The 57,671-nt window shown below is 62.7% G+C and carries 51 protein-coding genes and 4 pseudogenes (1 of these 55 running past the window's edge); 21 read left to right on the top strand and 34 right to left on the bottom strand.

The genetic code is table 11. The annotated features are described in order from the left end of the window. The 10 genes and pseudogenes from ACZ4TW_RS16490 to ACZ4TW_RS16445 form a co-directional block, all read left to right on the top strand. Nucleotides 1-1,311: the 3' portion of a 4-hydroxyphenylacetate 3-hydroxylase family protein gene (locus ACZ4TW_RS16490; RefSeq protein ID WP_465544311.1), read on the top strand. It extends 261 nt beyond the left edge of the window; 1,311 of the gene's 1,572 nt are visible here — the last part of the coding sequence; its start codon lies beyond the left edge, outside the window; its stop codon occupies nucleotides 1,309-1,311. Between the two features lie 56 nt (nucleotides 1,312-1,367). Further along, nucleotides 1,368-1,850, top strand: coding sequence for a flavin reductase family protein (locus ACZ4TW_RS16485; protein ID WP_465544409.1), 483 nt, complete (start codon nucleotides 1,368-1,370; stop codon nucleotides 1,848-1,850). A 1-nt stretch (nucleotide 1,851) separates the two neighbouring features. Next, nucleotides 1,852-2,001 (top strand): annotated as a pseudogene (locus tag ACZ4TW_RS16480) (helix-turn-helix domain-containing protein); the annotation flags it as partial. Nucleotides 2,002-2,049: 48 nt separating this feature from the next. Continuing rightward, the gene (locus tag ACZ4TW_RS16475; protein ID WP_465544407.1) at nucleotides 2,050-2,655 is read left to right on the top strand and encodes an IclR family transcriptional regulator; all 606 of its coding nucleotides are present in this window, start codon (nucleotides 2,050-2,052) and stop codon (nucleotides 2,653-2,655) included. Between the two features lie 71 nt (nucleotides 2,656-2,726). After that, nucleotides 2,727-3,515: a 2-keto-4-pentenoate hydratase gene (locus ACZ4TW_RS16470; RefSeq protein WP_465544310.1), complete on the top strand. Its 789-nt coding sequence runs from the start codon at nucleotides 2,727-2,729 to the stop codon at nucleotides 3,513-3,515. A gap of 2 nt (nucleotides 3,516-3,517) precedes the next feature. Then, entirely contained in the window at nucleotides 3,518-4,321 is an 804-nt protein-coding gene (locus tag ACZ4TW_RS16465) for a 2-keto-4-pentenoate hydratase (protein WP_465544308.1), read from the top strand. A 3-nt stretch (nucleotides 4,322-4,324) separates the two neighbouring features. Beyond that, nucleotides 4,325-4,528 carry a tautomerase family protein gene (locus ACZ4TW_RS16460; RefSeq protein ID WP_465544306.1) on the top strand — a complete coding sequence of 68 codons (204 nt, stop codon included), beginning with the start codon at nucleotides 4,325-4,327 and terminating at the stop codon, nucleotides 4,526-4,528. Between the two features lie 342 nt (nucleotides 4,529-4,870). Beyond that, nucleotides 4,871-5,251 (top strand): annotated as a pseudogene (locus ACZ4TW_RS16455) (MBL fold metallo-hydrolase); the annotation flags it as partial. 2 nt (nucleotides 5,252-5,253) lie between these two features. After that, the gene (locus ACZ4TW_RS16450) at nucleotides 5,254-5,382 is read left to right on the top strand and encodes a hypothetical protein (protein ID WP_465544305.1); all 129 of its coding nucleotides are present in this window, start codon (nucleotides 5,254-5,256) and stop codon (nucleotides 5,380-5,382) included. Between the two features lie 132 nt (nucleotides 5,383-5,514). After that, nucleotides 5,515-5,688, top strand: coding sequence for a hypothetical protein (locus ACZ4TW_RS16445; protein WP_465544303.1), 174 nt, complete (start codon nucleotides 5,515-5,517; stop codon nucleotides 5,686-5,688). A gap of 83 nt (nucleotides 5,689-5,771) precedes the next feature. On the opposite strand, the gene ACZ4TW_RS16440 is transcribed toward ACZ4TW_RS16445, so the two are convergent. Genes ACZ4TW_RS16440 through ACZ4TW_RS16420 form a run of 5 tightly spaced genes read right to left on the bottom strand, consistent with a single transcriptional unit; the run spans nucleotide 5,772 to nucleotide 10,393 of the window. Continuing rightward, nucleotides 5,772-6,191, bottom strand: a complete 420-nt coding sequence (locus ACZ4TW_RS16440) for a tautomerase family protein (RefSeq protein WP_465544301.1) — start codon at nucleotides 6,189-6,191, stop codon at nucleotides 5,772-5,774. A gap of 29 nt (nucleotides 6,192-6,220) precedes the next feature. Then, entirely contained in the window at nucleotides 6,221-6,967 is a 747-nt protein-coding gene (locus ACZ4TW_RS16435) for an SDR family NAD(P)-dependent oxidoreductase (protein ID WP_465544300.1), read from the bottom strand. Between the two features lie 11 nt (nucleotides 6,968-6,978). Next, complete coding sequence (locus ACZ4TW_RS16430; protein WP_465544298.1) at nucleotides 6,979-8,445, bottom strand: aldehyde dehydrogenase; 1,467 nt, start codon at nucleotides 8,443-8,445, stop codon at nucleotides 6,979-6,981. After that, nucleotides 8,442-9,518: a 4-hydroxy-2-oxovalerate aldolase gene (gene dmpG / locus ACZ4TW_RS16425; protein WP_465544296.1), complete on the bottom strand. Its 1,077-nt coding sequence runs from the start codon at nucleotides 9,516-9,518 to the stop codon at nucleotides 8,442-8,444. Before dmpG ends, ACZ4TW_RS16430 begins: the two co-directional genes overlap by 4 nt. Continuing rightward, entirely contained in the window at nucleotides 9,515-10,393 is an 879-nt protein-coding gene (locus ACZ4TW_RS16420; protein ID WP_465544294.1) for an acetaldehyde dehydrogenase (acetylating), read from the bottom strand. Before ACZ4TW_RS16420 ends, dmpG begins: the two co-directional genes overlap by 4 nt. Nucleotides 10,394-10,639: 246 nt before the next feature. On the opposite strand from ACZ4TW_RS16420, the gene ACZ4TW_RS16415 reads away from it, so the two are divergent. After that, a complete protein-coding gene (locus ACZ4TW_RS16415) occupies nucleotides 10,640-11,728 on the top strand; it encodes a VOC family protein (RefSeq protein ID WP_465544292.1) in 1,089 nt (362 codons plus the stop codon). A gap of 78 nt (nucleotides 11,729-11,806) precedes the next feature. On the opposite strand, the gene ACZ4TW_RS16410 is transcribed toward ACZ4TW_RS16415, so the two are convergent. The 6 genes from ACZ4TW_RS16410 to ACZ4TW_RS16385 form a co-directional block, all read right to left on the bottom strand. Then, complete coding sequence (locus ACZ4TW_RS16410) at nucleotides 11,807-12,292, bottom strand: carboxymuconolactone decarboxylase family protein (protein ID WP_465544290.1); 486 nt, start codon at nucleotides 12,290-12,292, stop codon at nucleotides 11,807-11,809. 73 nt (nucleotides 12,293-12,365) lie between these two features. Further along, nucleotides 12,366-13,541, bottom strand: a complete 1,176-nt coding sequence (locus ACZ4TW_RS16405; protein WP_465544288.1) for a vWA domain-containing protein — start codon at nucleotides 13,539-13,541, stop codon at nucleotides 12,366-12,368. Next, the gene (locus tag ACZ4TW_RS16400; RefSeq protein ID WP_465544286.1) at nucleotides 13,538-15,808 is read right to left on the bottom strand and encodes a DUF5682 family protein; all 2,271 of its coding nucleotides are present in this window, start codon (nucleotides 15,806-15,808) and stop codon (nucleotides 13,538-13,540) included. Before ACZ4TW_RS16400 ends, ACZ4TW_RS16405 begins: the two co-directional genes overlap by 4 nt. 7 nt (nucleotides 15,809-15,815) lie before the next feature. Next, nucleotides 15,816-16,916 (bottom strand): ATP-binding protein, encoded by a 1,101-nt coding sequence (locus tag ACZ4TW_RS16395; protein ID WP_465544284.1) that lies wholly within the window; start codon nucleotides 16,914-16,916, stop codon nucleotides 15,816-15,818. Then, nucleotides 16,913-18,394, bottom strand: coding sequence for a DUF5691 domain-containing protein (locus tag ACZ4TW_RS16390; RefSeq protein ID WP_465544282.1), 1,482 nt, complete (start codon nucleotides 18,392-18,394; stop codon nucleotides 16,913-16,915). Before ACZ4TW_RS16390 ends, ACZ4TW_RS16395 begins: the two co-directional genes overlap by 4 nt. Then, nucleotides 18,391-19,776, bottom strand: a complete 1,386-nt coding sequence (locus tag ACZ4TW_RS16385; RefSeq protein ID WP_465544280.1) for an SWIM zinc finger family protein — start codon at nucleotides 19,774-19,776, stop codon at nucleotides 18,391-18,393. The genes ACZ4TW_RS16390 and ACZ4TW_RS16385 overlap by 4 nt, the downstream gene beginning before the upstream one ends. 113 nt (nucleotides 19,777-19,889) lie before the next feature. Between ACZ4TW_RS16385 and ACZ4TW_RS16380 the strand changes: the two genes are divergently transcribed. After that, a complete protein-coding gene (locus ACZ4TW_RS16380; RefSeq protein ID WP_465544278.1) occupies nucleotides 19,890-20,366 on the top strand; it encodes a glutathione peroxidase in 477 nt (158 codons plus the stop codon). A 3-nt stretch (nucleotides 20,367-20,369) separates the two neighbouring features. Here ACZ4TW_RS16380 and ACZ4TW_RS16375 read toward each other — a convergent pair whose 3' ends face one another. From ACZ4TW_RS16375 to ACZ4TW_RS16360, 4 genes and pseudogenes are all read right to left on the bottom strand, one after another. Then, entirely contained in the window at nucleotides 20,370-21,674 is a 1,305-nt protein-coding gene (locus ACZ4TW_RS16375; RefSeq protein WP_465544275.1) for a flavin monoamine oxidase family protein, read from the bottom strand. After that, nucleotides 21,671-22,594, bottom strand: coding sequence for a flavin monoamine oxidase family protein (locus ACZ4TW_RS16370; RefSeq protein ID WP_465544273.1), 924 nt, complete (start codon nucleotides 22,592-22,594; stop codon nucleotides 21,671-21,673). Before ACZ4TW_RS16370 ends, ACZ4TW_RS16375 begins: the two co-directional genes overlap by 4 nt. 74 nt (nucleotides 22,595-22,668) lie before the next feature. Next, nucleotides 22,669-22,803 (bottom strand): annotated as a pseudogene (locus ACZ4TW_RS16365) (FAD-dependent oxidoreductase); the annotation flags it as partial. A gap of 205 nt (nucleotides 22,804-23,008) precedes the next feature. Beyond that, nucleotides 23,009-23,620 (bottom strand): TetR/AcrR family transcriptional regulator, encoded by a 612-nt coding sequence (locus ACZ4TW_RS16360; protein ID WP_465544271.1) that lies wholly within the window; start codon nucleotides 23,618-23,620, stop codon nucleotides 23,009-23,011. 209 nt (nucleotides 23,621-23,829) lie between these two features. Here ACZ4TW_RS16360 and ACZ4TW_RS16355 point away from each other — a divergent pair, with 209 nt between their 5' ends. From ACZ4TW_RS16355 to ACZ4TW_RS16345, 3 genes are read left to right on the top strand one after another with little or no spacing between them, the layout of a single operon-like run. After that, the gene (locus tag ACZ4TW_RS16355; protein ID WP_465544269.1) at nucleotides 23,830-24,036 is read left to right on the top strand and encodes a hypothetical protein; all 207 of its coding nucleotides are present in this window, start codon (nucleotides 23,830-23,832) and stop codon (nucleotides 24,034-24,036) included. Between the two features lie 22 nt (nucleotides 24,037-24,058). Further along, a complete protein-coding gene (locus tag ACZ4TW_RS16350) occupies nucleotides 24,059-25,246 on the top strand; it encodes a DUF2254 family protein (RefSeq protein ID WP_465544267.1) in 1,188 nt (395 codons plus the stop codon). A gap of 5 nt (nucleotides 25,247-25,251) precedes the next feature. Continuing rightward, entirely contained in the window at nucleotides 25,252-26,112 is an 861-nt protein-coding gene (locus ACZ4TW_RS16345; protein WP_465544265.1) for an LLM class flavin-dependent oxidoreductase, read from the top strand. Between the two features lie 17 nt (nucleotides 26,113-26,129). On the opposite strand, the gene ACZ4TW_RS16340 is transcribed toward ACZ4TW_RS16345, so the two are convergent. From ACZ4TW_RS16340 to ACZ4TW_RS16330, 3 genes are all read right to left on the bottom strand, one after another. Next, nucleotides 26,130-26,327 (bottom strand): hypothetical protein, encoded by a 198-nt coding sequence (locus ACZ4TW_RS16340; RefSeq protein WP_465544264.1) that lies wholly within the window; start codon nucleotides 26,325-26,327, stop codon nucleotides 26,130-26,132. Further along, a complete protein-coding gene (locus tag ACZ4TW_RS16335) occupies nucleotides 26,324-27,118 on the bottom strand; it encodes a hypothetical protein (protein ID WP_465544262.1) in 795 nt (264 codons plus the stop codon). The genes ACZ4TW_RS16340 and ACZ4TW_RS16335 overlap by 4 nt, the downstream gene beginning before the upstream one ends. A 68-nt stretch (nucleotides 27,119-27,186) precedes the next feature. Next, the gene (locus tag ACZ4TW_RS16330; RefSeq protein WP_465544260.1) at nucleotides 27,187-28,494 is read right to left on the bottom strand and encodes an MFS transporter; all 1,308 of its coding nucleotides are present in this window, start codon (nucleotides 28,492-28,494) and stop codon (nucleotides 27,187-27,189) included. A gap of 176 nt (nucleotides 28,495-28,670) precedes the next feature. Between ACZ4TW_RS16330 and ACZ4TW_RS16325 the strand changes: the two genes are divergently transcribed. Together ACZ4TW_RS16325 and ACZ4TW_RS16320 are read left to right on the top strand one after the other, a co-directional pair. Continuing rightward, nucleotides 28,671-29,120: a GMC oxidoreductase gene (locus ACZ4TW_RS16325; protein WP_465544258.1), complete on the top strand. Its 450-nt coding sequence runs from the start codon at nucleotides 28,671-28,673 to the stop codon at nucleotides 29,118-29,120. A 424-nt stretch (nucleotides 29,121-29,544) separates the two neighbouring features. After that, complete coding sequence (locus tag ACZ4TW_RS16320; RefSeq protein WP_465544256.1) at nucleotides 29,545-29,976, top strand: hypothetical protein; 432 nt, start codon at nucleotides 29,545-29,547, stop codon at nucleotides 29,974-29,976. A gap of 29 nt (nucleotides 29,977-30,005) precedes the next feature. Here ACZ4TW_RS16320 and ACZ4TW_RS16315 read toward each other — a convergent pair whose 3' ends face one another. The 3 genes from ACZ4TW_RS16315 to ACZ4TW_RS16305 all read right to left on the bottom strand — a co-directional run bounded on the left by ACZ4TW_RS16315 (nucleotide 30,006) and on the right by ACZ4TW_RS16305 (nucleotide 32,091). Further along, nucleotides 30,006-30,809, bottom strand: a complete 804-nt coding sequence (locus ACZ4TW_RS16315) for a hypothetical protein (RefSeq protein ID WP_465544254.1) — start codon at nucleotides 30,807-30,809, stop codon at nucleotides 30,006-30,008. Beyond that, nucleotides 30,806-31,072, bottom strand: a complete 267-nt coding sequence (locus tag ACZ4TW_RS16310; RefSeq protein ID WP_465544252.1) for a hypothetical protein — start codon at nucleotides 31,070-31,072, stop codon at nucleotides 30,806-30,808. Before ACZ4TW_RS16310 ends, ACZ4TW_RS16315 begins: the two co-directional genes overlap by 4 nt. Nucleotides 31,073-31,371: 299 nt before the next feature. Beyond that, nucleotides 31,372-32,091, bottom strand: a complete 720-nt coding sequence (locus ACZ4TW_RS16305) for a methyltransferase (protein ID WP_465544405.1) — start codon at nucleotides 32,089-32,091, stop codon at nucleotides 31,372-31,374. 565 nt (nucleotides 32,092-32,656) lie between these two features. Here ACZ4TW_RS16305 and ACZ4TW_RS16300 point away from each other — a divergent pair. Together ACZ4TW_RS16300 and ACZ4TW_RS16295 are read left to right on the top strand one after the other, a co-directional pair. Next, nucleotides 32,657-33,853 (top strand): aminotransferase class III-fold pyridoxal phosphate-dependent enzyme, encoded by a 1,197-nt coding sequence (locus tag ACZ4TW_RS16300; protein ID WP_465544251.1) that lies wholly within the window; start codon nucleotides 32,657-32,659, stop codon nucleotides 33,851-33,853. Then, nucleotides 33,850-34,428 (top strand): hypothetical protein, encoded by a 579-nt coding sequence (locus tag ACZ4TW_RS16295; protein WP_465544249.1) that lies wholly within the window; start codon nucleotides 33,850-33,852, stop codon nucleotides 34,426-34,428. The genes ACZ4TW_RS16300 and ACZ4TW_RS16295 overlap by 4 nt, the downstream gene beginning before the upstream one ends. Nucleotides 34,429-34,469: 41 nt before the next feature. Here ACZ4TW_RS16295 and ACZ4TW_RS16290 read toward each other — a convergent pair whose 3' ends face one another. The 9 genes and pseudogenes from ACZ4TW_RS16290 to ACZ4TW_RS16250 form a co-directional block, all read right to left on the bottom strand. Then, a complete protein-coding gene (locus tag ACZ4TW_RS16290; protein WP_465544247.1) occupies nucleotides 34,470-35,906 on the bottom strand; it encodes an aminotransferase class III-fold pyridoxal phosphate-dependent enzyme in 1,437 nt (478 codons plus the stop codon). Between the two features lie 29 nt (nucleotides 35,907-35,935). After that, nucleotides 35,936-37,459, bottom strand: a complete 1,524-nt coding sequence (locus ACZ4TW_RS16285) for an aminotransferase class III-fold pyridoxal phosphate-dependent enzyme (protein ID WP_465544245.1) — start codon at nucleotides 37,457-37,459, stop codon at nucleotides 35,936-35,938. Between the two features lie 7 nt (nucleotides 37,460-37,466). Beyond that, nucleotides 37,467-39,956 (bottom strand): phytanoyl-CoA dioxygenase family protein, encoded by a 2,490-nt coding sequence (locus ACZ4TW_RS16280; RefSeq protein ID WP_465544243.1) that lies wholly within the window; start codon nucleotides 39,954-39,956, stop codon nucleotides 37,467-37,469. Nucleotides 39,957-40,113: 157 nt separating this feature from the next. Further along, entirely contained in the window at nucleotides 40,114-41,568 is a 1,455-nt protein-coding gene (locus ACZ4TW_RS16275; protein ID WP_465544242.1) for an aminotransferase class III-fold pyridoxal phosphate-dependent enzyme, read from the bottom strand. A gap of 526 nt (nucleotides 41,569-42,094) precedes the next feature. Continuing rightward, nucleotides 42,095-43,612, bottom strand: a complete 1,518-nt coding sequence (locus tag ACZ4TW_RS16270) for a hypothetical protein (protein ID WP_465544413.1) — start codon at nucleotides 43,610-43,612, stop codon at nucleotides 42,095-42,097. Between the two features lie 342 nt (nucleotides 43,613-43,954). Then, nucleotides 43,955-44,377, bottom strand: a pseudogene (locus ACZ4TW_RS16265) (TniQ family protein); the annotation flags it as partial. Between the two features lie 5 nt (nucleotides 44,378-44,382). Further along, nucleotides 44,383-45,474 carry an AAA family ATPase gene (locus ACZ4TW_RS16260; protein ID WP_465544240.1) on the bottom strand — a complete coding sequence of 364 codons (1,092 nt, stop codon included), beginning with the start codon at nucleotides 45,472-45,474 and terminating at the stop codon, nucleotides 44,383-44,385. Between the two features lie 59 nt (nucleotides 45,475-45,533). Then, entirely contained in the window at nucleotides 45,534-47,675 is a 2,142-nt protein-coding gene (locus ACZ4TW_RS16255; protein WP_465544238.1) for a hypothetical protein, read from the bottom strand. Next, nucleotides 47,672-48,430, bottom strand: coding sequence for a TnsA-like heteromeric transposase endonuclease subunit (locus ACZ4TW_RS16250; RefSeq protein WP_465544403.1), 759 nt, complete (start codon nucleotides 48,428-48,430; stop codon nucleotides 47,672-47,674). The genes ACZ4TW_RS16255 and ACZ4TW_RS16250 overlap by 4 nt, the downstream gene beginning before the upstream one ends. Nucleotides 48,431-49,311: 881 nt before the next feature. Here ACZ4TW_RS16250 and ACZ4TW_RS16245 point away from each other — a divergent pair. Together ACZ4TW_RS16245 and ACZ4TW_RS16240 are read left to right on the top strand one after the other, a co-directional pair. Further along, a complete protein-coding gene (locus ACZ4TW_RS16245; RefSeq protein ID WP_465544236.1) occupies nucleotides 49,312-50,076 on the top strand; it encodes a nucleotidyltransferase domain-containing protein in 765 nt (254 codons plus the stop codon). Continuing rightward, the gene (locus tag ACZ4TW_RS16240) at nucleotides 50,073-50,684 is read left to right on the top strand and encodes a metallophosphoesterase (protein WP_465544234.1); all 612 of its coding nucleotides are present in this window, start codon (nucleotides 50,073-50,075) and stop codon (nucleotides 50,682-50,684) included. Before ACZ4TW_RS16245 ends, ACZ4TW_RS16240 begins: the two co-directional genes overlap by 4 nt. A gap of 2 nt (nucleotides 50,685-50,686) precedes the next feature. On the opposite strand, the gene ACZ4TW_RS16235 is transcribed toward ACZ4TW_RS16240, so the two are convergent. The 4 genes from ACZ4TW_RS16235 to ACZ4TW_RS16220 form a co-directional block, all read right to left on the bottom strand. Beyond that, nucleotides 50,687-52,132, bottom strand: coding sequence for a tetratricopeptide repeat protein (locus ACZ4TW_RS16235; RefSeq protein WP_465544232.1), 1,446 nt, complete (start codon nucleotides 52,130-52,132; stop codon nucleotides 50,687-50,689). A gap of 243 nt (nucleotides 52,133-52,375) precedes the next feature. After that, nucleotides 52,376-55,600: a DEAD/DEAH box helicase gene (locus tag ACZ4TW_RS16230; protein WP_465544231.1), complete on the bottom strand. Its 3,225-nt coding sequence runs from the start codon at nucleotides 55,598-55,600 to the stop codon at nucleotides 52,376-52,378. A gap of 45 nt (nucleotides 55,601-55,645) precedes the next feature. Beyond that, entirely contained in the window at nucleotides 55,646-56,728 is a 1,083-nt protein-coding gene (locus ACZ4TW_RS16225) for a hypothetical protein (RefSeq protein ID WP_465544229.1), read from the bottom strand. 182 nt (nucleotides 56,729-56,910) lie between these two features. Then, nucleotides 56,911-57,390, bottom strand: coding sequence for a hypothetical protein (locus ACZ4TW_RS16220; RefSeq protein ID WP_465544228.1), 480 nt, complete (start codon nucleotides 57,388-57,390; stop codon nucleotides 56,911-56,913). Nucleotides 57,391-57,671: the final 281 nt, after the last annotated feature.

Genomic DNA, 57,671 nt, shown 5'->3' with positions numbered 1-57,671 from the left:
CACCCCTTCTTCAAGACCGCCCGCAGCGCCGACGACCTGCTACTGGCCCGCGACGCGATCGCCACCTGGCAGCGTGAGGTCTACGGCTGGCTGGGTCGCTCCCCCGACTACAAGGCGTCGTTCCTGGGCACCCTGGGTGCCAACGCCGGCTTCTACGGCGAGTACAAGCAGAATGCGCTGGATTGGTACAAGAAGTCGCAGGAAAGCGTCCTGTACCTGAATCACGCGATCGTCAATCCGCCCATCGATCGGGCCAAGCCGGCCGATGAGACCGCCGACGTCTGCGTCCACGTCGTCGAGGAAACCGACGCCGGTCTCATCGTCTCCGGCGCCAAGGTCGTGGCGACCGGTTCGGCCATCACCAACGCCAACTTCATCGCGCACTACGGGCTCCCGTTGCGCAAGAAGGAGTTCGGCCTCATCTTCACCGTCCCGATGGACACGCCCGGACTGAAGCTGTTGTGCCGCACCTCCTATGAGATGAACGCCGCGGCCACAGGGACACCCTTCGACTACCCCCTGTCGAGTCGATTCGACGAGAACGACTCGATCATGGTGTTCGATCGCGTCCTGGTCCCGTGGGAGAACGTCTTCGCCTACGACGCCGAGACCACCAACAACTTCGTCATGCGCTCGGGCTTCCTCAACCGCTTCATGTTCCACGGTTGCGCGCGCCTCGCGGTCAAGCTCGACTTTATCGCCGGCTGCGTGATGAAGGGCGTGGAGATGACCGGATCGGCCGGTTTCCGCGGAGTTCAGATGCAGATCGGCGAGATCCTCAACTGGCGCGACATGTTCTGGGGTCTCTCGGATGCGATGGCGAAGTCGCCCGACGAATGGGTCAACGGCGCGGTGCAGCCCAACCAGAACTACGGCCTCGCGTACCGCACCTTCATGGGTGTCGGTTACCCGCGGATCAAGGAGATCGTCCAACAGGTCCTCGGCAGCGGCCTCATCTACCTGAACTCGCATGCCGACGACTGGAAGAACCCGGATATCGCCCCCTACCTCAACCAGTACGTCCGCGGTTCCGAGGGCATCCCCGCCATCGACCGGGTCCAGCTTCTCAAGCTGCTGTGGGACGCGGTGGGCACCGAGTTCGGCGGACGCCACGAGCTGTACGAGCGCAATTACGGCGGCGATCATGAGGCCGTCCGTTTCCAGACCTTGTTCGCCTATCAGGCCACCGGGCAGGACGTGGCGCTCAAGGGCTTCGCCGAGCAGTGCATGTCGGAGTACAACGTGGACGGCTGGACCCGTCCGGACCTGATCAACAACGACGATCTCGAGATCGTCTGGAACCGGAAGTGACCGCCGTGACCACCCCCGCCGAGAACCTGGAGGATCTCGATCCGACACCTCTGCGGATGCGGAAAGCGTTGGGACGCTTCGCCAGTGGGGTCACCATCGTCACCACTGCCGAGTCGGAGGACGAAGCGTCGGTGCACGGGATGACGGCCAACGCCTTCACGTCGGTGTCGTTGGACCCGCCGCTGGTACTGGTGTCGATCGCCAACCGCGCCAGGATGAACGAGAAGATCAGTTCCACGGGCCGCTACGGTGTCTCGATTCTGGCCAACGATCAGGAACCGCTCTCGCTGCACTTCGCGGGGGCGAAGAACGAGCCCGATCTCGTCCGGTTCACCTGGCGCAAGGGCGTACCGCTGCTCGACGGCGCGTTGGTACACCTCTCGTGCTCGATCACCGATTCGCACCCGGCCGGTGATCACACACTGCACGTCGGTCGGGTCGAGGAACTCTGGTACAACGACGGCCACCCGCTGCTGTTCTACACCGGCAGCTTCCGGGCGTTGGAACTCCAGGGCAACGACGACGGATGGGGCTTCTGACATGGCGGCATTGCAGACAGTGCAGAAGATCGGCCCGATCCTGGACCTCTTCACGGTGACGAAGCCCGAGTGGGGTGTCTCCGAGGTCGCCAATCGCATCGGCGTCCCCCGATCCAGTGCGCACGCGCTGCTCTCCTCACTCGTCGACATCGGGCTGCTCCAGTGCCCCACGCGCGGCCGCTATCGCATCGGGTGGCGCGTGGTGGAACTCAACGAGACGTTGCGCGGAACCATCGACATCCGCGCGTGCGCCGCATCCGCACTGCAGACATTGTCCGAGCGATACGGCGAGACAACACATCTCGCGATCATGGAGCGCTACCGCGTCATGTATATCGACAAGGTCCTCGGCAATCACATCATCAACGTCAGCGGGGCCCGGATCGGCGCGCATCTCGATGCCCACTGCAGCGCCGTCGGCAAGGTCCTGCTGGCGCACTGCACGCCGGTTGAACTGGAGCGCAACGTCTTCGACAAAGAACTCCGCCGCCTGACTCCCACGACGATCACCGATCCGGCACAGCTTCGACGGGAGTTGCGCGCGGTGCTCACCAACGGCTGTGCCTTCGACGCCGGCGAGGCCGCAGCCGATGTGCACTGCGTCGCCGCACCGATCCGCGACGACATGGGCGTTGTGGTGGCCGCGCTGAGCATCACAGCACCGTCGACGCGATTCCAGGCAGCGCAGCAGGAGTACCGGAGGGCGGTGATCGTAGCCGCCGCGACCGTGTCCAAGACCATCGCGGCGAGTGAGTCATCCGTACCGTCCGAGCTCGGTAACCCCACCCTGGTCGCCGTCAGTTGAGAGATCGACTCACTTCACCTATCCCACAACACCTTCCACCCCGCACGACCCCGCCGAAACCGAGGACCTCGATGAGTACAGATGAGATCCAGAGCGCTGCCGACGACCTGCTGGCCGCCTACCGCACCAAGACACCGATCGATCCACTGACACCCCGTTTCGTCGACGCCCCGCTGTCGGTGGCCTACGAGATCGCGCTCACCCAGGTACAGGCGTGGGAGAAAGACGGAGATGTGGTCAAGGGCCACAAGGTAGGTCTCGCCTCACGCGCGATGCAGAAGCAGGCCGGGGTCGACCAGCCAGACTTCGGACACCTCACCGCGTCCATGTTCCATCTCGAGCACCAACCGATCGATCCAGATACCTACATGCAGCCGCGGATCGAGCCGGAGGTGGCGTTCGTCCTCGGACGCCCGCTGCGCGGACCGGGGGTGACCGTCGCCGAGGCCGCTGCCGCGGTGGACTTCGTACTGCCGGCACTCGAGATCGTCGACTCCCGTATTCGTGATTGGAAGATCGGCATCTTCGACACTGTCGCCGACAACGCATCGTCGGGCGGGGTGGTCCTCGGCAGCCGACCCACCAAACTCGCCGACGTCGATCTGCGACTGTCCGGCTGCAACCTCGAGGTCGACGGCGAGGTCGTCGCCACCGGAGCGGGTGGTGCGGTCTTGGGATCTCCGCTCAATGCCCTTGTGTGGCTGGCCAACACCGTGGGCCCGCTCGGTGTGACTCTGGAACCCGGCCACATGGTTCTGCCCGGTTCCGTCACCAAGGCCGTCCCCATCACGGCAGGCAATTCCATCGTCGCGACGTTCGCCGGACTCGGTAGCGTCACCGCACTTCTCGGAGGTAACTGATCATGTCGCACAGCGAAACCTCATCGTCGGACTGGAATGCCGCACGCGTCGCCGACATCCTTCTGACCGCCGAGCGCACCGCCACCCCGCGGACATCGATCCAGAACGAATGGCCCGGTCTGGATCTGGACGTGGCCTATGCCGCCCAGGATATCGCCCTGGCAGACCGAAAGGCCCACGGAGAACGCATCACCGGGGTCAAGCTGGGTCTCACCTCCCGGGCCAAGCAGAAGCAGATGGGCGTCGACGCACCATCTGTCGCGTGGCTCACCGATTCCATGGCCCTCCCCGCAGGGCTTCCGGTTCCGCGCACCTCGCTGATCCACCCGCGCGCCGAGCCGGAGATCGCCTTCATCCTGGGTGAACCCCTGCGCGGTCCGGGAGTCACTGCCGCACAGGCGCTCTCCGCCGTGAAGCACGTCGTGGGCGCACTGGAGATCATCGACAGCCGCTACTCGGGTTTCAAGTTCACACTCGCCGACGCCGTGGCCGACAACAACTCGTCGGGCGCGTATGTCACCGGCCCCCGACTCCGGCGCGTCGAAGAGGTGGACCTGGAACTCGAGGCAGTCCTGCTCGAGGTGGACGGGCACGTCGTCGACAGTGCCACCGGCGCAGCGGTTCTGGGGCATCCCGCCGAGGCCCTGGCCTTCGCCGCCAACACACTCGGTGCGCGCGGGCACGGCCTGGAGGCCGGGTGGATCGTGCTCACCGGCGGCATGACCGACGCCATCCCGGTGGATCCGGGTGCTCGGGTCGCGGCTCATTTCACCTCGTTGGGTTCCATCACCGTCGCAGGAGGCTGAGTCGTGCCGTTCATCGAAGTGACACTGGCGCAAGGCCGTAGCCCCGAACAGATCCGGGCGTTGATCCATGAGCTGACGATGGCCGCGCACCGCAGCGTCGACGCGCCGCTGGCGAGCATCCGGGTTGTGGTACGCGAGACCCCCCTCACCCACTTCGCTGCCGGCGACGAGACCATCGCCGAGCGGCGAGCGAAGGTCGTCGAGTAACGACACCCACCAGGCGGAGGTGATCATCGGGTCCAGCGGCCCGACAGCCACCTCATCGGTCAACAGCCACCTTTGGCGTGCTCGAGGTGGATTGCGACCGATGAGGTGGCTTTTGGGCTGCGGCACCGTCACCGTCATCAACCCCGCACCGGTCAGCATCCAGACCGACTAGACCGCCGGCCACCAGCCCGGATGACCGGCCACAGCATCGTCGAATTGTTCAGCTTTGCCGAACCTGCGTGACTGGCATCACACCGCGGGGCCATGCTGCTGGTGGTCCATCCCGGCACGTGCTCGGACTCGTACTCGTGCTGACCCGTCCCGAGCGCCGAGCGATTCGGCAATTCGACACTCGTCCAAGCCAACGGCCTCAACCTGGTTTTCGATGCAGGCCGCGGCGCCACAATACGACTGAATCAGTTGGGAGTTCCGCTGGGCGAGGTCGACAATGTCTTCCTGAGCCACTTCCACTCGGACCATGTCAACGGACTCGCCGACTTGTGGATGACCGGTTACATAACGGCTCTGGGCGGTCGGGACGGCTCCTTCAACCTGTACGGACCTCCCGGCGTCAAACAGATCAGTGAGGGCTTCTGCTCACGCACCAGAACGACATCGATGTCCGCGTTGCGGATGAGAAGCTGCCACGCGAAACAGCGGGCATCACCCCTCATGAATTCGATCAGGACGGCGTCATCTTCGATGAAAAGGGCGTACGCGTAACGATGTTCACGGTCGAGCACGATGCTGTCGGAGCGATCAATCCCGCCGTCGGTTACCGCGTCGACTTCGGTGACAGTTCAGTGCTGATCAGCGGAGACACCCGCCCCACGCCGAATGTGCTGCAGTACTGAACCAACGTTGATCTGCTCATCCACGAGGTTGCAGATTTCGCCGATCCGTCGGATCCCGTACTGCAGAGGGTGTATTCGCATCACACGAACCCCAAGCAGGCAGGCCAGAACTTCGCTCGTACCAGGCCGGCGATGGCCGCGTACTCCCATATCGTGAACGGGGCACCGCCCAAGATTCCCGCAGTTCCACTCGATGTGATGGTCGAACGCACCCGCGAAACCTACGACGGTCCGTTGACCGTGGGCAAAGACCTCATGGCATTCCACATTTCTGATCGGAATGTCCGGGTCGAAGCGGCCGAATGACAGTGAGGGCCACCCTTCGTATCGTCTACCGCCAAGGTGACGAACGCGAAGGGTGGCCCTTGTCGTGATTGAGGTAGCGCTGATCAGTGCAGTTCGCCGGCCCGCTGAGCGATCTCCGTGGCCCGGGCGACGCTGGCCGGGCCGCCTGCGATCCCCCAGTTTTCCGGGGACACCTCGATGATCTGCCCCCGGACTACACTACGGTCCACGCCGAGAACGTTCACCAGGAGTTCGGTGAACCCCGCGAGGAGCTCGTGACGCTGTTCGGCCGGCCGACCCGCGAGCACGATCGCGGTGAAGTAGGGCGCGATCACGCCGGAGTCGGAACACAACTCACCCGCGACGGCGATCGACGACGCCGCGTAGTGCACCACGTACACCCGGGTGCGGTCGATCGGCGAGTTCAGGATGCGCGCGTACTCTGCGGCCGCCCGGCGCAGCAACTGGGCTTCCTGCTCGGCGGTGTAGGTGTCAGCAGGAAGATGAAAGTGAGCGACGGGCATCGTAGAAACTCCTTGAATAGTGTTTGCGGTCAAAGGATTCCGTGCCGCACACCGCCATCGGCGGCGAGCACGGCACCGTGCAGCACGGCTGCCTCGGGGGCCAACAAGATCTCGACGAGCCAGGCGATCTGGTCAAGGGTCGGCAGTCTGCCCGACGATGTCTTGGCTACGTAATCACCCCACACCTCGTCGTAGGGGCGGCCTGACTCGCGCGCCTGGGTTTCCACCAGGGCACGCAGGCGTGGGGTGTCGACCGGTCCGGGGGCGATGGTGTGCGCGGTGACGCCCTTCGGCCCGTACAGTTTGCCGATCTGGCGCATCAGATTGAGCAGCGCCGCATTCGCCGTTCCCGGGCCGGCATCCAACGGGCCCGGCTCGACGCCCAGTGACCCGGCGATCGCCACGAATCGAGAACCCTCGCCCAACCCATCACGGACCGCGTGGAGAAGTCGCACCGGGCCGGCCACCTTGATGTTGGCGGCGGTCGACAGCGCCGACGGCTCGATGCTGTCCACGGAGCCGCGTACCGGCAGACCCGCTGCGAAGACGGCCAGCTCGACCGGGCCGTCGAGGCAGCGAGAAATGGAGTCCACCGCGTCGTCGGACCCGATGTCGGCGACGCACGGTGTCACGAGGTCGTGGGCGACGCTGAGCTTGTCCAGCTCGGAGTTGCTGCGCGCCACGGCAATCACCCGCCGCCCGCGTGTTACGAGTCGCTCGGTAATGGCTGAGCCCATCGCACCGGTGGCGCCCACCACCACGCACGTCGACGTCATGCTTGCTCCTCTCACCGCAGACGAATGGTCACGGCCCGCGGTTCGGTGAAGAACTCGCGTGAGTACTGGCCGCCTTCGCGACCCAGTCCGCTGATGCCCTCGCCTCCGAACGGCAGCCGGAGGTCGCGCTCGAAGAAGGTATTGATCCACACGGTCCCGGCCTTCCACTTCGCAGCCATCCGGTGTGCACGATTCAGGTTGTCGGTGAACAGGATTCCGGCCAGCCCATAGGGCGAGTCGTTGGCGATGCGCAACGCTTCTTCTTCGGTGTCGAAGCCGATGACCGTCTCGACCGGGCCGAAGATCTCCTCGCGCGCGGTGCGCGCCTCGTTGGTGAGGCCGGTGATGACGGTAGGTGGATAGTAGAAACCGTTGGCGTACTCCGGTCCCGTCAGACGTTCACCGCCGACGATGACCTTGCCGCCCTCTTCCTGCGCGAGTTCCACGTAGCTGTGGACCTTCTCGAGGTGGCGCTCTTCGATGAGCGGGCCGATGAACGTGCCCGGGTCCTTCGGGTCGCCGATGACCAGCTTGCGAGCCTCCTCGGCGAACCGTTCGAGGAAGGCCTCACGAATCGAGTTCTGGACCAGCAACCGTGTGCCGGACAGGCACACCTGGCCGTTGCCGCCGAAGATGGCGCGCAACGACATGGGCACTGCGACATCGAAATCCGCGTCGTCGAAGATGATGTTGGCGGACTTGCCGCCCATCTCGGCGGAGACGGGTGTGTGGTTGACGGCCGCCGCCTGCAGGATCTTGACTCCGGTCGCACTGGAGCCGGTGAAGGTGATGCGGTCGACGCGCGGGTCGGAGGTGAGTGGGCCGGCGACGGCCTCTCCACCGAAGCCGTGGACCACGTTGAGCACACCTGGCGGCAGACCGGCCTCGAGGGCGATCTTGGCGAACCGGTTCGCCGTCATCGGCGTCTGCGGTGCCGGTTTGAGGACCACGGTGTTGCCGAATGCCAACGCCGGTGCGATCTTCCACGTCGCCAGCATCAGCGGCGCATTCCACGGACTGATCGCCGACACCACCCCCGCCGGCGGGTACAGCACGTAGGAGAGCAGGTCACCGTCGGGGTAGGCCTCGTTGGCGGCCATGGCCACATAGTCGGCGAAGAAGCGGAGGTTGTGTGCCACCCGGGGGATCTCGGCGTGCAGCGACTGTGTGATCGTCTTGCCGCCGTCACGCGTCTCCATCTGGGCGAGTTCCGCGCGATGATCGTCGACGGCGTCGGCGACCCGGTGCAGGATCGTGGCGCGCTCCTTGGGCGACATGCGCGGCCACTCGCCGTCGTCGAACGCGGTGCGCGCCGAGTCGATGGCGGCGGTCCCGTCGTCGGCGGTGCCGCGCGCGACCGTGGCCAGCAGGCTGCCGTCGTGCGGATCGCGGGACTCGAATGTGGCTCCGTCAGAAGAGGATCGCCATTCGGTACCGATGAGGTGCTTGATCTCTGCGGGGTGCTCTGTGGTGGTCATACCGCTGCAACCTCCGGGGTCTCGTAGGTCCGGCCGGCCAGTTCGGACGCGACGTCGATGATCATGTCTTCCTGCCCGCCGATCACACCGCGACGCCCGAGTTCCATCAGGATGTCGCGCGTGGGGACTCCGAACTTCTTGGCGGCGCGCTTGGTGGGGTGGAAGAACGTCGAATAGACACCAGCCACGCCGAGGACCAGCGCGGTCTCGTCGACGATCTGCGGCTCCTTCATCAGCGGTGCCACCACATGCTCGGCGGTGTCGATCAGCGGGAACAGGTCCACACCGGTCTCCCAGCCCGCGCGCTCGAATGCCGCTGCGAGAACCTCGGTTTGGGCGTTTCCTGCACTGGCACCCAGCCCGCGCAGTGAGCCGTCGATGTAGGTAGCACCCTTCTCGGCGGCGACCAGCGCGTTGGCGATCCCGACGCCGAGGTTGTTGTGGGCGTGGAAACCGATGTCGGCCTTGATGGCCGAGCGCATCGCCGCGACACGATCGCCGGCCTGCTCCGGAACCAGCGCGCCCGCCGAATCCACGACGTACACGACGTCCGAGCCGTAGGAATCGATCTTCACGGCCTGCTCGGCCAACGCCTCGGGCGCCAGCTTGTGGCTCATCATGAGGAACGTCATGACGTTGAGGCCCTCGGCCTTAGCCCATTCGATGGGCTGCTGACCACAGTCGGCCTCGGTGCAGTGCACGGCGACACGGACGGTCTTGATACCCGCGTCTATGGCCTTCTGCAATTCGTCGAGGGTGGCGATGCCCGGCACGTACAGCGCGGCGATGTCGGCGTTCTCGACGGCCCCGACAGCCGCGCGGATGTACTCCGGATCGGTGGCGGCTGCGAAGCCATACTGGATCGACGACGCACCGAGTCCGATGCCATGGGCGACCTCGATGGTCGAGATGCCCGCACGATCGAGACCGGCGGCGATGGCCGCGACGTTGTCGGTGGTGAACTTGTGCGACACGCTCGACATGCCGTCGCGCAGCGTCGTATCGACAAGAGTGACCTTGCCCTTGTACGGCGCGTTGGTGGGTGTGTTGCTGGGTTCGTCGAAGGTGATCACGGGGCTACTCCTGTCACGAGATTCTGCTGAGCCATCACGTCTGCCACACGGACGGCGGCGGCGGTGATGATGTCGAGGTTGCCCGCGTAGGTAGGCAGGAAGTCTCCGGCGCCGACCACCTCGAGCATCACGGTGACGAGGTCACCGTCGACGTCGACAAGCTTGAGCGAGTATCCGGGGACGTACTCGGCGACCCGGGCGACCATGTCCACCACCGCCCGCTCGATCGCCGCCGCATCGGGGTTGCGCACCTTGGCATAAACGGTGTCGCGCATGTTCATCGGCGGCTCCGCCGGATTGATGACCGAGATGGCCTTGGCGGTGTCGGCGCCGGCCACCTGGGCCAACGCGCGGCCGGTCTTCTCACTGAACTCGCTGAGGTTCTGACGGGTCCCGGGCCCTGCGCTCTTCGCGGCGATCGCGGCGACGATCTCACCGTAGGAGGCGTCGGCGACCTCGTTGATCGCGTAGAGGATCGGGATGGTCGCCTGCCCGGCGCAGCTCACCATGTTCACGTTGGGGGCTCGCAGGTGCTCCTCGAGGTTCACCGCGGGCACCACGTAGGGCCCCACCGAGGCGGGCGTCAGGTCGATCGCGGTGATGCCGGCCTCGGCATAGCGCGGTGCGGCGGCCGCATGAATCTTCGCCGACGTCGCCTCGAACACCAGATCAGGTAGATCCGACTGTGCGAGCAGCCAATCCACGCCCTCCGCGGACGCTTCCAGTCCGGCGTCACGGGCACGCGCGAGGCCTTCGCTCTCCGGGTCGATGCCCACCATGTAGACGGGATCGACGTCGGGCGATCGCAACAGCTTGTACATCAGATCGGTCCCGATGTTGCCCGATCCGACGATCGCAGCGGTCAACCGGCTCATCTCGTTCTCCTCCGCTCCGGTGCCCACGCAAGCCATGCGCGGGTGGGATGGGAACGACGGTAGGGACTCGGGTCGTCGACGAGGGGTTGTCGACGGCCAGCCCGGATGAGCGGCCACCACATCGTCGAATTGTTCGGCATTGCCGAACGACGGTGACTGGCGTCACATCGTCGGGCCATGCTCTGTTCATCCGCATTGGAACGGACGCCGAGAACCCGGCGCCCGATGAGTCACACAGGAGATCCGATGGCCGAGAATCCCGCTCGTTTTGATATCGCGCACCTAGCGCGGGTCGAGCTCTTCAGCCCCAAGCCCCAGGAGACCGAGAACTTCTTCACGCAGTTCCTCGGCATGAGGGTGACCAAGCGCGAGGGACAGTCGGTCTACCTGCGCGCCTTTGAGGATCCCTACCAGTGGAGCCTCAAGGTCACCGAGGCGCCGGAAGCCAGCATGGGACACGCAGCGCTGCGTACCCAGTCGGCCGAGGCTCTCGAGCGTCGCGTCACCTCACTGAAGAGCGCGAACGTGGAGGGCAGCTTCCACGAGGACGACTTCGGCTACGGCAAGACCTTCAGCTATCAGTCCCCCGACGGCCACAACCTGTCGCTGTTGTGGGAGGTGGAGAAGTACGTCGCGCCGCCGGAATTGCAGAGCAAGATCCTGTCCCGGCCGTCGAAGAAGCCGCTGCAGGGCATCCCCGTCAAGCGCATCGATCACCTGAACCTGATGGCGTCGGACGTCACGGCGATGCGCGACTCCTTCGAGCGTCACCTCGGTTTCCGGACCACCGAACGCGTCGTCGACGGAGACACGGAGATCGGTGCTTGGATGAGCTCGAATCTGCTGGGTCACGAGGTCGCCTGCATGAAGGACATGACCGGCGGGCGCGGCAAGCTGCACCACGTCGCGTTCTTCTATGGCAACGGCCAGCACAACATCGACGCCGCGGAGATGTTCCGCGAATATGACATTCAGATCGAGGCCGGACCCGACGTTCACGGCATCACCCAGGGTCAGTTCCTGTACGTCTTCGAACCCGGCGGAAACCGCATCGAGCTCTTCGGGGAGGCCGGTTACCTCCACATGGATCCCGACGCCACGACCAAGACCTGGCAGATGTCCGATATCGACACCGGTCTGGCCGTCGGCGGCGCCAAGCTGCCCTGGGAAACGTACTTCACCTACGGCACCCCGTGCGCGCTGGACCTGGATCGGCACATCGAGGCCTTCGCACACTTCGGCCCGGGTGAGCCGCTCCCCGAGGCGCATCTCGCCGCGGTGAACATGCCCGAAGAGATCGAGGCTTCCCGCGCCGTGGCCGGGGCGCCCGCCTGATCACTGCTATCCCCTGCCTGTTCGCAGGTCCGGCACTGCCCACCGTTTCACGCGGTGGGCAGTGCTGTTGTGCGCGGGCTATTTCGCCCGGACCCGATGCCGGCTGACGATGGAGATGCGGTTGAAGGAGTTCATCGCGATGGCCAACCAGCTGACCGCGGCGACCTCGTCCTCGGTGAGAACTGCTCGCGCGCCACGATACTGGTGATCCTGGGTCTCCTCGTCGGGCAGCGTCGTGATGGACTCGGCGAGGGTGAGGGCGGCGCGCTCCTTCTCGGAGAACAATGCCGGAGCCGCGCGCCAGGCGGGGAGGACGGCGAGGCGCTGGGTGGTTTCGCCGGCCTTGACCGCCGCCGTCGTGTGGAGGTTGAGGCAGTAGGCGCAGCGATTGATCTGCGAGACGAGCACATTGATGAGTTCGGCGAAGCGACGGTCGAAGCCCGCCGACGACACCGCACCGCGCACCGCCTTGGCGACCTCGACCTGCGCGGCGTACACCGCGGGTGACTGCTTGTCGATGAAGACGCGGGTGTGGGTGTTGCCGGCTCCGCTGCTCGCCGCCATCGGTACTCCATCCCTCCTGAGGTGACCCGGGTCGTCGATCCTTCTCGCCTCCGAGGGTAACCGGACGCAGGTTTCAGTCGGACATCCCGCGTTGTGCGAGGTCGTTGGCGTCGGCCCACCCGATGATGTCGCCGCGGCTGATGGCCACGGCGAGGAGGTCGGGGAAGGCGTCGGGTGTACATGCGAACGCGGGAACACCGAGACTGGCCAGCGCCGCGGCGATCTCACGATCGAAGGCGGGTGCGCCCTCATCGGAGAGGGCCAGCAGCACGACGACCTGCACGCCGTCGGCCTTCATCTGCGCGACCCGTTTGAGCATCTCGTCGCGCACACCACCCTCGTAGAGGTCGGAGATGAGGACGAAGATGCTGTCGGCGGGCCGGCTGATCAGTTCCTGGCAGTAGGCGATGGCGCGGTTGATGTCGGTGCCACCGCCCAGCGTGGTGCCGAAGAGCACGTCGACCGGATCGTCGAGCTTGTCGGTCAGATCGACGACTTCGGTGTCGAAAACGACCAGCGAGGTGCGGACCGAACGCATGGTGGCGATGACGGCGCCGAAGATCGATGCGTAGACGATCGAGCTCGCCATCGAACCGGATTGGTCGATCGCCAAGACGATGTCCTTGGTGACCACCTGCGAGCGACGACCGTATCCGACGAGGCGCTCGGGCACGATGGTCTTCTGCTCGGGCAGATAATTGTGCAGGTTACGGGCGATGGTGGCGTTCCAGTCGACATCATGCAGCTTGGGCCGGTTGACCCGTGCGGCCCGGTTGAGGGCAGCACCCACCGCGCTTCGGGTCCGTTCGGCGATGCGCCGTTCCACCTCGTCGACCACCTTGCGGACCAGTGCCCGAGCGGATGCCTTCGACTTCGCGGGGATGGCGCGGCCGAGGCTGATCAGGGTGGTGACCATCTCGATGTCGGGTTCGATGCTGTCGATCAGCTCGGGCTCGGTGAGCAGTGCGTGCAGGTTGAGCCGCTCCACCGCGTCATGCTGCATGACCTGAACCACGGTGGAGGGAAAGTACTTTCGGATATCGCCGAGCCACCGCGCAACCGAGGGCGCGGACTTGCCCAGGCCGCCCTTGCGGTCGCCGTCGGCGTCGTAGAGCGCGCCGAGTGCCCCATCCATCGACGAATCGTCCGCGCCGAGCGACGGTAACGCCGCCTCGGCCGCATCACCGAGGACCAGGCGCCATCGTCGGCCGCGTTCGTCGGCGGGTGCCGGCTGCGTCTCGTCTGTCATGCCAACCCCAGGATCTCGGCGACGACCGCGACGACGGGTGTGGCGAGCGCGGCGTCGAAAGTGGTGGTGACGGCAACCGGGGCCGTGGTATCTCCCAGCGACGCAACACGATTGCCGATGTTGCGGCGGACCGACGAGTCGAAGTCACCGAAGGTCCTGCGCAGCAGCGGGAGGACGTCGGTGAAGTCCTGTTCGCGTAGGCTCACGAGCCAGCGGTCGAGGACGACGAGCAGGTCACGGTCGTGCACGAGGAGGATGCCGCCGTCGCCCAGGAACCCGGCGATCCACTGCGCCTTGGCGACCGGCGTCGCACCGGTCGACAGCGCGAATCCGAGTCGGGCGGCGGCGTCACTGCCATCGATCTGGCCGCCGTCGAGCAGCAGACGCGTTGCCCGGCCGACGAGGAGTCCGTTGACCTCGGACCGGTCGGCGATCACGCGAACCGCCGCCAGCCACCGCTCCCGGTCCTCGTCGTCGAGCACGGAGACGGTGCTGTGGACGGCGTCGAGTCCCGCTTTGAACTCGGCGGCAGCGTCGTCGTTGAGGTGAGAGATCGCGGCTGGCACCCCGATGCAGATGCGGAGCAGTAACGACGACGCGACATCGCCGAGCGCGGCCGTGTCGGTACCACGGACATCGCCGTAACGACGTGCGCGGCCCAGTGCCGGCAGCGCCGACATCAGGTGCAGCACATCGTGATCGACGGCGACCCGCTCGTGCAGGGCATGCAAGACCGGTGGGAGGGCGTCGGGTAGCTCGGCGAGCAACGACGACTCCAGCGCCCCGGTCACCGTGTCGAGCGACGTCCCGGCACTTGCCTGATCGACGACTTTCGCGGTGGCGGCGGCCACGACGGTGGTACCCCAGACCGATGCCATCACGATGTCGATGACGAACTCGGGTCGCCACCGTAGCGTCCAGCCCTCCTTGAAGGTGCCCGTCCCGGTCACGTCCTTGGGCACGCCCCAGTCGACCCCCAGGACGGAGAGTCGGTGAAGGAGCAACGACTTCGCCTTGTCGGTCGGGCGCCTCAGGTCCAGGACGAGTTCCTTCGACGCGGCGTCCATCTTGAGACGTGCAGATCGCGCGGTGGCGGTGACGTCGGCCTGCAGCGGGACGACAGGTGCGTCGTCGGGGACGCTGCCGAGCCGTTCGCCGATGACCGCTTCGCGATACATCAGGTCGGCGAGTCCGGAGTCCCCCTGACACATGACCGCGAGGGTGGCCTCGTTGATCTCGGCGAGCCCGGCGAGCGGACGGCGGCGCATCACCGCCAGCGCCTCGGCCAGGCGCGCAGTCTCGATGATGTGCGCCGACGAGACGTCGATATCCTTGTCGCGCAACAGGTTGGCCTGATGAATGAGCCAGCGGACGGTAACGTCGTCGGCCGTGGTGAACAGATGGTGATACCAACCCGGCGAGACGACACCGGCTCCGTAGCCGCTGGCCGTCGCGATGCGGGAGTGCGTCCACGGCACCCAGGCCAGCTTGCTGCGGACCTTCGGCATGCCCTTGAGGACTCTGGCGTCGGCGGTGGCCGGCGGCAGCTTCCCGGACAGTGCGGGTGCGTGCCAGGCTCCGCAGATGACCGCGACGCGCTGGACCTCCGGACGCTTGAGCGCCTTGCGCAGCACCTGACGCATGTGGGCTTCGCGGCGCTGCTCGTGGAGGTGCTCCGCGCTCGGTTCGCCGAGTTCGAATGGTTCGAGATCCTCGCGCAGGGCGGCCATGGCCTCGGTGATCGCGGCGAAACCGTCTCCCTCACCGCGGGTTTCGATGACGTCATCCCACCAACGTTCGGGATCGTCATAGCCGGCTGCGGCGGCCAGGGCGCCGATGGGGTCGGCGCGCGGTGAGGGGTGCTCGGCGTCCGTCGGATCTGCCGCGGACGGCTTGTCGCGGTGTGCGAGCACCAGCGACGTCGGGAGATCGCAGAACTCCACCGGCACGCGATGGCTCACCGCCCACCGCATCGCCTGCCATTCCGGGGAGAACTCGGCGAACGGCCAGAACGCGGCGCTCGCGGGATTGTCCGCGGCATACCCGAGCAGTGCGACGGGCGGTTCCATCCCGTGGTCGATGGCCGCTGGAATGAGCGACGACGCATCGGCCGGTCCCTCGATGAGCACAGCATCCGGGCGGATGCGCTCGAGTTCGGCGATGACGGCGCGCGCCGACCCGGGCCCGTGATGCCGGATTCCCAGCACATACGTTCCCGGCTCCACCGTGCTGACGGTGCGCGCGACGATCTCCGTGGCCTCGGTCATGAGATGTTCAGCGCAGCGCCCCGCGGGCCGCACGATAGAAGTCGGCCCACTCCTGCCGTTCGCGCACAACACTTTCCAGGTACTCGGTCCAGACGACGGCGTCCGACGACGGGTCCTTGATGACGGCGCCCTGGATGCCTGCGGCGACGTCGGCGGGCCGCAGGACCCCGTCGCCGAAGTGCGCCGACATCGCGATGCCGTGCGTGATGACCGAGATGGCCTCGGCGGTGGACAGTGTGCCGCTGGGTTGCTTGACCTTGGCGCGTCCGTCCTCGGTGACCCCGGAGCGCAGTTCCCGGAAGACGGTGACGACGCGTCGGATCTCGTCGGCGGCCGACGGCAGTTCGGGAAGATCGAGGGACTTGCCGAGCGACGCCACGCGCTGGGTCACGATCGCGACCTCCTCGTCGGCGGTGGCCGGCAGCGGAAGCACGACGGTGTTGAACCGACGCCGCAGTGCGGAGGAGAGATCGTTGACGCCGCGGTCGCGATCGTTGGCGGTCGCGATGACACTGAATCCCTTGACCGCCTGGACCTCGAGCGCGAGTTCCGGGATCGGCAGCGTCTTCTCGGAGAGGATGGTGATCAACGCGTCCTGCACGTCGGAGGGGATGCGGGTCAGTTCTTCGAGCCGGGCGATCTTGCCCTCCTGCATGGCGGTCATGATCGGCGAGGGCACCAACGCGTCGATCGACGGCCCCTCGGCGATGAGGCGCGCATAGTTCCAGCCGTAGCGGATCGCCTCCTCGGGTGTGCCCGCAGTCCCCTGCACCAGCAGCGTCGACGTCCCGCTTATCGCGGCGGAAAGGTGCTCGGATACCCAGGTTTTGGCGGTACCGGGCACACCGAGCAGGAGGAGTGCCCGATCGGTGGCCAGCGTTGCGACGGCGACCTCCATGATGCGTCGGGGTCCGATGTACTTCGGGCTGATGACGGTGCCGTCGTCGAGTTCACCGCCGAGAAGATAGGTGACCACCGCCGCGGGCGATAGTAGCCAGCTCTGCGGCCGGATCCCTGTGTCGTGGTGGGCCAGGGCCGCCAGTTCGTCGGCGAAGAGCTGCTCGGCATGCGGCCTGAGTAACTGTTCCTGATCGGTACCTTCGGTCACGACACTTCCCTCTCTAGCACGGATCGGATGCGCAACGCCTCGGAAAGCGTCGCGAAGTTGGTGGCGGCGATGGGAGCCGACTCGCGCATGGCCTCGACCGTCTGACGCCAGCTGTCGGTGACGGGCAGGCCCGTCGACATCAGGTCGATGATCTGGCTGGCGAGTGGCGGGGCATGGCGTTGGCCGGAGAGCGCCTCCTGCACCATAGCAACAGCCTTGCGGCACATGACATCTGGCCACTGCGAGGGCCGTGCCCGTAGTGCGCCGAGCTGCAGCGGCGCGGGCATCGAGGAGAAGGCGTCGGTGAGGTGCTGCTCATCGGCGATCTCGACGATCTCCGGGATTGCCGCCGGATGCGCCAGTAGTACGTTGGCCCACCGGCTTTCGCCGCGGTTGATCGATGATGTGCACAGACCGTGAATCAGTTCGGTCTGGTCGGTGGGAATTGCTGCGACGATCTCCTGGGGTGTCAGCGCGAAATGCTCCTCCCACCGCGTCGGCGGAACACGGGACACCAGCTGGGACAGTACAAACGCGCCAAGACCGATGCCGCGTGGCGCCTTGAGGCTGATGCCGTCGTGAGCGAGGGAGGCGTCCGGTTCGGCAGGGCGGGTGACTTCGATGGTGCGGTGCACGGACATGAGGCGTCGGGTCTGGACGAGGCGCAGGCAGGTGGCCGCGGCGCGAAACAGCCGCTCCTGCAGTGCCGATCCGGGGATGAGGTCGAGCAATTCGGCGGCGGTGGTGCGCACGCCTTTTCGACGATCGTCGAGGGCCGATTCGAGGAACTGCTCGTCATGCTGGGAGATGTTGTGACGCAGCGCCGTGATCAGGAGTTGCCGATCCTCCCCGGTTTCGGAGGGCCAGCTCCGGGTGAGGAGATCCAGCGCGTGAACCGGGTCCCGATCGCGGAGCCCGGCGAGGTAGATGCGGCGCTGGCCAGACGTGCCGTGTGTCCAGACCGATGCGTTGGGCGGGCCCGTGAACGGCGTCGCCGACGGTGTGGTGAGGCGTGCGCCGAGCTCGGGTGCGTGCTCGGCCAGCCACCGGCCCCGCGGGCCGACGATCCGGTCGATCGTGTCGCGGATCGCGACGTCGCGCGTGGTGCGGGCGAGGAGTTCGGGGAGCAGCGTGGGCGGTGGCTGTAAGGCGTTGTCGGCGAGGAACTGCAGGCACCACTGCGCGAGGCGCGGCGTGAGGTGTAGCGCCCGGTGGACATAGGCGGTGGTCATCGGCGACATCGCGGGGCGCGCGTCATGCGGTGCCGGTGGAATAGGTCCTGCAACAACGGCATCCACTCCGACTGCCTGATGTGCGGCCGCGGTCAATGCGGCCACGGTCAGCGTCGTCGTCACCGGATCCGATGTGTCGGATTCGGGTAGCTGTGATGTGACGACCGGGTCCAGCCCGTCGAGGGTGACCGGCCGGGTCCTTACGCCGACCAGAGCGGCGGACACCGTTTCCTCCCAGGTGCTCACAGCCCGATCACCTGCCCCTGCGCGATGACCGACACGACGTCGAGCCCGCTCATCCCCAACTCGCCGAACAGCGACAGGTGGGCACCGCCCGTCACCGCGAGGAGTAGTGCCCAGCGGCTCCCCAGGTCAGCGAGCGCAACGGCGAAACCTGCGTCGTCGATGAGGGCGGGTGTGTCATCCGGGGTGCGGCCGAGGCGTCCGGCGATCACCGTCGGGCAGCTGAGGGCCCATGGATCGTCGGCGATGACCGCAGCACGACGCCGCCGTGCGCCGGCGATGTCGTCGTTGGGGAGCGTGTCGAGCAAGGCATCGGTGAGGGTGGGTGGTGGATCGACGGGGTCGACGGTGTCATAGATGCACCGCAATCCTGGTGCTCCAGGGTAGAAATACATTGTGGTACTGATGATTTCGCCGACGACGGGGCGTGCTGGGAGTATGCCGCCGACGGGAGCGTAATCAAGTATGAGTCCGTAGCGGCGGGTGGTGGTGCCCCACAGCCAGGTACGGCGGCTGACGAGATGATCCTCCTCGGCCTCGCGGCGGCCGAGCACTATCCACGTATCCGAGATTCCCTCCGTGGCAAGGACATCCGCTTTGGACACGGGATACCCGACGTGGCGCCGGACGGTTCCCGCCAACGCATCGGGTAGCTGATCGAGGTGTTGGTGTGCGACGCACAAGGACCAGATGCGCCCGTACTCCTCGAGGAGTTGTTCTGGCCAGTCGACGGTGGCTGCAGTGCCACCGGAGACCAGGGCCGGCAGGCGGCGGATGCGGTTCGCCAGACCCGGCGCCTGCGCGTCGACGAGGCGTGCCGCGACCGCGTCGAAGGTGCGGTACGGCGCGGCCTCGACGCCGGCAAGCCCCAGGCCGACCTGATCGGTGAGCCACAGTTGGAGCTCATCGATGCCGCCGCGGACCCGATCCACCCGTTGGGCGGCGGTCTTCGCTGCGCGATCTGGGTCCTTCTGTGTGGCGGTGGCCTGTTCAGGTCCGGCGGGTGATTTCTCGGCACGCTCGCTACGGGCCGCGAGCCACGTCTCTGCATAGTCCGCGGGAGCCGTGGCATCGGGGACCTCGCCCTGACTCCACAGCAGCAGCAGACCCAGCGCGTGCTTGCACGGAAACTTCCGGGACGGGCACGAACACTTGTAGGCGGGACCGGCCAGGTCGACGATGGTCTGGTACGGAGTCTTACCGCTGCCCTCGCACATCCCCCACAGCGCAGCAGAGGCCGCGCCCACCTCCGACCACGGAGTAGGCGTGGCGAGCTTCTCCCCCGCCCTCACCGACGCCGGATCCGGCGCGAGCGCCACGATCTGCTCGGCCGACCATCTGTCCGCCATGGGTTCAATCAACCACAGCCCTCCGACATCCACCACGGCGCCGCAGTCGAGCGGATGACAGTGGACAGGCTGCTCGGGGTGCCGTCCCACAATCCCTCGTCGCAGTAGCATCGTCGACGAGTAGTGATGTGTGACAGATCGGGGAGCTGATGACCACCGCATACGACTTCACGGCCACAGATATCGACGGCAATCCTGTCGACCTGAGCCTCTACCGCGGCAAACCGCTGCTGATCGTGAACACCGCGTCGAAGTGTGGTTTCACGCCGCAGTACAAGGGCCTCGAAGAGCTCAACCGCACCTACGCCGACCGCGGCCTCACCGTCCTCGGCTTCCCGTGCGATCAGTTCGCGCATCAGGAGCCGGGCGACGCCGACGAGATCAAGAACTTCTGTTCGCTCAACTACGACGTCACATTCCCGATGTTCTCGAAGGTCGACGTCAACGGAGACGACGCGCATCCGCTGTTCCGATGGCTGCGGGAGCAGAAGTCGGGCGTCCTGGGCAATCGGATCAAGTGGAATTTCACCAAGTTCCTCGTCGACCGATCCGGCAATGTCGTCGATCGGTTCGCTCCGACGGTGAAGCCGGAGAAGCTCGGCGGGGATATCGAGAAGGTGCTGTGAGCGTCACCCCCTGAGCGCCTCCACCACCTCACCCGCGGCACGTTCTCCTGCTGCGATGGCACCTTCGAGGTAACCGGCGTGTTCTGCGGCGGTTTCAGAACCGGCCCAATGGATATGACCCGTCGAGGTGGAGGCGTGGGGGTAGAAGCCGTCGGTGGTTCCCGGTTCGGGAAGGGCAATGTACCCACCGCCGACGAACGGGTCAAGATGCCACGACTTCTCGTGCCAACTCACCGGCTCGAGCACCTGCGGACCGAGGCGTCGGGCCAATCTGTTCAGCAACGCCGACCGGCGTGCCGCCGGTTCCAGCTTGTCGACGGCCCGCGCCTGGGGACCGCCGATGAGGAAGCACAGGTGTCCGGGACCGCCCGGTGGTGAGGCGTCGAAGACCGCGGCGGCCGGATCATCGAGGTGGATGGATTCCGCGTCGGTGTGATCACGCCAGAACGGCCGATCGTAGACGGCGATCGCCTTGTACACCGATCCCATGTACGTGTTCTGCTGCAGCGCAGCGTGTTCGGCCGGGAGGCCGGGATGGAAGTCGATTCCGGCGAGGAGCGGAGGCGGCACCGTGACGACAACCCGATCGGCGCGCACGGTATCCGTGGCGGTACCGATCGTCACGTCGTTGTCGTTCTGCGTGATGGACGTGACACGCGCCGCCGTCCGCACTCTGTCACCGAGCTGGGCGGCGAGTCGTTGGGCGAGAGCCCCAGCCCCCTCCGCGACGAGCGCATGCTGCGCTCCCCCACGCGTTTTCAGCATCGTCGACAGTCCACCTTGATACGCGATGAAGCTCAGGAACGCCTGCACGGAGATGCGGTCCGGGTCCGCGGTAGAGCTCACCACCGCGAGGACATCGAGTAGCCGGCGAGCGTCATCGGACGGCACCCGGACAAGCCACTGATCTAATGTGGTTGTGTTCCAACGATTCCGGGAAGGGAGATGGGAGAGGGCAGCCATCCCGGCAAGTGCGGCGCCGGCCAACGCCATCGTCGACGACGCCATCGGCACAACCCGCTCGCCGTCGAGCAGCGCCGGACTCTTCGGGGATCGCATCTCGAAGCGCGTTGCGCCGAGTTCATCGGCCAGCGCCTCGAACCGATGGTGCCCGTATCCGATCCATTGCCCGCCGAGATCGAGCGTGGAGCCCAGTGCCGACGTCTCGGTCAGTGTGCGTCCGCCGACTCGATCAGCGGCCTCGAGGACCAGCACATCGACGCCCTGCCGACTCAGCTCGCGCGCGGCGATGAGTCCCGACATTCCCGCACCGACGACGGCCACCTGCACGTCATTGTTGTTTATCATCGAATGACCTCGTCACGCCTCATCAGGATTCGAGTATCGCAGCAGCGGCTCGGTAGCCGGAGCGGATTGCACCGTCCATGTAGCCGTTCCACACGTCGGAGGTTTCGGCGCCGGCCCAGTGGATGCGCCCGACCGGAGCGGAGATGGCGGCGCCGTACTGCGTCCATACGCCGGCCGCCAATCGGCCGCCATAGCAGCCGCGAGTGAATTCCTCTGTGCGCGTGTGCACCCTCGAGGAAGCCCACGAGAACACCGCACGACCCGTCGTTCGGAGAGTTGTCCAGGACGACGTTGAACTCGTCGTCGAGGCTCATGACGAATCCGGAGAGTCCGTCCTCACGCCAGAACGGCGTCTCGTACCCGACGTTGAACTTGATGACCGATCCGGCCGGAAACTGTTGTGTCACAGCGTCTCGCGCGGCGGGCAGCGGCGGACTGTAGCGCAGGCGTCCGGCAAGGGTCTGCGGAATGGCGACGGCGACGTGCCGCGCCGAGATCTGCCCGCCGTCGAAACTGACGATGACCCCCGAATCATCCTGTGCCACAGCGGTGACCACCGTATTGAGGACGACCGCGTCTCCGAGTTCGGCGGCGATGCGTTCGGAGATCTGGTGGGTTCCGCCTACGACACGCGTCTCCTGTGCACCGCCGGTGGTGGAGATGAGCACCTCCAGGCTCGTCCCTGATCGCACATAGAAGAGGAAGTGCAGCAAAGACAGTTCGGGCGATTCGGCCGAGAAGAGCGCCGGCACGACGAGCCGGAAGAACCGGATCGCGATGGAGTTGGTGCTCTGCGCGAGAAGCCATTGGTCGAGGGTCTGCCGGTCGAGGTCGGAGGCATCCGGCGACTCCCACGGCGACGCGGTGTCGATGGTCTCGGCGAGCGCGGAGACCTCACCCCAGATCCGGCCGACTTCCACCGCGTCATCGGGATCGAGGCCGAAGGATTCGTCGGCATACCGGTGGGCGACGCCGTCACCCCGTTGCTCTGGACGCCGCCGAGGTTGCGTCCTGCGACCCGATCCCGCGCTTCGAGCACGGCGACCGACTTACCGGCCTGGGTGAGCGTGCGTGCGGCGGAGAGTCCGGCGAGGCCGGCTCCGACGATCACGACGTCGACGTTGTTCATGAAGGTCTCTCTGATGGGCGAAAGATACTGTCGGACAGGTTCTTTGACGTGATGGGCACCCTCGATCAGAGGGCTACTGGGCCGGATATCCGTACTGGTCGATCCGCGTAGATCAACTCAGTCATACAACTGACCGAGTTCGAATGTGGAGCACTCCGACGCCGCTGACAAGAGCAACGACCGCAGTGGCTGGGAAACTATGCGCTCAGGACGCCGGTGCCGGTCGCGGATTCGCGAGCGCGATGAGCATGTCGATGATGACCTCGAGATCGGCGGCTGACCGCACGTCGTCGGGGTCGCAGACGTACTGCAGGATGAGCCCGTCAACGCTGGCGAGCATGACGCGCGCGAGCTGCTCGAAGGGCACCGCGACGACTTCCCCGGCATTCTCGGCCGCCGATCGACACCACCCGGCGACGACGTCCGCGTAGGACTCGTACTGCCAGCGCGCGAGCTGCTCCTGGCCGGGCGCACGCAGGGAGTAGGTCGTCAACTCGTACTGCATGATCTGCAGGTTCCGGTCCGCGGCGAGCTGAGACCAGAATGCCCGGAGACCCTGGCGGATCGCGTGCTCGACGCCGTCGCCGGTCTGGACCGACTCGGTGAACACCTGGCCGATCTCCGTGACGAAATCCTCGATGACCGCGCGCAGCAGACGCTCCCGACTCGGGAACACGTACTGCATCGTGCCGAGTGGCACGTCGCCCTCCGCGGCGACCGCACGCAGCGATGTCTTCGCGACACCCTCCCGGGACAGCACCCGACGTGCGGCGGCAACAAGCTGCTTGGTGCGCACGGCGGCTTCGATCCGGGCCATCGGACTCCTTCCCTGCAGCTACATCGCACGCGGTTCGGCGGGATGTGCGTCGTCGTCCAACCTACGACATCGCGGCCACACTCCGGACACATCGGGCTTGGTTCACCGCGCGTGCGGGAATCACCGGGGCCAACGCCCGAACAACTCGACAGGCCCATTCCCGAGTGCAACGCTGGGAGTCACCACTCGACGGCTGAGGAGCACCTTTGTTGGAGATCCACTACACCCAGCACGGCGGACCCGAGAAGGTTGCGACGTATGCCAAGCCGACGGATTTCCTCGCCGTGGAGTTCCTCGAGGTCCCGCCCTTCGACGACCGCGATATCGTGACAAAGGCCGAGCTCGACGGCGCGCAGATCGACCTCGCGGACTCGACGATCGGCGGGTTGTTCGCGCACTTCAACGGCACAGCGTAGGCGCCCGACTACCGTGATGGACGTGCCTCGGGTCAAACGTTCGACGCGCGCCGGGATCACTCAGGGCGTTGCGGTGCTCGCCGGCATCGCCGCTGCTGCCGCGCTGCCGCACATCGGTGGCGGGCCGGTGATCCAGACGTCGTCGATCATCCCGGTGATGCTCGGTCTGGCCGGCGCCGTCTTCGGCGCGATCACGGTCATCTATTCGGTGTTGTTCCTCGTCATCCAGTGGGTCGCGAGCACATTCACCCCGCGCCTCACCCTGTTCCGCGACGCCCCGGTCGTGTGGCGCACCGCGGCGCTCGCGATCGGGATCATCGTGTTCAGCATCGGATCGGTGTTGTTCACCGCGGATCGCTCCCAGGTCACCTTGGCGATCCCGATCGTGGCGATCACCCTCGTGCTGCTGCTGTTGATATCCGCGCGCGCCATGCTTTCCCATGCCCTGACGGCCACCCAGATCTCCCATGTCCTCGTCTCGATCAGCGATCGCGGGCGGGTGACACTGGCGACCGCGTACCCGTCGACCGACGACGAGGACTCCCGCGACACCGAGTCCACCGAGCACCTGCCCGATCGGACCGTCGACGTCCGGTGGACCGGCGCACCGATGGTGCTGCAACGTCTCCGGTTGAATCACCTCGTCGATCTGGCGACGGACAGCGGTTCGGTTGTCCGCCTCAACGCACCGATGGGGTCGACGTTGCGCACAGGCGAGTCGATCGCCACGATCTACGGCGGATCTCTTCCCGCGGCGAAACTCCTCGCGCAGTTCGTCGGCGGACCCGAGCGCACCTTCGAGCAGGACCCGTTGCTCGCCTTCCGCCTGCTCGCCGACATCGGTTTACGAGCCATGTCTCCGGCCGTCAACGACCCGGCATCGGCCGTACAGGCCCTCGACGAACTGGAGTATCTTCTCGCACAGGCCATGCCGATCACCGGACGGTCCCGCAGCTATTTCGACGACGACGGCGCGGTGCGGCTCATCATCTCGCGTCCGAGCTGGTTCGACATGCTGCACACCGCCATCGATGATCTCCTGCCCGCATCACTGCGGTCACCGTTGGTCCTCGAGAGCATCGAGGGGGTGCTCGGCCGGCTGCACGAGAAGTCCTCCGACGACGCGCAACGCGCCGAACTGTCCCGTCGACTCGCCTGGGTCCGCGCCGAGCGCTCCGCGAACTTCCCCGAATTGGTCCCGCCACAATGACTCCCATGCGCTACGGCATCTGCATTCTCCCCGACCGGACCTGGCGTGAGGCCGCTCCACTGTGGCAGCGTGCCGAGACGATGGGCTTCCACCATGCGTGGACCTACGATCACCTCGTGTGGGGCGGCCTGCCCGACTCGCGCTGGTCGTCGTGCATACCGACCCTCACCGCCGCCGCGATGCTCACCACGCGAATCGAGTTGGGTGCCTTCGTGATATCCCCAAACTTTCGGCATCCGGTGTCGTTCTCACGTGAGGTGCAAACGCTCGCCGACATCTCCGACGGCCGGTTCCTCGTCGGCCTCGGCGCCGGCGGAACCCCCGACGACACGCTCCTCGGAGGCACACCGTTGCCGCCGAGAGAACGCGTGGATCGGCTGCAGGAGTTCACCATTCTGCTCGACCGCACGCTTCGCGAGGATCACGTCGACTTCGACGGCGACTACTTCCGCGCTCGCAACATGCGACTCGTCGGCGGCCCCGTCCGCGAGCGGGTGCCACTGCTGCTCGCGGGCAACGGACCGCGCTCGGTGCGCTTCGCCGGCCGGCATGGCGACGGCTGGATCACCACCGGCCCCTCGGGCGTCGACACCCTCGACGCCTGGTTCGACGGCGTGGCGGCGAGTTCCGCCGTCCTCGACGCCGTTCTCGCCGAGCAGGACACCCCCGGTTTCCGTCGCTACCTCAGTCTCGACTCGTCGCCGCGCAGCTCGGTGGAAAGTCTCGGAATGTTCGACGACATGGTCGGGCGCGCAACCGAACTCGGGTTCACCGATGTCGTGCTGCACTGGCCGCGCGACGACGAGCCCTACCGCGGTTCGGTCGCTGAACTCGAGCGGATTGCCGCCGCGCGAATCAGTGGCTGAGGGCCGCCGTCGACGGATCAGTCCGACGTGATCTCGGTGACAGCCCGTTGGAGGGTCGCTGTGGCGATACTCGGATCGACGTGTGGTTGAAGCACCTTCTGCTCGGTGTTCGGTGCGATGAACCCGCCTGCTCCGTTGGGCCCCGTGATCGTGGTGGTCGTACACCTCTCCGAGATCTCGAACCCGCCGCCGGTACCGAGCATCTCGGTGATCATCGTTCGAACACTCCCACGTTTCTCAAGATCATTGCCTGGACGGCGTGGGCGAGATCCGGGATCGGCACGAGGTTGTCGTAACTGTCACCCCAGCCCGACCCGTCGGTCTTCTCGACGTCGACGGCCCAGCCGAGGGCATCGGTATTCTCGGCGACCACGACGAGTGAGTCGAAGTCCGGCCACCGGCTGCGTGGGAGTTCGGTGCCACCGGGTTCGTTCAGGATCATCAGATCTTCCCCGTCGGGATCGTTGACGTTGATCCACCTCTCGGCGACTGTGTGCATGTCGCCGACCGCTACGAGTCCGACCTCGTCGAACTGATTTCGGAATCCATCGTGCACCGACGTCGCCAGTGTCCCGCCGATCGGTAGAACCGATGTCCAGTACGGGGGTAACTCACCCCCGAAGGGCCGGTATCCGAACCACATTCGGAAGGGAAAAGTCTCCGTCAGGTCGCGGAAGAAGTACGCGAGAACGACCGTCGTGCCGGCTTCATCGTCCGGTTGTGGCCCATGATTCAGCGCCCGGACCCAGTGGTAGGGCGTCTGCATACGCACCAGCCCGAGGTGTAGGAGGTGGTCACGGATGAACTCCGCGATCAGCGGGAACTGTGGACAGTGCAACGTCCACTGGTCGCTGATCCTGGCGGCGACGGACTCTGGTGGGGCCGAGACCAACTCGCGCCACACCTCGGGAAGCTCTGCATGCTCGGTTGCCGAGAGCTCGGAGAGCTCGATGTATGCGGCACCGTGCGGACCGACGAAGTCGGCTCGGACCTGCTCTGCTGTCAACAACGCACTCAATCCTCTCATTGCGCGGCCAACGCTGTGCCACCGGCGAGCAGGCCGGCCCGAGCGACCTATCCCGGGATCGGCCGACCCGACTGCTCCGACCAGAGTTCCGGGTCGTCGTGCAGCAGCCGATTGCGGCCCTTGCGGCGGTATCGCCAGATCTGCACGACGCCCACACCCCACAGCAGGAACTGCGATGACATCGCCCAGGTGAAGGCGTCGGAGGTATAGCCGTCGACGCCATCGGGAGTGCGCCAGTCGAGGATCAGCCCGATCATCGCCGCCAGCATCAGGCTCGCGTAGAAGCCGCCCTGATTGATGATCCCGGTGGCGGTACTCACCCGGAATTCGGGATTGGAGGTGCGGCCGAGGTCGAAGCCGATCACCGACGCCGGGCCACCCGCGCCGGTCACCACAACGAGCAGGATCAGCAGCCAGTAGGGCGCGTTCCCCGGCCACGCGAGGACCAGCGCCCAGGTGCCGGCGATGGTTCCGATGACGGTGAGGACCAAGGTCGACCGGTGCCAGGGCCAGCGGGTGATGAGCCAGCCGAACAGCGGGCCACAGAACATGATCGCCAGCACCATGATGGTGAGCAGCACGCCTGCCGACCCCGAGCTCACGCCCTGGCCCTGCACGAAAAACGGATAGCCCCACAGCAACCCGAGGACCGTCGCGCTGAATTGCGTGGAGAAGTGCACCCAGAATCCCAGGCGCGTACCGGGATGCTCCCACGACGCCGCGAGACTGTTCTTGATTCCCGAGAGTCCCAGTAGCGGACCCGACGTCGTGCGGGCGCGCGGCGAATCGCGCACCACGAACAGCGCGACGACGAGCAACACGGCGCCCAGAACCGCAGTCGCCAGATAGGCGCGCGTCCAGCCGAGTGCGGACAGTGCCCAGGTCATCGGGACCGCGGCCGCGACGGCGCCGAGTTGCCCGAGCATGCCGGTCACCTGCGTCATCATCGGGATACGGCGGTGCGGGAACCAGGTGCTCACCAGGCGCAGCACACACACGAAGGTCATGGCGTCGCCGACACCGACAAAGAACCTCGACGACAAGGCCCAGCCGTAGTTGTCGGCGAACGCAAAGCTCAGTTGGGCGAGGGTCAGGATGAGCGCACCGGTCAGCAGCACACGCCGCGGCCCGAAGCGATCCACCATCAACCCGACGGGGATCTGCATGAGCGCGTAGACCAGCAGCTGCAGCACGACGAACGTCGACAACTGTGCGGCGCTGATCTCGAACCGTTCGGCCGCGAGCAGACCCGCGACGGCAAGCGACGAGCGGTGCAGGACGGCGACGAAGTACAGGGCCAGCGCGACGAGCCAGATCGTCCACGCCAGGCTACTGCGCAAAGAATCGACGACCATGTTTCCATTGTCGGCGACGCGGGCTCCCACCGGAAGCCACCCCCGGTTGGCTTATCAGAATAAGCTGGCGCTACCCGATCTCGATGAGAGTGGGACCATGGATCGCCACAGTTTCCTCAAGTACTCCGTCGCCGGGGCCGCCGCTGCTTCTGTGCCCGCGCTGCGTGTGTGCGCTGGTGAACAGCACCTATTCATTCGAGCCGCGTGATGCGCTTGCGGCAGCAAACGACACGTCGGCGATCAAGGTCGCGTTCACCTCGGTGGACCATACCCGCGGCACCTTCCGCTTCGACCGGGCAAGCAATCAGGCCATCCTGCACTACCCGGCGGGCGGCAACGCTGATATCGCGGCGAACTGCACGTGTATCGTCCACAAGCTCGCGGACCAATCCGGGCTACCGATCGACGGCATAGTGTACGAACCCGATACGACATGGGCCCACTGCCTGGGCGGCGCGACTCTCGGCACGGCGTGCGACAGCTACGGCCGGGTTAGGGGGTGCAAGAACCTTTACGTCAACGACGGCGCGATGCTGCCCGGTTCCGCGGGCGCGTCCAATCCGTCGCTGACCATCACGGCGGTGGCGGAGCGCAACATCGCCACGGTCGTGAGTGAGGGCGGCTAACACGGGTTGTTCCGTCGCGACACCCCGTCTGCGACGGCGGTCGCGCCGATTCCGGTCGGATGCCCAGTTCACGAACACCGCCGCCGACGCCCACCCGGCGCAGATGCCCACGGTGATACGCTCCAGAGTTGTTGTGGAGGCACGTGTTTCGCTATTCACGGGGAGAGCCGCGATCCGCGCGGAGTCAACGAGGGCGATGGCCATGATGGTCAGCAGCACCGATGGCAACCAGTGTGGCGACGCCGCCGGCACGATCAGCCACAGGAACACCACGCCAGTGGCAATCGCCGGGATGTCGCGGTTCACCATCGCCTGTAATGGAATCGACGTCGCTCCCGCAGCTGTTCCTGTCCTGAACTGGCTTTTTCCAGGATCTGGGCTATGGTCGAAGGGACTACCTGCCCCGTGAAGGAGTGAGTCAGTCGTGAAACCTGTTGTGATGGAGTGCCGTATCCTGTTGTGCGCGTCGCCGCAGCGAGTCGCTCGTTTTGTTCGACACGCGAAAACGGTTGCGGCCCAAAATTTCCCTCCGGAAGTACGTCATTCATTCTCGGTGGAACCGATCGTTTCTCCGATGCTGCGTCGCCAGTGGGATGGTGACAACGGCCCAGATACCGTCCCGGCCCCGCTCACGCGCGACGTGAGCCTTGCGTTCTCGGGACCCGCCGAGTACGTCACTGCGCCACAGCTTGATTCCGTCACACGTGATGTACTCACCGACCTCGAGCCTCATCCCGGCAAGTTCACCGAGGAGATCACGCCGTGGATCCTCACGCTGACGACCGAGACTGACGATCATTCGCGCCGGATCATCGCCGGCCGACACCCCGGTATCAGCACGGACACCGTGCACTGAAGACGGTGCGACGCCCGCGAATGTCCCCGTCACTGGTCGGCAAGGTCGGGCGTGTGAGGAGGGGCGGCGTCAATCCAGGTGCCGAAGTGTCGGCCACAAATGCTTCGGATCATGCGGATCTTTGCACAACGCAACGGGCTCGCCTTGCTCGTCGTTGTCGACTCCGAGTCCGTTGTCGAGCTTCGCCAGAACCGTGCACGATTCGAACAGTGTTGCAGCCCTGCGTCACTGTCCCCGATGAGAAGTACGGCGTCGGTGTCCTCAGGGAGGCGTCGTTCGTCGTAGAGGGCGTTCTGGGCGGAATATGTTGCGGGCAAACCGAACTCGGGGCCGTAGCGATCCAACGCCCCGGCCTGGCCGTAGTTGGAGGTCAGAATCGGTGGTCTCGGTGCGGGGAGATCGTCATAGATCCGCGCGATCTGCGCGACGTACTGGCTCCATCCGATCTGGTTGGCGGCCATCGGTCCTGCATCGACCACCGTCGCCCGGCCGACGACGAGCCAGCCGTCGACGTTGCGTCGCGGGGATCGCAGCAACCAAACGATCCCGGTTCCCCACACCACCACCAGCGGTGGGCCGAGCAGCACGATGAGCATCAGGACGAATCCGTTGCGCACGCCGGTGGCGTTCTCCGCGTCGGCCAGGTGCAATGTCATCCGAGCGATGGCCGGCGTCAAAGGAGGTTGATCGACGTAACCCCAGGCCGGTTGCAGCATGCGGTAGTAGAGCTCGTCGCGCTGATAGTCGTAGCCAAAGGAGCTCACCATCAGCAGGGCACCCTGGGCGGCTGCTGCCGCCCATACCGGGCCGCGTGCGAACTTCTCGACCGTCATCCTGCGCCGTCAGTCGACGACTCGTCGATCAACTGCTCGACGGTAGCTGCATCGATCGGCTCCGCGAGCGCGAGTCCGCACCCGTACGGAACGCCCTTTTCCAGAGCGGCGTCGAGGCGTTGTTCGGTATCGAGAACATTGGTGCCGACGCCGATCCCCATCGCCTCGCCCACCGCGATGACAGCACCAACGGCGGCACCAGCCGTCGACGGCGAGGCGCCCGCATCGTCGAAGAGCGCGCCGTCGATCAGCAACAAATCCACCCCGGGATCGGCGAGGATCTCGAATGATTTTGCGCTGGAACCGAATCCGGAGAGTCCGTGTAGGTTCCACTGAAACTTGTCGGACGACAGCCTCCCGGCCAGCAGCTTTCCGGCTTGTGTCGGAAGGAAGTTCCGCCTAGGTCTGTCGGAATCCTATTCCTCTGCACGCCGTTCCGGCCTACCATTCGTCACCGTGACGAATTGGCGCCACCCCGGCCCGGCCACCCCCGTGGCAGACTGGTCGGCAACCTGAGGATTTGAGACTGATGGAGCGTTAACCTCGTTCGTTATAAGAGGCGTCAGTAGCTCCGAGTTATTCGATGAGTGAAGTAAGTCACGTACTGGTCGCCCTTCTGCACTTCCCGTTTCGACAGGACTTCGAAGACGTAACGCTCCTCCAATAGGAGTTGATGGAGGTATCCCAAATCACCGGAGGTGCCGAAAAAAATCAATGCGCGGCCATCGACATTGAGGAATTTATTTAAACCTCGAACGAAGGTGGTTAACGCACAGTAGTCAACGTCAGTGCTGGCCATTTCCAGCAAGTCCCGGGGCGCAAACCAACGGGACGGAGGATCAAAGATCACCAAGTCAAACTTACCCTCGACTGCGCTGTAGACATCACTGTGCCTGACGTCAACCCGATCGGCAACGCGGTTCCGGATCGCGTTGCGACGAGCCGCTTCCACTGCATGCGGATTGATGTCGACCGCGAGGACGTGTTGGCTCTTGGTGGCCGCGAGGATGGCGTTGACGCCGCTTCCTGTGCCCATGTCCAGCACGCGGTCGTTGGACTCGACTTCGTTCAGAACCACGGTGCCTAGCAGCTCGGAGAGCGGTGTAATTGGCATTACGTCGGCGGGCACCTCCAGAGTCAGGCCGAGGTATTGATAGGTCGACTCGCCACGAATCCGAGCCCTCTGATAGGTCTGCTCGTGCCAGTGCTTGATTTGCTGGGCGTAGTCTCTGGAAACTGTCGGTCTGTATCCACTCTCAGCCGCAGCAGGCGGCCAGTCCATGTCCGTCACCCCAACAATTCTAATTACAAGGTGCCAGGCAGAGCTCCTTCAACAAGCGGCGGAATACAACCATGGTTAGGAATCTCCGCAAGGGAGACGTGACGGTTCGCTACGAGCAACGATGGGGCCTTCGATCTTCGGCCCCCACCGATCGATCGGCTGAGACACCCTGTCATCACCCAGCCGTGACGAGACCAAAACACGCACTGCTCGGGATCAGCCGCTCAAGCTGACACGACCACACAAATCCTGCTAGAACCTGCCTATGCGTATTTCGTCAAGTTCACGCTTTCAGCTGGCGGCTTTGGAGCCACTCAGCAAGTTTGCTCAGGTTGCCGCAGGTTCCTGCCTGGACCCTGAGCACCCAGACTCGGAGGGCGCACCTGAGACACTAATCGCCAAGAGCGCGGACTTCTTCACGAGTGGAGGGTCATGGCCGCGTGACGTTTGGGTGACAGGTGGACTCGGGGCCACGCTCGACGCCATCCGGGTCGCTACAGGTGAACGGCAAGATGTAATCGACCTCTGCACCATTCTGACAGTGCTCGGAATTAACGATCCGTGGGTGAAGCTCAAACAGTTGGCCTATCTCGTGTCCCGACGCCCGCATCACGTGACGATCAGGCTGGGTTGCGACATGTACTATCGCGTCGCGCGCCGCCTTCTGAAATGCTTCGACGACCTAGACGAGCCCGGCGCATACGTCCTCAACATGCGACAGTGCAACGGATCCGATGCTGTCGAGCTGGCTCTTCATTCGGCCTGGAATGCGGCGCTTCCATCCCCGGAACGGCGACGCCTCTGCACCTTTCAGGGCTCGTACCACGGCGAGAATCTGACGGCCAGCATCATCAGCGATCACCAGCCGCAACACGGGTCCGGGCGACTCCTCGTGAATGCCCTGAGCAATGTGGCACTTTTCCCGTCTCCTACGTGTGGGGAAGATGGCAACCTAAGTTGCGAGGCTTTGGCCACGCTAGACGAGCTGGACCGGGATGGTGATGAGTATTTCGCCGTCATCATCGAGCCTATTCAATGGCGGAACTCAGTCCATGCAGTGCCGATTGAGTTCCTCCGACGACTCCGTGAAATCTGCACGCGCAAGTCGATCTGCCTAGTGTTCGACGAAATCCACAACGGGTTCGGCTACACGGGCACGATCTCATTCGCAGAGAACAGCGGTGTGCTTCCGGATATTACCGCACTGAGTAAAGGCTTGACTTCTGGGCATGGGTCGCTTGCAATCACAGTCGCCAGGACCGCTTTCAGCCAGGTGGACGGAACGTTTGCTGGTAAATCCAACGCTGCAGACATGATGTCGCTGGTCGCCATCGACGCAGTGCTAGACAGACTCCTGGGTGTCCTGCCCGACGAGGCAGACGCCCTACCTACCTGGTTGCCCGCGGATTTTGCCGACGAACTCAAGCAAGGTCTGCTGAAATCTTCATACGCCGAGACAGTGATCCGAGTCGACTCTCTGTGCGCGGTACTCCGTAGTCGCTTTCCAGCCCGGGTGGGAACCTCCACAGGAATCGGACTCGTACGTGGACTAGTGGTTCTCGATGGGCATGGAGATCCGTCGGAGGAAGTTGCCGCGGCAGTCGCGAGGATTGGATTGGCTGAGGGCGTCTACGTACGACAGGCTGGTGCGGCCCTTTTCATCAAGCCGAGTCTGGCACTTACCCAGAACGAAGCAGACCAGGCTCTAGCGGCGCTCACGCGGGTCTTCGAACAGCTCGACAAGCCTGAAGTGACGGCGTGAGTACACAGCAAGGACTTCGCCCGTCACTCAACGTCGCGGTCGGCGGCCCCCAAGGTGTCGGGAAGTCGACACTGCTCAGGCTGCTTGCAGATCACCGGTCGGACTACGAGACGATCTCGGTAGGCGACCGGTTTCCTGCGGATTTCCGATCCCTGGAAGACGTTGCGCGGGCTCAGATCCGTGACCAAGCAAGTGATTACCTTGCGACAAGGCTCAAGGGCTGCACCAACCGAGTTCTGCTTGTCGACTTACACTACCTCGATCTTAGAGAGACCGACCCTCACATTCAGCGACCTGACATCCTCGACTTGTTCGATCTCCACGTTCTACTTTCATTGCCCGCCGTGATGCTCGCCTCCCGGCGGGCGGCAGATCCCAACAGGATGGATCGATCCGTTTCGATCATCGACGCCGAAAGAGATCTCGCGGCACACCTGACGTACTTCGGGAGCGCATCCTGTGTCAGCCAGAAATCACTCGTCCTGGATTGCCAACAAGAGCCCCGATTCGTGGGTGAAGAACTCCAGCGGCACATCGACGCAGCCCTAACCGAGCGCGAGCGTCGCCTCAAGTAACTACCTCGGCCCAAAGCCCGCAGGAGGTGATGCTGCAATACTCAGCTCGCCGCGGCTCCCACTGCCTCGATTGCCTTGGTAAGCGCCAGCTGAGCTCGATCAAGCTCGGACTGAGTGATGACTAGGCAGGGCTTGAGGAAGATCGCCGTGTCCGCTTGTCGGACATGGACGCCGTGCTGCATACCCACCCGCGCGATCTCTCCCGCAACGGCGGCGGACGGTAGTCCGTCCCCGTCCAGCACAACCAGCCCGCGCATTAGGCCGACTCCAGTGGCTTCACCGACCATATCGGGCAAATGCAGCTGCAACCCGAGCAGCATCTCGTCTACCATATTCACTGCGCACGCATAGTTTGTCTTCAGCAAGCCATCGTGGAGTTCCTGCTGCATCGAGGCTGGCAGCCAGGTCGGCACTGGGCCCCTCTCGACCCCGAGCAATCTGTCGAGGACCGCGTCAACCGCCACGAGGGAAAGCATGTTGGCAGAGTTCGACTTGAACCCGAATGGCGACTCGATCACGCCGTAGGACCGATCGGCGACGATCATAGAAACAGTGCCATGTCCTGAGGTCAGTCCTTTACCCAGAACAGAGATATCCGGATAGACACCCGTCGATTCAGCAGACCAAACAGCGCCTGTGTACCCGAAGCCGTTCTGGACCTCATCGAAAATCAGGCAGATGGAGTGTCGCGTGCAAATGTCCCGCAGGCGTAGGAGGAACTCGGTGGGAACCGCGCGAACAGAATTTCGCCATGGAATCGGCTCCAGTATCACCGCAAAGTACTCGCCTCCGTCGTGGTCCAGCCGAGCGAGCGTATCTAGGGTCATCGCGCTCAGCGCCTGATCGGTTCCACCCTGTGGAACTGGGAACTTCACGACGTTCTCTGCGTTGTCCAGAAGCACCCGACCGGACCCACGCGTCGGCTGATGATCACTCGCGAGGATTCCGCCCAGGTTCGACCCGTGAAAGGCGCCAACGAACGACGCTAGCTTGCGACGCTGAGGTGAGCGCCGAGCTGTCCACGCAGCGTGGAGCGCCAGCTCCACTGCACCCGACCCGGTGCACTCTCGGATATTTATCACGAAGTCTCGACTGCTGGCGCTGTCGTTGAAGTATCGCCACAGGCGGTTCGCCACCTTGTAGTAGAGGTCGCTCCCGAATCGCACAGTGACGTAGTGAGGCCGCTCAGACAAAACCTGCGACAGCTGCCGCAGTTTCACCCACGGGTCATTCAGCCCGAGCACGGTGTTCTCGGTCATCGAACAGAGATCTATCATCTCTTTGCCATCTGAGAGGCAAACGGTAGCCCCGCGCCCGGCTGTCGCGCGCAAGGCGCGCGGCGCTGAGTTGTGCGTGAACATCCTCGGATCACGGCTATAGGGACTCCCGTTCGCCTGCCGGAACTGCGGGTAAGTTGGGTCTAGCATGCTCCCGCTGAATGCGTTCGCCAGCGGATCGAGCTGTTCAATCGTCGCCATGCTGAACCTTTGTCGGGGGTCGGGCCTGTTCATCTGCCACCCTCTCGCGCGATCGTTCTCTCGACTTCTCTGAATGTAGCGGCCAGTCGACTGCCGGCCATTTCGAAGTCGGCGGCCGTCGTTGCCAAGCTCGGCTTGAGGTATACGGCGTGTCCAGCCCTACGCACGTATATCCCTTTCCTGAGGCCCAGCTCTGCAACTTTTCCCGCGAGTGCCCCAGACGGCCGGCCGGCCTCATCGAGGATCGCAACTCCTCGCATCAGTCCAAGACCGCTAGCCGGCCCGACAAGCGAGGAATTCTGTGTCTGGATGTCGATAATAAATTGGTCAAGCTGTTTAGCAACCTGCGCGTAGGAAGTCGTGAGAAGTCCTGCCTGCAAGCCTGTCGCGAGCCCTATTGGCAACCAGCTCGGTAGATGTGCGTGTTCCTCCGGAAACATCCCTCCGAGCCTATCCAGCACAGCGTCAACGGCGACGAAAGACAGCATGTCACCAGAGTTGGTCTTGCTTCCGAAAGGCGCCTCAACCGTCGAGTACTCGCGCCGAGCGACCACGATCGCCAGCGCGCCGTGGCCAGATGTGAGGGCTTTGCCAGTAGCAATTATGTCTGGACAGACGTCGCTACTCTCGGCGAAGAAGACACTACCCGTGTAACCGAAGGCGTTCTGCACCTCGTCGAACACTAGGCAGATCGACTTGCGCGTGCAGATTTCACGGAGTCGTCGGAGGAACTCAATCGGCACTGCATGGACTGAGTTCCGCCATTGAATAGGCTCGATGATGACGGCGAAATACTCATCACCATCCCGGTCCAGCTCGTCTAGCGTGGCCAAAGCCTCGCAACTTAGGTTCCCATCTTCCCCACACGTAGGAGACGGGAAGGTCACCACGTTGTCTACCCGATCGATCAAAGCGCGTCCGGCACCGAAAGCGGGGTCATCCTCTGCAATGAGGCTTGCAAGCACACTTTCGCCGTGGTAGCCGCCTCGAAAGGCGGCCAATTTGCGCCTGGTCGGCACATCACGAACAGCGCGCCAAGCGGCATGTAGAGCCAACTCCACGGCATCCGATCCATTGCACTGGCGGAGGTTGATGACGAATTCCTCGTGTCCACCGAAGCGGTGTAGTCGCTCCAAAATACGGTGCGCGACCCGATAGTAGAGATCAGAGCCTATTCGGGCCGGCAGGTAGTGGGGCTGATCTGATAGGAGAAAGGCTGCCTGTCGCAGCTTCACCCACGGGTCATTGGTGCCCAAGACCGTGTTGCAGGTCATCGAGCAGAGGTCAATCATCTCCAACGGCTGACCCGATGCAAGATGGCCCTGGATCCGCGAGCCAAGCGCACTATCGACCCAATAGTCCCTCGCCAATGAGCCCCCGCGCGTGAACATGGTGGCGTTGCGTGCAAGATGCTCCATCGGCGAGAGGTCAGTGAGCCGTTCGTCGAGACCCAGGCATGTCCTGCCGAGTTCTGAACCTACCCGCTGGACCGACTCAATACTTGTCAGGTGGAATGGTGTGTCCTGCTGCCAGAGTCCGGAGTCGTCGGCCATTTCCAGATCACTCATTTCTCTGGTCACCCAACCTTTCGGTTACGACGTCATCATCAGCCACTACGTGGGTATAAAGATCAAGAAGTTGCTGGCACGTCACGCTTAGACCGATGTCTCCGGATGCCGCCAGGAGGCGATGCGCCCAGGCGCAAGCGAGGTACATATACGCCGACGTGGTACGCAGTCGCTGCACGCTGTCACAACGGATTAGCGCTTCACCGAGGTCAGAGATCAAGGCCCCACAATTGGCAGCTTCATCATCGTCCAATCGTGACCGAAGAGTCGAGCACGCACATGCCGCTATCTCAGAAGCACTCGCAAGGGGATCAGCCTTCTGCCATAAGCATTGCCCGGCTGTAGGCGCCTCATCAAGTCTGGTCGCCACTTCTGTGTATTGTTCCGCATCCTGTCCGGCATCGCGAATCCACACCATCGCGATATCGCGTTCCCGATCAAGTTCGAATCTTGTCGATAGACGCAAGTCAAGATCCATACTTATGTCTGCAGCCAGGATATCAACTAATTCTACAGCATCGCCGGTCCACCGTGACCGCGTCGAAGACAACTCGGGGATAGCTTTGTACTCGGCGCGGATTGCAGCGAGATGTTTCGAGCTAACGTCGCCGGACCGCCATTTCAACGATCGAGCAGGCGCCAAGTCTGCGCCTTCGGATACCGATCCGATGAGGGTCGAATCTGAAAACATGTAGAACGCCGCAGAGGACTCTCGCGCGAAGTTGAGGGTGAACACGTCGCGGGTGGCTGAGAGATTTCGGTGCCCAGAGTGGATGCCGTTCGTGTCGAACAGCACACAGGTCCCGGCCTGGCCATGAGCCAAGAACAGTCCGCCTGAGCCGAGTTGAAGCGCATCATCGAGTTCGAACTTCGTGTCTCGCTGAGTACGAAACTGCCAGCGCCGCTGGTGACTGCCACAGACGTATCTCATAGCCTGCCCCGCAGGTGCCACATCAGTGAGTAATACCATGACCTTCAGTTCCTCAAACGGCCCGGCAGTCTTCATATCCTGGTGGTAGTCCCAGGCTCGGTAGCGGAGTGGCTTACAAGGACCCTGACGGTAACCTCGAGCCGATACGAACCGCGAAGGCCCCCCGAAGTATTGTTCGAGGATGTCTACGAGCTCCGGAAGGTGGGCAAAATCGCGAATCCGCTCCAGCGTCACTCGTTCGCAATCATCGACGGCAAGGTTGAACGAAACCTGCTGCAGGGCTGTGGCAGCGGTCTTTTTGGTGGCTTCGGCATCGAAACACTCACGGAAATCTAGAAGCGAACTCTCGCTCACCAAGCCGTCGACTGCAACAATCCCGTCGTTCCTGAATCTCGCCAACTCCGGCGAATCTGACTCTCTTGAGGACACAGCGGCTTTCACTGTCGCCTGCTGTTCCAGCCGGGGTGAGGCACTCGTCTGAATCAGTCCCGACGAGACACTTCCGCTCGACGAGGTCGGCACGAAATCCTCAATGCTGGGCTGATCATAGAGACACGGTGGAACAGGATTGCGGGACACCACTGCGCTTCCTTTTTCCTGTGACCACCTGTCGTCTCTGAGCATCTTGAGAATCAAGCTCTCGCGGTATGTGGGGTGGTGCCAGTCGTGACCTGCGATCCAGCTGTGGTCCCAGTGGCAAAGAACGCCCGGCAAGGAGCTGGGCCAAAGAGCCGCTTGCTGTGCGGTCCGCACTGATGTCGACGGAGGCGCACCGAAGTCGAATGGCTCGTACTGAAGTCGATTATGGACGCCCGACGAAATCAGCCGGTGGGGCAGGTGATCTGGAGTCAGCTCCCCCGGTTCAACGCCACGGGCAACTCCAAGCTCATATCCGCAAAAGAGGCCGGCTTCATACGCGGAGATCGCGAGGTTATCTGGACCGCCCGTCAAGCTGAAACGGGCACTACCAGACAAATTGCCATCGTGTTGTAGATTCCGCAGTTCAAGAAACGAAATGTGTCGAGTTACGGAGCTCGTGTCGAGTTCCGCGCCGTACGTCTCTGACAGGTACTGGCATGCTGCCTCGCGGTAGGTGCGAACCAAGGAGGCGACGTTCCGGCGGGCGATTCTGAAGGGCACCGACGAAGCGACACCCGCGGTCACGTCATTGCTGAGGCAGCCGTTTCGCTTAAACCTGGCGATGATCCCCACGGGACAAGGGACATTGGCCGCATGCGATGGAAAGGACTCTGCGAATTCGACGTCCATGTCGGTGCACAAACCGCGGTCGATAACGAAGGTCAATAAGCGTGCGTAGTCCGACACCACGGAGAGGTTGCCTTTTGCAGACTCGGCGCAGAGGAAGTGGGCATCGATCTCTGCATTGATGTGCTCCAAGATGATTCGCTCGTCTTCATCCACTGCCGGTATAGCTGCAAGGTCGCATATGTTCATGTCGATCTGCCGTGCGAACTCCCTGAGACGCCGCGCAGCGATCGAACTTAGGACACGCTCACAGACGATCAGCATGATCTGACTGCCGCTGTTCATCGCACGCAAGCGCGCTAGACGTGCACGCAGCTTGTCTGGAAGACCATCGGAGCTTATCCAGATACGGACTTGGTCCAAGCAGTTCGCGCTTAGCGAGTCGCCACCGTCTACGGGGCTTGCCAATCGTAAACTGAATCGATCAGCACCCCTCCCTTGTTCAAGACGCATCGCGCATTCGTAGGACGTCGTCGAAAGTTCTGGTCAATGAGTTCAAGGCGGCCATGGTGTCCCGCTCGCTAATAACGATGCACGGCTTAATTAGAACAGCTGAGTCCGCCTGACGAACGTATGCACCGTGAGCCAAGCACATCTTGGCCGCAGCAGCTGACAGTCGCGCCGAAGGCCGACCATCGGCTTCGAGCATAACCAGTCCCCTTACAAGCCCGACGCCACGTGACTCACCAACCAGTGTCGGAAACCGACGGCACAGCTCTTCAACTAGTCGGTCCACTAGCGCGACAGCTTGCTCGTAGACAGCCGGCAGCAGCCCCTCTCGGAGTTCTTCGGCCAGCGGAGCCGGCAGCCACGCAGGCAATAGGCGGGCGTCTTCGGGCTCCATACCGAGCAGCCGGTCTAGCACTGCGTCCACAGCCACAAGCGCCAGCATGCTGCCCGAGTTTGACTTGGCGCCGAACGGCGTCTCGATCTCTGAATACTTACGCCGTGCCACAATCACCGCCAAAGAACCGTGCCCCGACGTCAAAGCCTTGCTGATCGCACTAATGTCCGGGTACACGCCCGAAGTCTCCGCATAGCTGATCGATCCCGTATATCCGAAAGCGTTCTGCATCTCATCAAAGATCAGGCAGATCGACTTTCTGGAACACACGTCTCGTAGTCTTCGAAGAAACTCAATTGGTACGACGTGAACCGAATTGCGCCATTGGATCGGCTCGATGATTACAGCGAAGTAAGAGTCGCCATCTCGCTCAAGAGCAGCAAGGGTCGCCTCCGTCTCTGGCGTGAATGCGTCTTCTCCCCACTCCGGAGTACCGAAGAAGACCACATTGTCCGGGGCATCGGCCAGGAGGCCACCCGGTTGGTGGTCGCTGACCCAGTTCGCAGTTAGGCTCTCGCCGTGATAAGAGCCACGAAACGTCGCAAGTTTGCTACGCCCTCGGTCCGCTTCGGCCGCCTTCCAGGCAGCGTGAAGAGCGAGCTCGACGGCATCCGAGCCGTTGCATTGCCTCATGTTTACGACGTAATCTTCGGGGTTGTTTTCGCTCCGAAAACAGGCCAGTAACCGCCGGGCGATGCGAAATGTGAGATCGTTTCCCATCCGAGCGGTCAAGTAGTGGGGTCGAGAGGACAGCAGGAACGACGCCTGCTTCAGCTTTACCCATGGATCATTTATGCCGAGGATTGTGTTAGCCGTCATCGAACACAAGTCGATCAAAACCAACGATTCGTCAGTCGCCACGACTGTCGCATCCACTGTCGCGCCCAGGCCGGAGTGAGCCCAAACGTCGCGAGGCGCGCTTCCTGCGGAGAACAGATTTGCGTTGCTAGCGAAATGTTCTTTCGCGTCCAACGAGGTCAGCGACGATGCGGGATCGAGGCAGGTACCCGCCAACTGGTCGACCAGCTCCCGCACGTGGCTGAGTTCGTCCAAGTGGACTAGCCCCGGCGACCCGGTGGGTCCCGACTCGTCTCGATACTCCCACGCCCGCATCGGTCGATCATAGGCTGAACTACGGACCGACGGCGCGTTAGAGTTCGCCGCCCGCGTCGCGTGTCCCCATGAACGGGTCGTTCTGTTCGCCACCCCAGTCAAGTGCAGCTGAGGTCCAACCTTTGTTGTGCGGGAATGCAACGAAGGTCACGCGACTCCTCGCGACCAGTTCCCGGTCCCCTCGAACTGCGCCGCTTGTCGCGATCAAATGTTGAGCCTGGCGGTGTTTTGAAACCAAGCCTTGAGCTCCCCCGAGCGCCAGATCGATCATCCTCCGCACGGGCGTGTGTGCGTACCGGAAAGAGTCTCTTGCGCTCAACCCAATCGGCCAAGAGTATCTTCACCGGTGTGTCCGCGGAACTAGCGCTCGGCTGTCTCGCCCTCGCCTCGGGCCGAAATCGCCGCGGAGCAGCCACGAGCTCATCGCTGTGTCGACGCAATCGTGCGGCTGGCAAGAACTGTAACGTCATGACTCGGCTGACGCCGACCTTGCTGGCCGCGTATGCCTCCAGACCGCCGATGTGAAGTCGTGAGATTCCCAGTGCGCTAGGTCGACAGTGTCACCGAACGTGTGTTGAAGCAGCTTCGCGACTTCGACGCCGACGTCGCCGAAGACCCAGCGATGGCCATCCACCTCGTACAGATCCTCGAAGGCAAGCTCCAACCGGGGACCCCGCATGAGTTTGCCAATGCTCACCATGGCGATGACGTCGATCAGGACTTCGTCGGCATCGCCTGTCGTAACGGCGTCGAGTACGTGTTGGAATGTCCGTTCGCGGCTCGACTGCCGAAGGGTGTCACGTCGGCTTGGGCTGGTCCAACCAGGTAGCTGCCGCTGCAGGTTGGGCGGTGGGCCTCGCCATCCGTCGTCGTAGTCGAATGTGGGCTGCCAGCTGATGGGTTCGTTGATTCGATGTCGTAGGAGTTGCTTCTCGGCTTGGAGGAGAAGAAAGTCGTGCAGTTCGGCAGGAAGCATCTGGCTGAACCGCTTGTATGCAACTCGCACTTCGCCTGCGGGTAGTGCGTGGTGAATCCGGAGACGTGCGTCGCTGCCGGTGAGCAGTTCGTAGAGCAGTTGCCCGAGGAACTGTTGCCGGCGTTCGGTGGCGACGATGCCTGCCGCTTTGCATGCTTGTCGCCAGCCTCGTCCCGGTTCGTGTAGATCGCGGAATACCCACCTGCGACGGGCGTAGTCGATGGGTGGAGTTGTCGCGCACAAGCAGTCGTGAAGCCGGTCGAGTACGTACAGCGTCTCGTCGAACATGTCCGCTTGGACCATGCGGCTCATGACTGCATGCGATGTCCGGGCGAAGCTGGCTGGCAATGCCAGCTGAACTGCGATCGGGTTCCATCGGGTGAAGGTTCCCAAACGCAGCATCATCATGGAAGCAACGGTCTCGAGCGCGCCGGTGTCCTGTTCGGTCGCCCGTGGCAACTGGTCAATTGCGCTCCGCCACAGTGTCTGTGGCACCGATCGGGCGTGCAATGCCGACGTTGACGCGTGCGGCCAAACGGGAGTAGCGGCAGGGTCTGGCCCTGACGGGTAGCGGGGAACCCGATTCTGCATCCGAAACGCCAGCTTGTCCGACGGTTTCATATCTGCCTCGCGTCCCGCGAGTTGAATTGCGTCTATCAATCCTGAGCGCCGCCGTCCACCAGGACGAAACTGCCCGACCATTCTCCACCCAGGCTGGATGGGCCCGGCAGGAAGTTCATCGCGTGGGATCCAGGTCTTGTCGATCGGTTCTGTTCCGAGGTCGAGGTATCGCTCCATCTCGCTTGCCGCGCGGTCCAGTGAGGGAGCCGCGAGGATATCCATCGCTATCGTGGCAAACGCTCCGAATGTTGCTGCATCACCGGTAATCTTGGCCAGTCTCGTCTGCGCTGACAGGTCCGAGATATCCAGTGTTGCAGGCGGTCTGATCGAACGGGACCCGCTGAGATTGTGCGCAACAGCAAGGTCGTGGTTGATCTTCGCAGACACCATCATTCTGACGAGGCCTCCGAGAGCAAGGATGGCTTCAGCAACAGGAACTCCAATTCCGCACATTCGATACGTGCCTGATGTCGGCGAGTCGACGGCTGAGGCAATCAGGGCACTGATGCGGGCCTGAGCGGCGAGAAGTGGGTGTTCTGCTGGAAGCCGTTTAGCGGCAACTGTCCTTAGGTCCCGTCTGCAGATCTTGTCAGGCCTGTCTTCGTACAGGTCGTGGTCGTACTTGAGACATCGAAACGGGTCGAATCGATCTTTCCGACGGTTCTCCCCCGACCTCGGGACGTGACCACAGTCCGGGCACCGATCGACGAGTATGGAGTTGTGTTCGAGGCAGCAGTACGTCCACTGAAGGTGCCATTCGAGTCGATGGACAAGGGGATTCTCGACAAGACAGTGAGGACACCAGCGTGTTCCGCTGTCGCGCGCGAAGGTGGTCCAGTGGTCGTAGCCTCGCGGCTTGGCGTTTCGCGGTGGTGGGGCCAGTCCGAGGGGTTCGTACTGGCGAATGGTTGCCGCGCGAACGTCCGCCGGATCGAGGCGACAAAGGGAGGCTATTCGTTCCGTGTCGTCCTCATCGAGGTTGAGGAGCGCGTTGCTGGTACGCGAGGCCGGCAGCCCGAGGCGAGAAATCATTGTCTTGGGGGCCACATGGTATGCGACAGCGAGTGATTCGAGGTAGCTCTCCAGGGACTGCCCGGGATGCAGCGGCACGGCATAGGGGAGTGCGCGCTCGACCTGAGTCAACTCGTCCATATTGTTTAGCTGGCCTTCGTCTCTGGTAGAGGACTCGGCTTAACGTTATTCTGCGAGCGCATCTCCCAGTACTGCTCGGCTGAATAGTCGAGTGGTACAGCGGAAATAATGTCGTTCGTGATCCGTTCCGTGCCTCGCCGTATGGCCAGCGCAGCCGCACGGGTAATCAAGTGATTGACCGAGACCAAGTAGCCTTGGGTGCGGTCGAAGATGAGATCAGCATTCGCTACGAGATCTCCTGGTTCGGCACATGCCAGCACCAGTTGCTGTTCGTAGGCGCCGAGCAGGTCGCGCCAATCGTTCTTGTCCTTCTTCAGCGAGTTGGCGTAGGTGGAGACAGAGATCGGTGTCCACCGTCGGCTGTTCTGAGCGATGCCTGTGTTGATCGCCTTGCCCTCGGTGTACAGACCACGCTCACTTAGGTTCACTCCGGCCATGATGAGCGCGACAGGCATATCGTTGGTCCATCCCTTGAAGAAGTTGGACACTGTAAGGCCGTCCTTGGATGCCGGGTTGAGAAAGTGAACGTCATCGACAAAGATGATTCGTGTCTCGCATCGGAATACGTATTCAAGAATGATCTCGTACAGCTCAGCGCGGCCATAAGATCTTCCTTCGACCGATGGTCCGGCGTAGAAGCGGTGAAATATTCCTGTCAATGGCTTAAGCCCGCTCTTCGCCGTCATTCCGATGCGGCACACTGGTATGCGGAGATTCCCGGACTCAGTGCGGTCACCGTACCTGAGGAGTTCACGTCGCTCGAAATCTCGGAGGTACTCGTTGACGGTGGTGGTCTTCCCTACTCCGGCCGCTGCATCGAGGACCACGCTGGGTTTGACGCGGTCGGAGTCGACTCGCAGTCCTGTATCGATAACGAGGTCAAACAGTTCGTGCGCGGCAAGCAGTTGCGGTGTGTGAATAGTGCCGAAGTTGGCGTGGAAGTCCAGGCGACGGTCGTTGAAGTCCGCTCGGGCGGACGCCGATAGTCTCTTGATTTCGACCGGTGTTAAGACATCGGGGCGTTCACGCCGTTCGGACAGCACATACGCGCGCCACCCCTCACATCGCCCCAGGTCCCATGCACGAGGTTGCTGCATACCGAGCTCATTTCTTGTCAGTTAGGTGGACAAATTGTGGGGAGTAGAGCCGAGATGAGTTATCGAACAACCAGTCCGCGGGGGACGTAGTCATAGGTGTCGTCAGTGGTGGGTTCGATCTCCGAGTGAGGTGGCTCCGAGCCGCCCTCGCCCGGGTTCTCTGCAGATTCGCGCCCCGACTCGGAGACGCCCGTGTTGCCCACAGCCTTATCGTCGGCGGATTCTCGGTCTTCATCGAGTAGATCCCAGGCGGATTCTTCGATCAGTTCCTCATCGGGAACGGCTTGCGGCGCACTGAGATCGGGGTCGATAAGTTGATTTCGCTTCTGCGCAAAGTGCGCGGATCGCAGCAACGCATTTCTTCCCTTGCGATCCAGAGCCGCTGCGGAGATCCAGTCTGATATTATTTCACGTGAGGTCGGTATCGGTTTCTTGGTTCGTTGGGACCATTTGCGCAGTATTCGGTAGACATCCTCAGATAGAGGCAAGTCGAATCGATCTGCATCTTCCCATTCGAGTTCGTGACAACGATCGTTACGCGGGTCTTGAATAAATACAATTCGGATGTCGTCAGGGTTGTAGCGGATTGGCCATCGGCCGGCATGCACACCGCCGTACGGCGAGTAGTCGCCGTCGAATGTCGAGAGGATCTCACCCTTGTACTTTCGTGTGTTGACTTCGAATCCGTAGTGAAATTTCATTCTCCACGCGATAGGAAGGAACTCTACAAATGCGTACGGGTCGTGCGCCATCCGCGGAAGGCCATGTGTCGCAATGGATAGCTCGTACATGTCGTCGGGGCATAGCTCATCGACATCCCACACAGGTTCGACCAGTCCTCCGTGGTCTTTGCTGTGGTAGCGCCGTGTGATCCAGTGTCGAATAATGTCTTCGAGCTCGTGAACGTAGTAGAAGGCCTCCTCTTCAGGCGATTTTCCGCGAGAGTAGACGTCCGGCCCCTTGTATCCGGGCAGCCGCATGATCAGGTCGCGACGCAGCGTATTGAAGAAGCGCTCAACCGTGGGTTTATCCGTGGGCTTATAGGGCTGCGAAGGCATGACGTTGATACCTTTGCGGTGACAGACCTCCATGACGTGACGAGAAATGAAGGCCTTGCCATTGTCGACAAGAATGTTTTCCGGTGCGACGAGAGGCATTCCCCAGTGTGGCGTTTCCTCATCGAAAACGATGTTCTCGGGAACGCCATGGTAGTTCCAGAGCGCATCAGGGTGCGCTCGGTGAGCTACTCGCTTGGGGTGACATGTTTCGAAGAGGACTGTCGCGACATCAACAGCCTTGGTCGATACTGGTGTGAGACAGAGACCTACGATGCTACGCGTGTAGAGGTCTTGCGCGACCGTGAGCTGAGTCGAGACCCAGCGGCCGGTCAAGGCCTCCATTGCGAAGCAGTCCAGTGAATGCGTGTCCATGATGATGAATTCGCCGGCTCGAGTGGCAACAAGCCGGCCCAGATTCCCTACAGGGCGATCCGCGATGGACCGACGCCCCTTTTTGGACCCGGCAAACGCGTTTGTACCCTTGTAGTTGCACTGGATGTACTGGTACGCGGTCGTCTTCCCGGGGATTCTGACTACGTCCCGGCCGTACTGCGCATCAAGCTCTGCGGCAACGTCTTCAAGTACGGGCTTGACGTCCCACTTGGATTTGTCTTTGATCCGGGAGACGACCTCGCTCAGCTTCTGTTCCCACCGCTGGTCGATTGCGCTCCGGCGTCGCCGAGTCGCATGCGGACGTGTCAAACCGACCGCACCTCCACTGGCGCGGAACGCGCGGACATACCGCTCTACGGTCCTGGGCCTCACGTCAAGGCGGAGCGCCAGCTCCTTTGCACGACTGGTCAATCCAGGAAGCGGAGGCAGGTTGGTGGGACTATCCGGATCGAACTTGTGACCGGTGATGACCCAGAACAGCTCCCGGGCAAGGCGCGTTGCCTCGTCCTTATCGGAACCGGTGGCCATTTCCCACTGCAGGTCGTACTCAAGTTGGAGCACTTCACCTGTGCGGCTGCACGGCTGCGCTTCAGAGAAGAGTGCTGGCAGGTGGATGGACCGGGTAATTCCTTGCCCGACAACGGCAGCTGTGACTTTGAGGGCATCGACTTCCTCGATCTTCAGCACATCTCCCCGGAAGCGAATATAGCTCCCCACTCCGATCCGCGTAGCGGCTTCGCCTGCCGTCACGTGCTGTTCCCTGCAAACGTCAGCCACGTACCAGGCTGCAAACACCTAGCCATATCGAAGGTGAAGATTCCCTGCCATATTGCATGGCGTACAGCGGGTTTCACGAACATGAGCGGGTACTGCGCTGCCAGTTCGCGCTCGACAGTACAAAGCTCAGCGGAGGTTCCATAGCTGGCCACCGCGTCGGCAATCTCAGCATTGACCACGCTAGTGCGTCGGTAGCCCATAAGCAGATTGAGGTTCAGCATCGCGACAACGTCGGCGGCATACCACACCTGGTAACTCCACCCGATACCGCGCATCGCAGCGGCCGTCCACGTGAACGTGGCGACCCGTTCGGGCTCATACAGCTTGGACTCGCTGGTCACATCGACAACCAATGGGCCGGCGTCGGTGAGGAGGAACAAGTCCGGATAATGCGAGCGAACCTTGCCCTCCGGCTCCGCGTACATCAGCTCCATCGTTTGGGAGTTGATCGAAGACACCGACCGATCAAAGTCAGCGATAGCAATTCGAGTTCGTTCCAGGAGGGACTCGTACTCGACAACGCGATTGCCGGTGACACAGAACAGAGTTCCTGAATAGTTTCGCCGTCCTTTGTATTTCGGCATCTTCCGTGTCATCTGTCCACCGTCGAGCTCCTGGTGGTCGATCCGAGCGAGCGGTTTTCGACGTTCCAGCCCGTCTGCCGTGACGAATCGGGCCGACGTCGCCTCCGCCACTGCCTGCCAGGACAGATCGCCACCCGTCTCCATTCGGGCCAAGTGGGCAGCGTCGTCAGTGGTTCGCCACAGAGAGTCCGTTAGCCCGCGCACGTGACGCCCCGCGCTGAACGAAATACCTGAAACCAACGAGGTGGTTCCGCGGTCGGCGCAGTAGCACGGTGGAGTGGTAGTCGGTGTCGGACACGACAGATAGAATCACCCACGACGGGTTCCTTAGAGTTTGAGGAAACATTCTGGGGCCCGTTTGGGACGGCCGGGTCGATGGCTGCGCCAACAGCCTCACCGGTCGTCCCTCTCAGACTTGCGGGAGACTTTATATACCTGCACCACACCCTGTCAATGTCCAACTATTTCACGCTTTACGGACTCCCCTTGCCGTCGTAACCCATTGACAGTCCAGTGAACTGCTAGAATAGGAGCTCCACACACACGCAAGCCCTGTCGGGTGGCGCTAATTCTCAGAGGCGACAAGGATGACATCGCACTCCTCGCTTGAACCACACTCCAGTGCGTTGCCACCCGCCGAGCGCGACATCGACGATGCGTTCACGGAGTCAACGGAGGCTGTCTGTATTCATCCTCACTGCATGAACGTGTGCACCTATCCCTGGCACAAGCGTGGGCCTAAACCGCTCTTCTGTTGCCACACGTGCGCTCTCGACTACGCTGCCCAGCGGCGCCGACTACTGCACCAACTTGAGGCTATCGACGGCTCAGGACACGAGGCTGGTCCCCGGTCACGCGAGGGGCGAGCGCTCGCCAGGAAGAGGCAACATGTCCTCTGGCATCTCAAGCGTTACGGTGGCTGACACCGTCGTGATATCGGCGATCTACAGCACGTGGGCGACACATGAGGAGTAACTCAGATTTGTTCCAGTGATGATCTCCCCTCAATCCGGCGAGAGTCGATCGTGCCCGGGCTTACCGCCCTCGGAGTGTCATCGGAACTCGTGGCGCGGGTCCCTGAGCTTCCGCGTGAGGTCATCGCCATCATGGTCTATGGAAGCCAGGCACGCGGAGATGCGGTACCCGGTTCCGACCTTGACCTCTTGGCGGTGCTACCGAGAGCGCGCCCGAGTACTTATGCGGGCGACGTAAGCATCAGCTACTACACGCTCGAACAGCTGGACTCCGGAATTGGGACTCTGTTTGGGGCTCACCTCAAACGCGACGGCCGCATCCTGGCCGACCCTTCCGGGCAGCTAAACGTCTCAATACACGGGATGGGAGATGTCGATACCGACCGTCTGTTCGCACGCTCGTTGCATCTGACGCAGTTGTTCACGTGCCCACAGATGGATCTCCCCAAATACCTGACAGGGCTCGTTCGAGAAGCTCGCTACCTCCTCCGCAGCTGCCTCTACGCCCGCGCAATCGCACAAGGTTCACCATGCTTTTCTGTTCGAGAACTGGCCATTCGGCACTCCGACCCAGACCTCACGCAGTTGCTGGCGTCACGCCATACCGACGAGCCGACACTGGCAGAACTTGACGCATGCCTGATTCGACTCCGAAGAATTCTTGGATCATTCCCAACTAACGATCATGGATCACTCGAAGCGACAATAGTCAACGAGTGGGAAAACTCCGGAGATCTATTGTCGATGGCATTCCTGGCGCTCGGTATCACAGGACAAGAGACAGACTACGCCGAGGTCGAAAAGATCCTGCTATGACCTTCACTACCGCATTCGTTGGCGATATTCACGGCAACCTTGACGCACTACACGGCCTATGGGACATCCTATCGTTGCAAGATATCGAGCACGCCGTATTCCTTGGCGACTACATCAACAAAGGAACCCGGTCGGCGGGGGTTCTCGAGTTTCTCTTCGACTTGGCAGACTCAGGGAAGGCCACGTTGCTGGTCGGCAACCACGAGCTGGAGCTGTTGAATGCACTAGATACGGGCGACCTACGCGGCTTTCTCAAGATAGGCGGTGCCGCCACAATTCGATCGTACGTAGCACGCCCCGTCGGACCGAATGTCTTCGCAGACTTCACTGCTTGCATTCCACAGGAGCACGTTGACGCTTTGCGACAGCTCCCAATGGAGTACCTGACCGATGACTTGATCGCCCGGCATGCTCCTCGGCAGACAGTGGACACGACACGGTACTCGGTCAGCGCGCACTCACCGATTGGCGACGTCCCGCGAATCGGCTCGCACGCAGCACAGCTCGATACCGGTTGCGGGGAAGAGGGAGGTCGACTGACCGCGCTACTTTGGCCTGGCCTCGGCTATGTACAAGTCGACAATACAGGTACGGTCATCAACGAATGATTTTACGCATCGCCGTCATTGAGACGATCAAGTTGCCACGTCGCTTTTTCTATTCCAATGGTATTCCCCATGCTCTCATTCACTTTCACGCAATCCAGGAGATAGCTCCTCGCTTCATCGAGGTATCCTGCTGCGCGGCAGCACTGCCCGAGAACGAGAAGTGAAATGGCCTCGCCAGGCTTGTTTCCTATTTGGCGGTTTGCCGCCAACGCCGCTTTTCCGTTGGGAATTCCTTCGGCCGGTCGACCTTGTCGCAGTCGAAGCTGGGCTACCAGTGCATTCGCGTTGCCGTGCAGTGCCGTTGTGGGGGAAGATCGAAGTGTCTCGATCACTTGGTTGGCGAGCTCAACGGCCGTATCAAGGCTTTCCTCTGCGACGTCAAGCCTTGCGAGGTTGATTAGTGATTGGGCGACGTCCCGGGCGGTCAACCGCTTGCGTCTGCGTTGCAGAGACTCTTCAAAGTTCTGGCGAGCAGACCTGAGGTCGCCGAGGCGTTGATGCGCCAAACCTAAATCGTCCAGGATTCTGCAACGAACAGATTCGCTGGCGGCGTCGTCGTGCAGCAACAATGTCAGCGCGTGTTCAAGACGCCCGATTGCGTCGTGTTTCTTACCTTGTGCGCTGAGAACCCTTGCCTGCGCTGAAAAAGCATCCGCAGCCGCCACGGAGTGAAGCGTGTCGTCTGCCGCAGAATAAAAGTCGATCGCCTGTTGTGTCTGCTCCAGAGCCCGGTCGAGCTCACCGTCGTGCCGCAGAAACGCGGCGAGGGCCAACTGCTCGTCCGGCCCACCGATCGCGGCCGCCTCTTCGAGCGCTGCACGGCCGGACTCTGGCTGGCCAAGTTCGACGAGTTTCTCTCCACGTAGACGCAAACTCGTGGCTTTCAGAACGTCTTTTCCGGATGTGGGAAGCAAATCGACGTACCGGGGCACTTTCGGCCCTACTGACGTGGCCGCCCAAAGGTTGAGACGTTCAGCGAGCTTGTTCTTCAGATCCCTTGCTGTACGGATAGTTTCGAACATCAATGAATGCTGGTCGATGATCTGGTCCTTAAGCTGACCGATCCGCTGATCTGGGCTCGATGTGTCGAAGAACGCAACCCAGACGTCTCGCATCGGCTGCTCGGCTCTTGCCAGCTCCATCAGACCGGTGAACAGTTCCTCCTCGGTACCCGAGGTGTACCCCCATGGACTGCCCGGCTCGCTACCCCAACTCGCTTTGAAGAGGACGACCATGAAATGGCACTCGTCGATCAGCTCGTTTATGGCCGCTTGGGGCCGACGCACGGTGCCACGCACACGATCCCACCCAACTACCTCATAGGTGACACTATCTGTTCCATCGCGTCGGCGATTGTGCTCATCGACAGTGGCGTGAACCGCGTTTCGCTCATCCTCTAAGTCGCCAGGAGACGCAAGGAAAATTCGAAGCGGCAGTGCGTCGGTCATGTACCGGATGGTAGCCGGAGGCAAGCGGTTGGTCGTCACAGCATGCCGCTCTCTGCAGTGCGCCTTGCCGGCAGCCGAGCACGCTTTGACCCGCTGTTTCGCATCGTCGGAAAGCCTCACGTCTTCCCATGAGGATCGTGGAACGCATCAGCGCCACCCGCTCGTCGCTACCGATAGAAAGCGCGCGCCGATAGCGAAGCTTCATCCACTCGTGGTCGCGTTTGGGTGCGGCTGAATCGTCTGTCATTGCGAGCACCAGACCGTGAAGGGCGCATTGATGGTGGTTCTGACGTAGGTCTCGACCGCGGCAAGGAGGTCGGACTGCTGTTGGCTTAATTGCGACGCGCTCAGTCCGGGTTGAACAATCACTACTTCCATTCGCCTTCGATGGACCTGCGCTTGCGCCTGAAGCTGAAGCAGGCGACCGGCATCGCCGGCCTCAAACGGACTGACTCCAGTGCGCTGGTGCTTTGCTTGAGCGCGACGCGCAAGCTGCTTGAAGAACGGACCGAGATCGCTGCGCCTCCATGCCACCGACTTCTGAGCCTGGCCACAGACTTCGTATAGGTCGGCCACTCGCGCGCCTGGCGCGACGCCACTTGAGTACTTGCAGTGGAGGAGACGGACGAGCAGGCCCTCGTCGTCCAGCCTCATTGCGACGATGTCAGCGATCTCTCCTGGACCATCGTCGTCGATCACTACGTCCCATCCGTCCGCGTCGGCAAGCGTGTCTCTAATCGCTCGATATTGAATCGAGTGGCCGAGTTTATTGGCTTGCTGCGATTCGACTTTGATGTCCGTGCCGGTCCAGTCGACCACAACGAGATTGTTGGAATCGAATGGTGCACGGTCCCCCCGCGGCCGGTAGAGAAGCCCACCTTCGACGATCCGGTCGTTATTGAGCAAGAAGACTAGGCCGGCCCGGTTCAGCCAGGTGCTGAGCGGCAATTCCGAACGCGGTCGAATCACTTGAATGTCGTCTGCGCTGGTGCAGGAGTACGTCACGTCGCCTTCCATGCTCACTGCCGCTTCGTAGGACACGTTCCACGCGCGGTTGGAGATCGCGAACTTGAATGGTCCCGTTGTGCTCGACGTGTCTGGAATGAGGTCGCAATAGACCGCCTCGATGGTCTTGTCTTCGTAGGTGAGCTTCATACTCTCCGCGTTCTGGGTGTGAAGCTCCCACGGCCACTCGACGCCGAGAAGTACTCCCTCTGGCCGACCGTCCAGTGGTTCGGGGAGTATGAAGTTTCCGATGACATGGTCGATGGTGAGTGTGTCGTCGAGGAGCTTTGTACCGATGGCATCGCACCAGTCGCACCATTGCTTCAGACTCGTCGCCGTTGAGTGCGACCAGATCCGACCCTTCTGGGACGCACTGATGTTGACGCGCTCTCCCTCGCGGAAACCCGATCCAGAGATGTTGGTCTGGGTCTTCGTACCGGCCTCGGCTGCGGTGAAACTCTCGGTGACGTCAGAGCCGACGTGCATCGAGAATCGACGAAACTGACTTCGAGCATCGAGAACGCCGACGTTCGTGGGCACAAGGCGCTGGACGTCACCCATTACGCGGTAGACCTGACTTCCGTTGAAGCGCATAGCTCCTGGGCCAAGAACGGCCTCCGCGAGCTCTTCGAAGACCCCGTCGTTGGCCGAGTTGTTGATGTAGAACAGCCTGCGCTCGCTATCGAAGTACAAGACATACAGCTCGTAACCAATCTCGTCGAGCGTCTTGAGATCGCCCCAGCGGACAGGGATTCGACGCTCGACGACGCACCAAGCGACACCAGCCTGTGCGTTCAGGCCAATTGGATTGGTAAGCAACGACTCCTCGCCGAAGTAGCCAACGATTGCGTCAGTGTTCCACTGTGATGTCGGCGCTCTGTAGACGACAGCACTCATCTTCGGGAGCAGACTTCGGAGCGCGACCTCGTCCGGCAGGCTGCCGAATCCGGCCTCAAAATCGCTGACCTCCTGCTGTTCATCGACGGCAGCCTCGGAGATGTCTCGGAGTAGGAGGTTCCAATCCGCGTCCTCGGCGTAGAGGCTTCGCAAGCGCAAATCGGGCTCCAGTTCTGTTCGAGCGACGAACATTGCGGCGTCACCGAACTCGCCACCAGAAGACGTTCGCGCAAATCGTCCAATGAACTGGAGGGTGACGCCCAGACTCTTATGCGAGTCATGGACCGCGGCGACTTTCAACGCGGGGAGGTCGAATCCCTCGCCGAGCATGTCGACGCAAATTACTACGCGGGATTGTCGAGCCTTCAGGGCATCGACGGCTGCGTTGCGGCTTTTGGCCTTGAGGGTGCTGTAGATGACTACTGGCTTGAGGTTAGGTGCCGCTTTTTCATAGAGCGCCAGGATGGCCGTCGCTCGCGGAATACTCTTGACCCGCGCCATCAGGATGTGGTCTTTACCCTCTCCGAGATCTGCCCGCAATCTTGCGACAGCTTCGGCCGCCAACGCCCCATCTGGGTTCTCGAAGTCAACCACCGACTTGAAGTCGATCTCCGAGAAGTACCCCTGCGCTTGGGCCTCGCGGAGTGGGAAGGAGTAGATGATCCGGCCTTGCAGGTGTTTCCCGTCCTCACGGAAGGGTGTAGCCGTGAATTGAATCACCGGTTTGCCGGCGAAGGCTGACCGGATGTCAGTCCAGGTCGACGCGGCAACGTGGTGGGCTTCGTCCACGAACAGATGACTGAACTCGGCGAGAAATGCCGCTCGCACCTCTGAAGTCGATGTGTGAAGGGCAGACGGGGTGCTCACGACGACGTTGCAGGACTGAGCAAATGCAACAGCCTCGCCTTCTGCGGAGAACTGATGGCCGACGCGACCAACGACAGGGCGGATTGCGCGAGACGCGACGATACCGAGTTCCTGGAGCACTCCAAGGCGGTCGAACTTACCCGCGATCTGTTCTCGCAACGCGTCTGACGGAACAAGCACAAGCAGACGTCTGGGCTGTGCTGTCACAAGGAGGCCGAGCATGGTCTCGGTCTTCCCGGTGCCCGTCGGCATCACGACGGTCGCGGGTTCGGGCCGTTTCGTGGTCCAGTAGCCCAGCACCGCGTGGATCGCTCCCAACTGCGGCGAACGAAGACCGACCTCGACCTCACTCGGGTCTTCCAGCCGTAGCGCACCACGGTAAGTATCGAGGACCTCGGCCGAAGAGTTGCGCGGTAGCGGGCCAGACCTGTTCCAGGTCGCGCCTCGCACGCGGTCACCTGCCTTCATCCCGACCGGCAACCTGAGCCACAGATTGTCAGCAGCGAGTGGCTTGTCTACCGTCGAGGCGGGCCAGGTACCGAACACATTTGACACTTCCAGCGCGCCTGCGGTTTCCGAAACGCCTGTGAAGCCCGAAGCCGGTACCAGGAGTTGGCGGGCAATGTTGCCGTCAACAATTAGCGAGGCCGACCATTGATCTGCACTGCGCCACACCTTGGCGTTCTGCCCTTGCTCCATCCCCGCTCAGCTCTCGTCAGAACGTGGCCGCCGCTCGCCACGCGGTCAGAACCCTTGCCTCATCGAAACGTACAGGTCAGGATATGCCTCCACCGCGTATAGACGCTCCAAGCCTCGCGAGTCCGGCGCGCCGTCCAACTCCATGAGCATGTCGCGACCACCGATAAACGCCGATGGAACAAGATTATCGCTGGCCGCTACCAAGATCTCGTCGTCGCCAAGCGCGACGACGTATTGGTAGCCCGCTCGAATGTCGCGGGCGATCTGAGCACTGCGCTCGACCCAGGCCATGCGCTCACCTGTAGCCGTTTCAACGTCGCCAGAATACCCGACAACACCCTGGCCACTCACGACCTTGTGGGTAACGAATCGTTTCTCACCTGCGGGAACATCCTTGTTTTTTCTCTTTACAAGATTCTCGACGTAGCGATCGGCCGGCGGCGCCAAAGCCGTCGTCCGTTCATCCCAGTGAGTCGAAAGATCTGGGAGCGGCACGGCGCCAACGAATCCTTCAAGGGGGCGGTGCAGAACCGTCAGCGCCTCCTCTGGGACTTCAGCGAATGAGTGCCTTAGCGCGGGCCCCAGAGCTACCGCCAGCCGTGGTTCGAGCGATAAAAAGAAGCGCTCAGCATCAAACAGGGTCTCGACCACCGACCTACCCGCAACGCCATCGCGATAACCGTGCTGCGCCTCCATGCGAGCCCGCTTCTGAAACTCAGAGGAATCAGGCCCACATAGTCCGACGTAGTCCGTCGGAAGATTGGCGTAGTCTGCCCAGTGCCACACCGCTCTCATAACTTGGGCGCCAGCGTTCATCGGGACGCTATAGACGCGGTTCTGGACCAACAGGTCGTCAAAAGTGACTGGCGAATGCGTTTCACAGTTGCGTACAAGTTCTAACCCCGTCACTACCCGACCGCCGGTCGAACGCTCACGCAATTTCTTGTAGGGTTCGCCGAACTCCGGCTCGAAGACAGATTCATCGAGGATATTGACAACGAGACATGCGCTCGTTGCCTCAATGAGGGCCGCGGTTTTGTCTTCGAGGGTCGCGTACCAGTAGGACAAGATAGCGCGTCGAAGGCCACGCATCTGCCTCATTGCCTTGGCCAACCCGGCTTCGGTCAAGCGGCCTAGTGGGCCTCGATCCAGCTCCTCCGTCGGTGGTGCCATCAGTGCAGCTGCTCCCTACCCTTATCTTAGGCAGACCCCCGGTACTACCCAGACTGCCGTGCCGGTGCTTCTAGGCATACCTTCACCGAAACTTCGCAACCCGTTTAGAGGCCAAACAGGTCGGCGTTCAGTTGCCGCTACGGTTCGGGGAGCCCGACCGTTCGGAGGGGCGCGTTCCGCAGTGCAGCGATCACCTCGCCCGGATTGGTCAGGAGGCCAGCCATCAACCGAAACCTCTCGTGATACTCGTGAGGATCGTCATCGGGCCGCACCCCTTCGAGGAAGGCATCGCGAACTCGCGAGCTGACGTTGTAGAGGTAGTCGCGCGCGAGTTGGTCAGTGAGCCGAGACCAGATAACGGAGGAGAGCCGTCGGTGATCCTCCAGTTGCTTCGCGAGAGCCCGCCGTGCGACGTCCCGTGAATCGTCGGGATCGGCAGCTGTGATTTTTAGCTTCACGGGGTTGAGCTCCTCCTGCGAGAATCCGGTGGTGTCCGGTCGCGGCCCGAGGTCTTCTAACGCAGCCGTCGCAGTCGCGGCAGACTCTGACGATGTCACAGTTGGCTGGTCCGCCGCGGACGGCCCCGGGATGGCTATGGTCGAGATCTCGCTGATCACAGTTGGATCTATCGCGAGCGACACTGAGCCTGCGGCCTCTCGCGCGTTGACGTAGCGAACGACTCGCACTCCCAGCTCGTGAACCCGAGCCAGCTCAACTTCCCCCCAATTCCCTGCCAACTCGGGTGTCACGTCTGGGTAAAGATCACCTGGCATCAACCGCAACGACACCCGATGCAGCCAGTACTTAGCCTCGGGCTTTCACGCTTTTTCGTGTCGTGAATGAAGAATGGTGCCCTGACCTGGGATGATTGAACTTGCGAAGGTATCAATCGGACCAG

This window comes from Agromyces sp. NPDC029043, assembly GCF_055564615.1.
The sequence above is the reverse complement of the archived record's forward strand: the minus strand, read 5'-3'. Positions and strand labels throughout refer to the sequence as shown.

Coding starts and splice junctions, on each gene's coding strand:
- ACZ4TW_RS16485 (WP_465544409.1), top strand. CDS start 1,368: ATGCGGAAAGCGTTGGGACGCTTCGCCAGTGGGGTCACCATCGTCACC.
- ACZ4TW_RS16470 (WP_465544310.1), top strand. CDS start 2,727: ATGAGTACAGATGAGATCCAGAGCGCTGCCGACGACCTGCTGGCCGCC.
- ACZ4TW_RS16465 (WP_465544308.1), top strand. CDS start 3,518: ATGTCGCACAGCGAAACCTCATCGTCGGACTGGAATGCCGCACGCGTC.
- ACZ4TW_RS16450 (WP_465544305.1), top strand. CDS start 5,254: ATGTTCACGGTCGAGCACGATGCTGTCGGAGCGATCAATCCCGCCGTC.
- ACZ4TW_RS16445 (WP_465544303.1), top strand. CDS start 5,515: ATGGCCGCGTACTCCCATATCGTGAACGGGGCACCGCCCAAGATTCCC.
- ACZ4TW_RS16440 (WP_465544301.1), bottom strand. CDS start 6,191: ATGCCCGTCGCTCACTTTCATCTTCCTGCTGACACCTACACCGCCGAG.
- ACZ4TW_RS16435 (WP_465544300.1), bottom strand. CDS start 6,967: ATGACGTCGACGTGCGTGGTGGTGGGCGCCACCGGTGCGATGGGCTCA.
- ACZ4TW_RS16430 (WP_465544298.1), bottom strand. CDS start 8,445: ATGACCACCACAGAGCACCCCGCAGAGATCAAGCACCTCATCGGTACC.
- ACZ4TW_RS16420 (WP_465544294.1), bottom strand. CDS start 10,393: ATGAGCCGGTTGACCGCTGCGATCGTCGGATCGGGCAACATCGGGACC.
- ACZ4TW_RS16415 (WP_465544292.1), top strand. CDS start 10,640: ATGGCCGAGAATCCCGCTCGTTTTGATATCGCGCACCTAGCGCGGGTC.
- ACZ4TW_RS16410 (WP_465544290.1), bottom strand. CDS start 12,292: ATGGCGGCGAGCAGCGGAGCCGGCAACACCCACACCCGCGTCTTCATC.
- ACZ4TW_RS16405 (WP_465544288.1), bottom strand. CDS start 13,541: ATGACAGACGAGACGCAGCCGGCACCCGCCGACGAACGCGGCCGACGA.
- ACZ4TW_RS16400 (WP_465544286.1), bottom strand. CDS start 15,808: ATGACCGAGGCCACGGAGATCGTCGCGCGCACCGTCAGCACGGTGGAG.
- ACZ4TW_RS16380 (WP_465544278.1), top strand. CDS start 19,890: ATGACCACCGCATACGACTTCACGGCCACAGATATCGACGGCAATCCT.
- ACZ4TW_RS16375 (WP_465544275.1), bottom strand. CDS start 21,674: ATGATAAACAACAATGACGTGCAGGTGGCCGTCGTCGGTGCGGGAATG.
- ACZ4TW_RS16360 (WP_465544271.1), bottom strand. CDS start 23,620: ATGGCCCGGATCGAAGCCGCCGTGCGCACCAAGCAGCTTGTTGCCGCC.
- ACZ4TW_RS16345 (WP_465544265.1), top strand. CDS start 25,252: ATGCGCTACGGCATCTGCATTCTCCCCGACCGGACCTGGCGTGAGGCC.
- ACZ4TW_RS16340 (WP_465544264.1), bottom strand. CDS start 26,327: ATGATCACCGAGATGCTCGGTACCGGCGGCGGGTTCGAGATCTCGGAG.
- ACZ4TW_RS16330 (WP_465544260.1), bottom strand. CDS start 28,494: ATGGTCGTCGATTCTTTGCGCAGTAGCCTGGCGTGGACGATCTGGCTC.
- ACZ4TW_RS16315 (WP_465544254.1), bottom strand. CDS start 30,809: ATGACGGTCGAGAAGTTCGCACGCGGCCCGGTATGGGCGGCAGCAGCC.
- ACZ4TW_RS16305 (WP_465544405.1), bottom strand. CDS start 32,091: ATGGACTGGCCGCCTGCTGCGGCTGAGAGTGGATACAGACCGACAGTT.
- ACZ4TW_RS16290 (WP_465544247.1), bottom strand. CDS start 35,906: ATGGCGACGATTGAACAGCTCGATCCGCTGGCGAACGCATTCAGCGGG.
- ACZ4TW_RS16285 (WP_465544245.1), bottom strand. CDS start 37,459: ATGGCCGACGACTCCGGACTCTGGCAGCAGGACACACCATTCCACCTG.
- ACZ4TW_RS16280 (WP_465544243.1), bottom strand. CDS start 39,956: ATGAACAGCGGCAGTCAGATCATGCTGATCGTCTGTGAGCGTGTCCTA.
- ACZ4TW_RS16260 (WP_465544240.1), bottom strand. CDS start 45,474: ATGCAGCAACCTCGTGCATGGGACCTGGGGCGATGTGAGGGGTGGCGC.
- ACZ4TW_RS16250 (WP_465544403.1), bottom strand. CDS start 48,430: ATGGAGACGGGTGGCGATCTGTCCTGGCAGGCAGTGGCGGAGGCGACG.
- ACZ4TW_RS16240 (WP_465544234.1), top strand. CDS start 50,073: ATGACCTTCACTACCGCATTCGTTGGCGATATTCACGGCAACCTTGAC.
- ACZ4TW_RS16235 (WP_465544232.1), bottom strand. CDS start 52,132: ATGACCGACGCACTGCCGCTTCGAATTTTCCTTGCGTCTCCTGGCGAC.
- ACZ4TW_RS16230 (WP_465544231.1), bottom strand. CDS start 55,600: ATGGAGCAAGGGCAGAACGCCAAGGTGTGGCGCAGTGCAGATCAATGG.